Source organism: Anaerobium acetethylicum, assembly GCF_900096945.1.
In the GTDB taxonomy this organism is placed as follows: Bacteria; Bacillota; Clostridia; order Lachnospirales; family Lachnospiraceae; genus Anaerobium; species Anaerobium acetethylicum.
Map to the genome: position 1 here is coordinate 1 of NZ_FMKA01000027.1, position 48,398 is coordinate 48,398.

Below are 48,398 nucleotides of genomic sequence, written 5' to 3' on the forward strand. Positions count from 1 at the left end.
TCATTTTTCATTTGATGCCTCCTAGAATTATTCTTTTAGGGAGCATATCATGATCTGGAGTTCTTTGGAATGACGCTGTTTTTTGAATCACTTACTGATATAGTCAATCATCTTCCATACAAAATGAGACGGGTCATAATTGATTCCAAGGTTTTCACTTGAAAGGATTTTAAATATTTTTTTCCAGTTTGTGGGTGTTTCCATTAGGTTTTGTCCACCGGGCCACTGGTCAGCGCCAAAAAGCATTGGGCAGTTTTCAATCGCAACTTTCACTCCATTCGCTTCAGCAACCTTAATAATTGGAGGCCAGATTTCGCTTACAAGTTCTAAGTTTTCTTCTACTGTCTTACTCTGATCTCTTCCTATAAACGTAGTAACCATACCAATACCCAATTTTGCACTTGCTTTAATTAGGTTCTTTAAATGGTTTATTGCTGTCTCTCTCTTTTCTAAGTTAGCATCCATCGTATTTGGATAGTATGCAAGAGATGAAATCTGTACATTTTTCTCCTTGCTGTAACCTAAAATATGTTTTGCATAAGCTTCATCTTCTAAAACACGTTCTGCATCAATATGGCTTACACCTGCATATCTTTATTTTTGATTCAGCACGACCATTTAATACAGCATCTACATTTCTGTAAAAATCTATCCACGCACTCTCGATCTTTGGAAGATCTTCCGTTATAATGCCTCCTGGAGGTACGGGCGCAAACTGTCTGGTCGGCCCTGCCTCCGTCTCTGTAATCTTAGGTGGCAATTTTTCAAGCAGCTTTCCTGTTCTGTAGATACTTCCATCACATGCAAAGTTTTTTACTATCATGGTTCCTTTATCTCCAGCCACAAGCCATCTTGGCTGATATTCCAAAATATAAGTTGAAAGTTCCAAATGAACCGTTATTCCGCTCTCCATTTTCATGAGAATTTTAAAGTAATCATCGACTTCTTCGTGAAGTTTCTTTAGTTCAGCTCAAAGCTAAGCATTTCCATACTGCCGGTTCCATGGTATCTAAAGAATAATGGACATTTTTGGAGGTTTACATTCTTCTTGCCCTTAAAAATCATCACTGGATTAAATTCAATTACTGTTTTGGTCCAGTCTGCCCCTTCCTTTAATTTTTCCTCGGCAATCACTTTTCCATCTAACTGATCTAAAATCTGTATTTTCCCCTTTGCATTTCTGGTCTCTACAGATACACTTGTTGTATTAGTAAAATCAAAAAACTTATACCCAATTTGGCAACCCTTGGTTATATCTTTGATATAGGAAACGGGAGCATTACATTCTGTTTCACCTGTAATCTCGTTGTTGCCAGGCTCTTCAGGCACATAATCTTCCCCGTCCTGCGTCACCTTTGGACCACCAGTTGGGTTTCTCAATCCAAATACCTTCTTGCTAATCAAATTGCAGCAGATGTATGCCGGATAGCTTCCTTGTCCCTTCAGTGGTCCATTATTAAGACCGCAGCTGGTAGCCTCCACCATATCGATTGTCCCGTCCGCTTTAATCTGAATTGGCTCTGCAACACCCTGACGATTCCACTGAGAACCATTTGTCATTCTATGATCAAAAATGTACCACTGATTATTAACACATACTAAACCACCATGATTATTTCCAATAGGATAAGCGCAACCCATAAGTTTACGACCTTCAAAACCTATATCGCTTGTACAGTGAATTCTTCCCTTGTAAACAAATTCACGATCTGGATATTTACTCATAGAATAGTTTAATCCGGTCATATCTGTTGCAGGATATACAAGATAGTACCAGTCCCCAATGTGACGAATAGATGCACCTTCGAAGAAATTAGGTTCTTTTCTTGTCCAATTTGCAGGTAATAAGACTTTAGGCTCACTGATAACTGTAAGCATGTCCTGATCAAGTTCTAGTACAAAGCAGCCCTTTATCTTATGACCATACTGACCGTTCGAGTCCTGTCCACTTCCGGTATATAACCAAATCCTTTTATCATCGTCTACTAAAACGCCTGGATCAAATGTAAACCACTCATCAGGCTTCGAGCCATAAGTGTGTCCATCTTCCATATGAACATCTCCAAGATATTCATATTTTCCAGCAGGCGTATCGCAAACAGCCACTGAAATAATACTACTATTAGCAACAAAATAATAAAGATAATATCTTCCATCATTTCCTTGAACAACATCTGGAGCATAGTATGGTTCATTCTTGATGTTCCAAGGTGTCTGGTCTTTTCGTAAAATAACCCCTTCATATCTCCATGCAGAAAGATCATCTACAGGTGTAGACCAAGCCACATAATCGTTTTCGCAGTAGCCATCACCGTCAAATCTGTCATGACTTCCAAAAATGTATAGTCTGTCACCGAATACCTTAGGCTCACCATCTGGAATATACTCCCAAGATGGTAGATAAGGATTAAATACTTGTTTACTCATTGCAATGTTTTCCTCCAATCTATAGTTTTTCTGACATTCTAATAAATGAAATAGATTCCATGATCTGCTCTAAGACATTAGCCGCGCAAGCTCTAAGGTCATTTATATCAAGGAATTGTCCTCTGTCCTTACCAAAGTATGTTACTATCTTTGATCCGTCTTCCAATACATCTACCTTCGCTTCGCCAACTTGAACTTTCTCCATTATCTTTGAATTCAGTTCAGTTGCAGCTTCAACTTTTACAGATATCGAATTCTCTCCATCAGCATATGGTTGGAAAGAATTCCAATATTCTACAGTTTCTGTTATGAATCCACCGTATACAGAGAACTCCTTACTTGCAACATATCCATCCTCAGCAAATTCTGCTTTTTTTCCAGTGAGAGCTGCAATAAGTGCATCCGTTCTATAACCACCCATAACAAGGTCATTTCCTGCATGGTAGTCTTCCGTCTTCTCACTTTTAGTTCCCCAATCTGTCATAACTAAGCCCTTAAACCCCCACTCGCCACGAAGAATCTCTGTGAGCAATTCATAGTGTGATGAAGTGTGTATTCCATTTATCTTATTGTAGCTAGACATGATTGTATGTGGATCAGCTTCACGAACGCAGATTTCAAAACCCTTTAAATAGATTTCTCTTAAAGCTCGTTCCGACACTGTACTGTTGGTCATAAAGCGTTCTGCCTCCTGATTGTTGCAAGCAAAGTGCTTAATTGAAACAGAAGCGCCAGGGATAGACTGTACACCTTTTGTAATTGCAGCAGCCATTTTACCACTCACAATTGGATCCTCTGAAAAATACTCAAAGTTTCTTCCGCAAAGTGGGTCACGATGAATATTCATACCAGGCCCTAAAATAACTCCCTGGTTATAGTAATCCATCTCTCTACCAATTCCAGTTCCCATCAAAATTCCCATTTCAGGATTCCAAGTCTGTGCCATAACTATATCTGTTGGGAAGCATGTTGCACCCAGTGCTGAAAGATGTAGTCCTGCAGGACCATCTGTCATTTTCCAGTTTGGAATTGCAAGTGAAGATGCAAATAAATCTGTTGTTGATCCGGATGAAACTGGTCCATCTACAGGATTTATTTCTCTATCCAACCGACTTTTAGTTTCATAAGGAGTCTCATTTGCAGACCCTGTAACTAAACGTACTAAAACTTCTGGCTCCAATGATGCAACGAATTCATCAAGTAAAACCTTATTCGCTTTTACATCTAACAATGTTGCATTATTTGCCGGCACAACTTTTTCAAAACGCTTTTTGTTTATCTGAGCTGACTCTGTTGTCTTACAAGCTGCATCAATAGTTTTACACTCAGAAGCTTTCAGTATAATGTCTGCCTCTGATTTAGACTGACATTCATTAAGCAGAGCTATTAATGTAGATTCCTTAGACAACTTGTTTAACAGCTCTGCCCTTGATGGTGCCTTCATGAGCTTCATCTCATGATCTGCTACAACCTCATTTCTGACCTGTCTTAAAATTGCTTTACCTTCTACATGTAATACGTTTGAAATCTTGCTCTGGCGACTACTTGCTCCAATTCTGATATAATAATCGCCCTCTTCCATAACAAACGCTGCCATTTTCTCATCATATGAAGCTAATAATTCCGTTTCAAAACTTAATGTAAGTGTTTCTTTTTCTCCAGGTTCTAATAACTTTGTCTTTCCAAATGCTTTTAATTCCTGAAATGCTTTTGACAATTCACCTTCTGGCGAAGTTACATATAATTGAACAACTTCACGACCGGCAGTTTTTCCTGTGTTTGTAACCTCTACATTCACTGATATCCTATTCCAATCTGCGGCAAAAGACTTTGCATCCATATCGAAAGTAGTATAACTTAATCCATATCCAAACGGGAAAATTGGTTCTATTCCAAAGCTGTCAAAATATCTGTAACCAACATAGATATCTTCAACATAATCTTCCTGAAGAGAATTTCCATCATTTCTTCCAAATGTGGAGCTTGCAGGATTGTCCTCATAGTGCCATGCCCATGTGTCAGTCAGCTTTCCACAAGGATTACATTTCCCGGTAAGTATATCTGCCAAAGCATTTCCGCACTCATTTCCAGCAAGCCCCATTAATACTGCGCCTTTAATTCCCGGAATTTCATATAAAAAAGCTGCTTCGATAACACAGGTGTTTAATACTACTACAGTGTTCTTAAATCTCTGTGCTATCTTTCTAATATTGGTTTCTTCCGCATCAGATAAGTAATAATCTCCTTTTTCAGCCTTGCGATCATCATCCTCACCTGCATTTCTTCTAACAACATAGATAGCAGTATCGGCATCTTTAGCAGTCTTAATATCCTCATCTGTTACAGGAATATCATCTATTAAAATCTTTTTTCCGCTCCAAAACCTGTCAATAGGCGTAAGTGTTGTATCCTCATCGTTTGCTTTGATGCTGGCCTCTGTGAAACGGCCTATCCATTCCTCTGAGGTAATAGAAAACCCTGCATTTTTCAGCCCTTCCTCAACTGTTACTACATGAGGAGCGGATATGTAACCGCTTCCTGTTCCACAAGAAATAGTATCAATTGCCCCTGCACCAAACAATGCTATGCTATTGCTCTTCAGAGGTAACACATGATCCTCGTTTTTAAGAAGTACAATTCCTTCTGTTGCAATTTTTCTGGTTGTCTTCAAATGTTCTGGGTATGGCAAAACCAAAGGTTTATTCATCATTTCTTGCATTTGCTGCATCATATCCATAGTAAAATCTCCTCCTATAGTAAAAATAATATTCTATTCACTAATAAACTAAATTAATTTTCTGTGGCTCTCTTTTCTTTCAAAAGGGCGTCAAGTGGCTTATATGCAACTGCACATATTACTGATAAAGCCATTAATGCAGCTGGAATAAAACTGCTTAAAATTCTGATAACCATGACAGCGCTATCAGGCTGAACAGAAAGTGATCCGTCATAACCGCCTACGGTAAGTAAAATACCAAGAAGGAATGCACCTAAAGCCTGTCCAAGTTTTACTGTAAAGTTTGTTGCTGCGCTAAGAGTTGCCTCCATTCTTTGACTTCCCAACATCTCATTATAATCTGCAATATCCATTATGATTGGTGCTCTCATATATGAAACCGGAAGAGCGGCAAGTCCACTGAACAAAAATGCAATCGCAAGAAAAATCATGTTGCTTCCTGCAAAGAAAACGATAATATATCCAACAAAGCTTATCGCTGAGAAAATACCAATTAGCTCCATTGCAGAATGCTTTTTCATTAAAGTTGGAAATACGACTATAACAAGTGTCGTAACAACTCCAATTAACTGAAGAGATGAGAGTTTTGCAATATCACCAACTACAACATTGAAATAATATGTCGTTGCACCCATTCCCTGAATAGCCTGTGGAATCATTGAAACGATGGCTAAAAGCCAAATATATTTATTGTTCTTAAGTGCTACTAAAATGTCGTGTATTGTAACTTTAGCCTGTACATCATTCTTTTCTGGTGTGTAGATTTCAGGTACAAATAAGAAACGTAACAGACCAATTAATAAAAGAGGAATAGCATACATAGCAACAAGCTTCCTCCAGCCTTCAGCTGTTGCGCCCATGCTTCCAATTAGCATTGGTAATGTAATACCTACAACCATACAACCAAGAGTAATAAAAACTCCACCATATGCAGAAACCTTTGTTACAGCAATAGGACTTCCGAATGCTCTAATAATATATGGTGTTTCAGCGGCGTTCATCATTGTTCCAAAAATAGACCAGATTAAGGTATACATTATGAGCAACCAAATAGATTTTGCAACGATACTCCAGTTTGCGTTTGCAGCGAAAAGTGCATATGTACAAACCCAAGTTCCAATTAAACACAGCTCATATGGACGGCCTTTTCCAAGCTTTGTATGTGTATTATCAACAACCCAGCCTGCTAATAAATCTGTGATACCGTCAACAATCTTACTTGCCATTAAAAGTGTTCCAACCAATGCTGCAGGCATGTTAAGTTTGTCTGTACAGAACATTGAAAGGAATCCCATGATAATGGTAACTGTTCCAAACGATAGCGGTCTTGTGTTCCAAAGTAATACTTTTCCTGCTGATACTTTATCAGGATTATTATTTCTTTTTTCTTTCATTTTTCTTCACTCTCCTATTTTTATTTATTTGTTATTTCAATAGTTTTTTCTACGTTAGTATTTTCATTTTCGATGTGAATAACTAATTGACTACCATTTCCTACGCGAATTATTGCCTGCGATCTACCGTAATAGGTAGTAAATGCACCATCCAGGTAGTTTTCTTCCGTTCGAGGGTTTGCACTTCCATATGCAAGAAGCTCTCCCCCCTCAACAGAAACACACATTTTTCTATCCGCATTACACTCAACGATTCCGTTTTCACCACATATATCGATATTCACATACAATAGAGAACCAGCAATTGCTTCTGACTCAGGCAATATGCAGACATTTAATTCGCCCTTTGCAGACGAAAGTTTATTTCTAGATATTTCCACTCCGCTATCGTTGTAAACTACAGCCTCAATGTCTCCTGATTCATAAAGGGTTTCAAAACTCGCCTTCATAGATTCCAATGCTTTGCGTTCCTTAACAGAACCGTTGACAATCAGCTCTACTGTAGTTCCGTCTGCATATACTTCAACTAAAGCAGTCTTACCATCACAGCCTCTCCATGACCATGCTGGGAAAGCGTTAGTGCCTCTCCATATAGAACGCATAGTCTTTTCATCAGTTGTATTAACAGGTCTTACAGCAATCAGCGGCTTGTCTGATAATCCCCAAACAGTTTTGGCATAAAGAGCCTGTCCATCAGGATCTCCTAACAAATTTATAACTCCAGCACCTCCTAATAACCAAGGATACGGATTATTAAATCCCTTTGCATCTGGAGCATCGGACCATGCACCAATACCTGCTTCCCCCAGATAGTCCCAGGCAGTCCACATGAAGTCACCGACAATATATGGATATTTCTTTATCATTTCCCAATTCACGAATATATCTGATGGAAATGTTTCACTGCCAAATATAATTCGTTCTGGGTGTTTTTCTCCCTCTATAGGATAACGACCAGAAGCGTAATTGTAGCCGGCTATATCCAATAAATCTATGCCGGGAGTAATGACACTGTCTGCCTCATCACTGTCAGCCGCATGATTCATACCAATGCCAATCTGTTGTGCCATCTGATTAAACATGGCGCTGTCCATCTGAGGCATTTGATTTTCGTCAGCAGAAGGACTAGCATTCATCCCGCCATCTCCGTCATATAGCTGTTCGCCCTTTGCAGCATTTGCAATGATTGTCAAATTAAATCCTGCAGTGACTACTCGATATGGGTCTAATTCATGCAAGTATTCAACCATATCCTTTTCTAATTTAATACCTTCGTCGGAAGCAGGTTCACTTACCTCATTTCCAATAGAGTAGAAAATTACACATGGATGATTGAAATCCTTCTCCACCATTTCATGTAAATCCGTCTTATAGTTTTCCATGAAATAGCTCGCATAATCATATTTGCTTTTATGGCGATACCACATGTCCCATGTCTCATCGATTACATACATACCAATGGCATCACACGCCTCAAGAATTGCCTGCGAACATGGATTATGAGAATATCTAACAGCATTAAATCCCTGTTTTTTCATGATTCGTATTTTGCGCCATTCTGCGTCTTCATATCCGCAAGCACCAAGAAGACCATTATCATGGTGAATACAACCACCACGAAGTAATGTCTTAACTCCATTTACATAGAGACCCTGAGGCGACCACTCGAGCATTCGAATACCAAATACTTCATCTGCAAAATCTACCGTTCCATTTTTCTCTAATTTGACATGACATCTGTAAAGATTTGGAGAATCATCACTCCATAGTTTTGCGTTAGGAATGTCCAAAAGGACTTTTGTTCCTCTGGCCTTTGCCACTTCCTTTTCTCCATCATAAATTGTAATTTCAGGGCAACCCTGTTCTGTTGAAGTCATAACCTCAATCTGCGCCGGATTGTAGGAAACTGTTTTGATCTTCACCCCACGAAACTCCATTCCGACCTTTTCCATTACATTAAGCCATACTGGACGATAGATACCAGCTCCACTGTACCATCTGCTGTTTGGCTGATTGTTATTATCTACCTCGACACGGATTATATTTGACTTTCCATATCTTAAAAATGAATCTGCAACGATTTCTTTACACATATATCCGTTGTAAACTCGTCCTGCCTCTTGATCATTTAAATAGATAACCGCGGTCTGCAGTATTCCCTCAAATTGAAATACTATGTGTTTTCTCTCCCATTCAAGCGGCGCTTCAAACTCTTTTTCATAAATGTAAGAACCACCAGAAAAATATGCCCCAGCTGCACCACTTGGATTGTCCGGCACACGACTTTCTCTTAACATCGCGTCGTGTGGAAGTTGAACACCTAGTCTTTCATTGGAACCAACCTTATAGAAGATCCAATCCTTATTAAATTCTAACCTCAATTCATCTTCCTCCTTTTATATGATAATATCATCTTACTGTACCACTTTTGATATTCCAATGGCAAAAATAAGCAAAGTATGGTAAAATACTATCAAAAGTGGACCTGTTATTTTAGGAGGTTTATATGTCAATAGAAAAAAACGATTTAACCACTATCCAATTCAAAATAGATAAGCCAAATACTCGTATAATGAGCAGAAAAACTGACACTAAGGTAACCAGTACTCCTGATATTGTATTTGAAACAATTCACTCAGATGACAACGAAAACAATTTTGTCTTTACATTTATCAATGCAGATACTTTCATCACAACTACATATTCTGCAGATAGCGAGAATAGCCCCAAAAATTACCAGCAGCTTCACTATCACGATTTTTTTGAGTTAATATATATCATTTCAGGAAGTATGTATCAGCAGATTGAAACTGAACGTCATCTATATACTTCGGGAAGTCTATGTTTATTAAACTGTTTTATCAGTCACCAAGAAGAATATTCTACAGATTTTAGAGCTCTCTTTCTTCGGCTTCCAATATCTTTAATGAAATCACTGCTTGATGATATTAATACTCTTTTTTTTGACATGGAGCGTGCATACGGAAACCAATTATTTGAACAATTTTTTACAGATAGTTTTGGATACACTGAAACAACTTATGTCCTTCGCAAGGAGTATATAGATTTTATTCCTAATGAAAATGCTCCAGAAATCAAACAACATATGTATGGCTTTTTTGATTCTTTGACACTTCAACTGGCAAATCCAGTCATAGGCTCAACCTATATCATCAAAGGACTTATTATACAAATACTTTGTGAACTGTCTGATTCCTCAAAATATCAGATCATTCCACTAAATATTGGTACTGATTCAGAAATCGTCCTTTTTAATGCCATCCGCGAACAAATTCAAAAAAGCTGTGGACATATTTCCAGAAAAGAATTAGAGGATAATTTATCCTATAGTGGCTCATACTTAAATCGCATTATAAGAAAATACTCAGGATATAGTTTAAAGCAATTCGCTTTATCCGTATCTTTAAATAAGGCTGTTGATCTTCTTCAAAATACCAACATGTCTATAAATGAAATCTGTGATTATCTACAGTTTTCAAATCAGACATATTTCTATAGTTCTTTTCAAAAAAAATATGGCTTGACACCAAAAAAATACCGAGAGAATTATCGTAATTCCCTCGGTAAATCGTAGCAACCATTCGCCGCTATAATTGATTATTTTATATAAAAACGTAAACTGTCTGCCCACGTCATCCACATCAGGTAGATTCCTGTTACCTCAACAAACAAAAACAATCCCGAAAATCCTATATATCATGGACTTCGGGACTGCTATATTTTTCATTTTCAATTATTCTTCATTTCTAATCTTACGAAATATCTCGTACTGTCTTTTTGTTTTACTATCCACATCACATAGAATTCCTTTCGCCTCAAGAATACGTTCAATTGCCTGTGTCTGTAATTCGCATAGCAAAAGACCATCTTTATCCATTTCCATGGTGTCCTGTCAATACTCCTCAATCAATATTCAAATATTGTTTTACATATTCTTTATTTTGAGTGTAATCTATGTAGGTAACAAACCCCAGACAGAATATCAACAGTATTGAGTAGTCTTCCTGATTTTACAAGTCAAAAAATTCAAGACTGTAATTACATTAAGCGGCAGCCTGCTGAATATGCTCTATCTGGCTAAATTTTATTGCACGAGAGTATCAAAAAAACCAACAAAAAACGAAGACAACTCTTACTATGAATTGTCTTCGTTTTTGTTAGGCTCAAAATGTTTCTGATGTCAATTCCAGACCATTCACCACCTACTGATTACAGTTGCATACTCTATCGAATTTATCTCAGCGGCAGATGTTTCCTCTATCTTAAAATTTTATGCAATATTAAGATTAAGTGTATTAATTATGTCTTTTTTCTAACTCTGCTTTAATTTCCGGCATTTTATCTCCCACGTCATACCGGAAAGAAATCAATAAAGCAATCAATACAATCAGCATTGGAACAATGTTAAAAAGAACTTTGATTCCTGTTTCTGCTGAATCAGAAAGCACCTGTGCTGTTCCAACATAACCAGTTAATGTCATAAAAATACCCATACCTGATGAGGCAACAGCAGAAGCAACCTTTGCCATAAACGATGTAATGGATCCCATCATTCCTTCAATACGGACGCCCGTTTTCCACTCGCCATAATCCATACATTCAAACAAATAAATGTTTAACATAAATGCAATTGGCACAGAACCTGCGATAAACAGAATATATCCGACAATCAGCGTCGCAAGATTTGTTCCACCAATCATACGGATAGCTGGCCCAATCAGCATAAGAAACAGTCCAAGTCGAAGTGTTTTTCCGGTCCCCAGTTTACCCATAATCTTTGGTGTGAATAATAATAAAGGTAAAATGATCATCATTCCAGCATTAAGCCATGTTCCAACTCCTAAATCACCAATTATGTATTTTAAGTAATATGTCTGAGCACCACCAGAAATGCCATTTGAAAAATGATAACAGAAATACATAAGTGCAAACATTCCTAAATATTTATTGTCCATCAATCCACGAAGTGCTTTTTTTAGACTTAATTTTTCTTCTGCTATATGCTCTTCTTTCGTTCCATCCTCGTTCACTTCTGATGCATTCGCTTCTACATCTAACTCAGGAATGAAGAAAAATCTCAACATACCAATTGTTGCACATGGTATAGCAAGGCATAACGCTACCATTGCCCAACTTCTTCGATCTACCCCAACATTCTGCATCACCTGCGGAATAATCATTCCAACAATAATTCCAAACAACATATTGTACACACCTGTTGCTGCAGTAACTACAGTACGATTCTTTTCTGTACGAACCGATCTGATCAAATAAACACTATCTGTACCATATAGAATAGTGATAAATACTGCACTTTGTAATGTATATGTTACAAATACCCATGCATATATGGCTATATTTCCCATTTCCGGTGTCGCATACATTAAGAAAATGAACAGCCAAAGAAATACAATTGCAATTTCATATGGTCTTGCTTTTCCTAATTTGGTTTTAGTTCGATCTACGATATATCCAATAACAAGATCCGTAAATGCATCAAAAAATTTTGATACCATCAATAGAATACCGATTATTGCGGGATTCAACCCCAACACATCTGTAAAATATAATGATGAATAAGCCACCATCGCCATATTCAACGACAATGCAACGCTTCTTGATGACCAAGCAGCCGAGAACCATATAGGTAGTTTTTCCCGTGCTCCTGGAAGTGTTTTTGTGTCTTTCATTTGTTTAATCTCCTTTTCCATATCCCTTTTATTAATTCAATATAATTTTACGAAATAGTAGATGAAAGTTTTATCAAAATCCACCCTTTTGTATCAGATTTAACCACATTTGTTCTTTTATAATGCTTGAAATATTAGTTTTTTTTTATCCAATCCTTCTGCACTGATGCTCACTCGGATTTCACCCTGATTTCCATTGGAGCGGAGCACTGCAATTACCCTTCCATCAAATGTTTCACAATGCTTTTCCTGATAAGAATTCTCACTACTTGGATTAGCATTTCCCAGTCCTGCCAGATCTGCTGCACCTTCCACACTAATATGAATGTCATGTTTTTCCCACATGTTTGGAATTCCACTCTGATCTGTTAAATAAAGATCAAGAATGATTACATCCTGTCCATCTGCTTTCATTTCTTCAGAACTTGGAATTACTTCAATCTGTGACGCAGCATCTGCTGTTTGTAATGTAGTTCTTGCATTCTCAATTCCTCTATCATAGGATACTGCTGTTAATTCTCCCGATTCATAAGTTATTTCATATGTTGCCGTAAACTCATTTTCTTTTCCCGTTGGTTTTCTTCCAAGAGAAGTTCCATTTAAGAATAATTCCACTTCTTCTGATGGTGATAGAATCTTCAATTTGGCAGGTCTGCTTTCATATCCCGGATAAGTCCAGCTATCCAATGCATCATCATATTTCCAATGATTTCTGAGACAACCATATCCATGTCGATCAACTCGTTCTATCGCTATGTACGGCTCCTTCCGAAGACCGAAAACAATCTCTCTCAAATAACTAACTGGTCTGCGATATCCATTCAAATTGATATCACCACAATAAGCCAAACGATCTGGATACACTCCCTGTCCTTCCGGCATACAGTCGTAATGGTAAATACCGATTCCGGCCTCTCCAAGATAATCATATCCGGTCCAAGTAAAATCACCAATAACATGCGGATTTTTCTCTACTATTTCCCATAGTCTTGCAATTTCCGTTGGATAGCTTTCACTTCCAACAATTACATGATTTGGGTGAAGCGCATGCTCCAATTCATGACGAACTGGCATATAATTCAATCCTATGACGTCTAGTTCATCCCCTACCTCTTCAATTTGCTTAGTCATAAGCTGACTACCATGAAGCATATCTCTAATTTCATAGGGAATATCCCCCATCACATCATTCAATTTTTCACTTCCTTCAGAGGATACACCCTTTGTCTTTAAAGGAGTCAATTCTTCCTGAAGATTACCCATTTGGGGATCTATCTCTGTGCCCGGAGGCATAAACATTTGTTCCATCTCCCTGCTATCTTCTTTAGATGCTCCTGAAAGCGCAAGAAAACCGTTAAATCCACTTGTCACAAATCTTGTAGGGTCATTCTGACGTATGCAATTTGCAAGAGTACGGCACTGTATTCTTCCTCCTGCTCTCCCAATCTCTGGCATTTCATTCCCTACGCTGTAGAGAATAACACATGGATGATTATAGTCCTTTTCAATCATTCGTTTTACTTCATCCTGCCATATATCACGAAAAGCAAAAGCTGCATCGTTACAATTTTTTGGAACATTCCACATATCGATCAATTCATCCATGACCAATACACCAAGTCTGTCACAAACTCGAAGCATTGCCTTGCTCATTGGATGATGAGAACTTCTTATACTGTTAAAACCTGCTTCTTTCAATTTTAAAACCCGGTATTCCTCTGCCTTTTCCAGTGTACAGGCTCCAATCACTCCATTATCATGATGAATGCAGGCTCCACGGAGCTTCACACTTTCTCCGTTAATTCGCAATCCTTTTCTTGCATCCAATTTCAATTGTCTGATTCCAAAAGTCTCGATTGCCTCATCCTGGATATCCTCATTCTGTAATATCGATGCCCTGCAGGAATAGAGATTTGGATTTTCCACACTCCAGAGCATTGGTTCAGAAACTATGATTCTCATATGGCTTGTTGCAGTTTGACCACACGGAATTGTAATCTTATTACATTCTTGTGCCACAACATTTCCGGCCCGATCTAAGAGTTCCACCTGAAGCTTACCAGTAAAGCCTTTACTGTCGCTATTTTTCACATTTGTATCTACTGTCAAAACCGCATAATCTTCTTCTATATCCTGTGTTGTTATTCGCAATTGTTCCGGAACAATGGAAATCATTCCGCCTATGTAAAGATTAACATCACGGTATATTCCACTTCCGCTATACCATCTAGAACTTTTATCATTGTTAATCGAAATGACCTTTATTTCATTTTTTTCACCAAAGTTTAAATATGGTTTTATATCCACATAGAATTGGGAGTAACCATACGCATGCCGCTCCACATACTCTTCATTCACATAAACCATCGCTTTACTCATAACACCTTCGAATTCCACAAGAATCTGATTCTTCTCCCATTCTCCTGGCACGACGAATTTCTTCACATAGGTGTAGCTTTTAGCTGGGTAGTATCCAGACTGGTTTCCGTTGGCGCAATTCGCAGATCTTTTTTCCTGAATCATCGCATCATGGGGCAAGGTGACAGACTCCCGCTTCGCACCTGCCATCAGAGCCGCAAATGCATCACTTACCCCAGATTCCACTTCCCATAACTCATTAAATAATATTTTTTTCATATATATGAATTCCTCCACAAATTCCTGTTGCACATTCTGGTACTTTCTGTTCCAAGCCCATATAGGTTCGAATTGGATCTGGTATCTGAGACATTTCACGCTCAAGTGTTGTTGCTACTTCTATTCGAATCATATTCTCTCCATTTTGGGTCAGTTCTGACAGATTATAGATAAATGGGGCAACAATCTGAATTCCGGCACTTATATCATTTACAAACACTTCAACCGCTTCTCCCGCTTTTTCAATTTCCAGTAACACATGTTGCGTATTTTCTTTACGGACATATGATTTCTCATATCTTACAAATCCTGAAAATAGTGGTGCTTCTGTTTCCAATGTATCCGGAAGCGATACTATCTTTCCCTCTTTAAAGTCTGGATAATCGATTGCGTTACAGATACTTCTACTCCATCTATTACTAAAATCTATCCTTGTTCCGCTCACTTCGCTTCTCTTGCATATGTCTTCAGGTATTTCTTCGAAGCATACAACAAGGCTCTTTCCCGGATAAATTGAAACCTTTAATTTGGTGCCATCTGTATCTTCCTCTTTAAGTTGAACATAACATTGATTATCCCATGCGTCATACTCGTAGCACATTCCTTTCTCAGGTACATGGATTTCTCCAATGTAAGGTTCTTCCCCCTCATTGACGAATATGTATTTTGTAAAAACATCCTGATATCTGATATAACGTATTCGATTATTTTCTGGCTGAATGTTAACATCAAACAATTGATTTCCATTTACCCAGTTCATCAATTGATCTAATGGAACGATTTCCGCCTTTGGAATCTCTGCTATTTTTCCTGTTTCTCCATCACAGATACCCTCTGGGTATTGATTGATAAAGACAACTTTACCATCCGCTGCGTTCATTTCTTCTACAGCATCAGCCACTTCCTTCGTAATGAATTGTGATTGTACAATTATAAGAGCTCGATAGCTATTCTCATTGACTACAAGTTCATTCCCAACCTCTGTGCCATAATATGCTCGATCTGCAAATACATCTGCCGGAATAAAGTCATACTCAATCTGATGATCCGCCAAAATTTTCGCCACATCAGAAAGATTCATATAGTCTCCAGTCCACTCCGCCTCCGCATTATACAGGATTGCCACAGGAGCTACGTGTTTCCCCCCGCTGATCAGATCACACATACGGTTCGTGTATCTCATCAGTGCCCCAAAATGACGATATTGCGGATTGTGTCCGTGTGCATAGAAATGTGGCGGGCAATCCGGATCAGGAAATTCTTTGGGACTAAATGCATGCGGGACAAAATGGTTGATTCCGCGTACAAGGAAATGATCTACCAAGTATTTTTCCAGATGTACACCTTCCTCCCAACCATAATTGCCGAAAATTTCACACATACTTCTGCCTTGTTTGAGTGGATCAATTGCTGCCAGTGAAGAAGCCAATTTTCCAAGAACATAATGATAGAACTCACCATCTCTTTGTTCGCCCATAAGACCATATGGGCCGTTCCATTCTCCTCCAGGGAATACCTGTCCACCGATATCGTCAATACCAGCCATACTCTGTCCAGCCAATCCACGGAAATAATGTCCCAGACTGCTTCCGGTTCTCGTACTTTGATTATTATCTTCAATCATATGTCCAATGTATTCCACGCCATGGTTTCGGCACCATTCTCCAATCTGTATGGAGAAATTCTCTTGCACCAGGCTAGTTACCTCATCCATAAATTCATAACGTGCTTTCGCCGTAAACTCATTTGCAAACTCAGTATCCCAGATTAATGGAATCATTCTGGTAAAATCAGCTCCCCATTTATCCTGCAGACGCTCTTCTAGTTCTTTACTCCATGGCTGATCCTCTAATTCAAAGATTCGCTTTCCTGTTTCGTATAGATGTCCATTTCCAATTTCAGGTTCATCCGAAAAAAAACCAGCAATCGTTTGTCCGAACTCTGAGCCATAATGATTATAGTGTGGCTCATATACTGCTTCAATCAATTTATGGCATGATTCTTTACTCATCATATTAATGTAATTTCTATGTGGACCTCTGTTTCTGGTCAAATGGCAGATATAAAGCTTCCACTGTCCCTCCGGAAGAAGCACTTTACATTCCTTCTGACCGATATGCATTGATAAGTCGATAATATCCTGAAAGCAATCTCCATTTGTTTTTACAGCAGTAATACTGATTATTCTGTCATCGTCAAAGTGACGCATATTTTCTTCCTGAATCTGATAAGACTCAATCATATTTGGTATCCACGCTGATGCTTTTTCAAAATCAGTAAGCGTAATCACGGTTTCTTTCCCGCCCCCGATTGTCGCAGCCACTTGATACACAAGACTCTGTCTGCACATTTCATCCGGTTCATGTTCCAAAGCACCATTGGCATAGCCCGTTGGAAAATGACTATCATCCAGAATCCACACCTTCATATTAAGGCGCTTTGCCTCCTCTAAAATAATATCCATATCTTTCCACCAGCCATCACCCACAAAATCCGGATGAGGTCTGCTTTCCACGCACACCGCCTCTATATTTGAATCACGAATTACCTGCATATACTCTCGAAGCACTTGCTCCTCTTCTCCATGCATCCATAAAAATGGAAATATATAATTGGATTCTTTCATCTAATTTTCCCCTCCATAACATAGTCTCAATTTGGAAAACAGATCCTGTACTGTCAATCTGGAATCGATGCTGTCATATACACGTATCTTTCGATCTTCAATTTCTCCATCATAACTTAAATCATCTGTAATCTTTGGCGCATTCTGTTCATGATAATCCGTTCTAGAGGGGCATTCCAAAAGTACCGTTACTGTCGGATTGTCTCCCAGACACCAAACCTCTCCATGTGGCCAGTTCCCGGGATATGTATTTCCCCTTATTGTATTTTGTTCAATTAGCAGCTTCACTAAATAGGCTCCCAGCACACCGCAAGGCTTTACCTGATCCACTAGCTCTGGAATAGTAACTTCCACTGATGCATATACATTACACGGAATCTGCCACAACGGGATATTGCTTTCCATAACAATTCTTGCCGCAAGAAGATCCTGCCTTAAATTAAAATCTCCTCCATTTCCCTCAGGATAGGTTCCGCCGCCAATCCAGATTGCGGTCAGACTCTCAGCGATCTTAGGCTCTTTTTTATATGCAATCGCAAGATCTGTCAAGCATCCTTGAAGTACAATATACAGTGGTCTATCATCTTCCTTAAGGGCTTCTGCAACGATGAAGTCAGCTCCTTCACTTTCTGGCAGACATTTTAAATCTTCGATTTCATAAGCACTTCCATGAAATAAAGGAATGTCTGTAATATCTGCCAATTGCAAAAGTCGTTCTGCAGCTCTGTAATTTCGTTCCATACTTTTGCCTCTGGGGATTAAGATTGCTTCATCCCCAAAAGAATCCAGGTATGCGGAAAACGCGTCTGCTGTCATTTGATACTGTTTCGCAATTTCCGGGATAAAATGGGATCCATACTCATTATGTCCGGCTATGATTCCACAGATATCCTCGCTTGGAGTAAGAATATGATGTATGATTGCAAATGGATCATCTGCTTCATTTGCTACATCAGAATGAACAATAACCCTTTTCCGTCTCTTTGCAGGCACTTCAAATCCTAATTTCGATAATACTTCTTTTCGTCTCATCTCATCTTCCTTTTATATTATTAATTGTTGAGTGCATTAAGGATTTCATTCACTGCTTCATACGGAAATGACCCAGCAGTCATATCACACACCTTAATTAGTGGCATATCCTGTCCCATAGCAGCAAAATCCATTGGAACATCCTCAATATTGTCCTCATCATCCAGCATACGCTCTTTTTCTTCTTCGGATGGACCCTCAGGCATACCTGCCATCATCTGTCCCATAAAATTCTTTCCAACAGCAGTTTTACCAAGTTCATCCATTGTTACATATTCATCATATTTTTTTCGAACTGTTACTGTACTTTCCACATATATTGTTTCGCTAACTCGAATATCAATGGAAGAAGAACCAATTAAGAGTTCATATTCACCACTCTCAACATACCAATCTGATATCTGTGTATTGAAATATGCAAAGCTTCTCTTATCCAATACAAATTCAACTGTTTTTGTCTCCCCTGGAAGTAATGTAACCTTCTCAAATCCCTTCAGTTCCTTTACTGCCTTTGGAACGGAGCTTTCCTTATCAGCCACATAGAGCTGAACCGTTTCTTTTCCTTCAACATTTCCACTGTTGGTAATATCAACGGACACGTGCAATACCTCTGTATCTTTTAAATCTTTCTTATCAACCATCAGATTGCCATACTCGAAACTGGTATAGGACAATCCATATCCAAAAGGATATTTTACTGGAAGTGCTTTTTTCTCATAATAGCGGTATCCCACAAAGATTCCTTCCTTATATTCTGCTTGTTCCAATTCCGGATAGTTGAGACTGCAAGGTGTATGTTCAATTCTTAATGGATAAGTTTCAGACAATTTCCCGCTTGGAGAAACCTTACCAAACAATAATTTCAGAAGAGCAGATGGCATCGCCTGTCCTGCTGTATACATTGCATACACCGCATCTGCATTGTTATCCCAGTCCATAACTACCGGTGCTCCTGCAAACAAGTACACGATAATTGGTTTTCCAAGCTTCGATAATTTCTCCAGCAAATCAATCTGATTGTTTGGTATATTCAAATGTTTACGATCAAATCCTTCACTCTCCCATCCATTCGGAAGCCCAAGGAATAAAACTATCTTGTCAGCTGATTTTCCTGCATTCTCAGCATCTTTCACATATGCTTCATCAATCTCATCTTTTTTCAAACGATACCCTCTCGCATATTCGTAATGGACTTCCGGATAATTCTGATTCAATTCTTCTAAAATATAAGTATCTACAGTAGCATTAATATGACTACTTCCTCCACCCTGATATCTTACGAATTTGGCTAATGATCCTATAATAGCAATCTTATCTGTTTTGGCGATTGGCAGTACTTGATTCTCATTTTTCAAAAGAACAGCACTCTCTAAAGCAGCTTTTTCTGCAAGTGCATGATGCGCTTCTACATCATAGGTTGTACCCGGTCTTCTGTTCTCCGTCCCTTTTTTTACAAGCAGTAAAATTCGTCGAACTGTATCATCCAGTTTACTTTCTGGAAGGGTTCCATTTTCTACCGCTTCAATGATTTGTTTCGTTTTATGCTCTCCACAGTATGGCATACGAAGGTCAAAACCCATATTGATTCCTTTTACCTGATCATTGGTTGCTCCCCAATCAGATACCACAACTCCATCATATCCCCAGTCTTTTCGAAGAATATCCTGAATCAGATACTGATTCTCACAACAGAATTCTCCATTCACACGATTATATGCTGCCATAACAGTCCATGGTTTCGACTCTTTCACAACAGATTCAAAGCTTGCGAGGTAGATTTCTCTCAGTGTTCTCTCATCCACCAGAGCATTAACGCTCATCCGTCTGGTTTCCTGATTATTTACTGCAAAATGCTTCAAACTTGTTCCAACGCCTTTACTCTGGACACCCATTACATGGTTCTTTGCCATGCTCGATGAAAGATAAGGATCTTCCGAGAAATATTCGAAATTACGTCCACAAAGGGGGCTCCTTTTAATATTTGCTCCTGGTCCAAGAAGAACAGACACCTCCTCCTGCAGACACTCTTCTCCCAAAGCCTCTCCGATTTTATAGATCAGCTCTTTATTCCAACTGTTACCGATAGCAGCGGCAGATGGAAAACACGTTGCTGGAATACTATCATTCAGCCCAAAATTATCTTCCGCCCCTGTTTGTTTGCGCAAACCATGTGGTCCATCTGTCACCAGGATAGATGGTATTCCTTTCTCCGGAATCTCAACTGTATTCCAAAAAGTCGCTCCCTGGCAAAGACTTGCCTTCTCCTCAAGGGTTAATGTTTGCATGATTTCTTCAATATTTTTCATGATCTTAACAGTCCTTTCAAATTCTACTTTGTTTTCTGCAGTTTTAATAATGCTTTCATAAAATAGTACACATTTTCTCTTAAGCGATTCTCTTGTAATCTTCCATTTTCTACCGCTTCCACAATCGGTTTCGTAAAGGTATCATCCTCACTGCCTGGCGTAATCCATGTGTTTCCCGCAATCTGCATCTCTATAATATCTGCGGAAGAATAGCTCTCCCAATCAGTCATGACAAATCCTTCAAATTCACACTCTGCTCTAAGCAATCCTTGGATTAAATCCGCATCTTCCGATGTAAAAACTCCATTCACTGCATTATATGCGGTCATTACACTTACAGGCTGATGAATTTCTAAAGCATACTCGAAAGCTCTAAAATAGATTTCACGAATTGCTCGTTCCGAAATAATACTCTGATTACGTTTCCTTGAAGTCTCTGCATTGTTGGCTAAAAGGTGCTTATAACATCCTCCGATTCCGGTACCTTCCAACCCTCTGCAATAATAACCAGCCATAATTCCCGCAAGCAACGGATCCTCTGAAAAATACTCCGGTTGTCTCCCATTCAACGGGTTTCTATGAATATTCAACGCTGGTGCAAGGATCAAATCAATTCCAAGTTCCTTAGCCTCTTCACCAATCACTTGTCCAATCTTTTCTGATAACTCACGATTGAAAGATGCACAAATAGTTGCTCCGGAAGGCATACCGATATTTTTGATTCTAAGATTCACCCCACTATTGCCATCTGCCACCATGAACTGTGGAAGATTGTAAGCATCCGGTTGATACAATTTTCCTGCTTCACCAATGCCATCCATCCCCCAGCCATCTTTTGCACAAATTGCGATTCTGGCAAGAGTTTCCAAATTCATTTGCGTCACAAATGCTTCTAATAGACCATGATTATTTTTTAACTCTTCAAAGCTTATCGTATGATTCATTTGCTCCATGCCTTTTGAAAAATCCATACATGGATAGATTTCTTTTCGATGTTTCGTTCCAATTTGCTTTTCTACAATTCCAGAGTGTTCTCCTGACGGAAAACACATATTACCTACTCTCATCTGCTCAATATTAGAATCAGGAACCATTCTGTTTTTCACCTGTTTGATTACCTGATATTTTTCCTGAATATGAGTCATCGAGAATTTTAAATTCTTTATACAGTTCCCAACCCAGAGCACATACTTGCCTTCTTCAAGAACATATGCAGCAGATGTTTCATAATAGCTTGACAGATGAGACTTCGGAATCACAATGCTAACCACTTGATTTTCTTCTGGTTCCAGACACATTGTTTTTTCAAAAGCGACGAGTTCTAATCTCGCCTTCTCCAACTCCGTCTGCGGTTTAGAGACATACACTTGCACAGTTTCTTTTCCGGCACAGTTTCCAATATTTTCCACGTTTACTTCAATACTAATTTGGTTCTCCTCATATTTTATATTAGTAACCTCCAATTTGAACTCAGTATAACTTAGTCCATATCCAAATGGAAATCCAACAGGTTTTTCAAATGATTCAAAATAACGATATCCCACATAAATATCTTCTTCATATACTGTATTTACCCAGATGTCTCCATCGTTTGCTCCTATTCTTTGCTTTCCATCTACGCAATCATAGAAGTTCTTAGAAGCAGGAATATCTTCATATCGTAAACTCCATGTATCCGGCAGTTTGCCGGATGGGTTTACTTTTCCGCTTAAAACGTTCACGAGAGCTTGTCCCGCCAGCATCCCACCAAATCCATTATATACAACCGCATCCACATTATATTTTCCGATGAACTCTGTTTCAATCGGATATCCTACATTTAAAATCACAATAAGTGAATTGAAATTTTCTCTTAAGCACTTTAACAGATTTTCTTCATCCTCTGTCAGCGAAAACTCTCCCCTTTCTGAAGAATTATCGTAATTTTCACCGGACGCCCTGGATATGAGCATAAACGCCTTCTTCGATTTTTTCCTTGCTTTCTCCAATACTTCATCAGATGGCAATCTGTCTACACCATCTGAATAATATTGATCTACATCTTGATTCAAATTAAAATCATCACTTCTTTGAATTGCTTCCCTAAGACCACAGGTATATCTGGGATTAATTTTTCCAGCTCCCACTGCACACACTCTGAATTCAGACAAACCACGACCGAAGAAATTCAAAACTTCACCCTTTTTCAGTGGGAGTGTCTGTTCCTCATTTTTAAGTAGCACAATGCCTTCTTCTGCAGCCTGCAGAGCAATTTCTTCATGTTGAAAATACCTTTTGTTGGGCTCTTCCTGCTCCTCAGTCATAACAGTCAATGTCAACGGATCCATTTCATTTCCATCAATGTCTACAAACCCTGAAATCTCAAGCATTCCCTTTTTCCCATAATCTTTCATAACACCACACAAACGAATACCAAGCCATTGTGCATCCATACCTATAGCCATTGTCTTTAGTACAAAATCGACTTTTTTTCCATCCAATGTAACTTTTCCAGTTCCTGAACGTATATGTTTAGTAAAAGGAAAGGCAATGCAACCTCCCATATCGCGGTCAAGCATATAGTACTGGCCATCTATATCATTTATATCATAAATAACTGGCTCCGCCGGATTGCAAAACAATATTGGTTTATCTTCTTTCCCTAATTTTAATGTTGCTAATATATCTTCATATCCCATAGTAGTCCTCCCTGTCTAACAGTTATTAATTTACCTTGATTTTATTAAAATATAAGTTACAATATTATTAGAATCAACTTGTTCATATCAAAATAAACTTATTAATTTAAATCAACAGCAAGGACTTGTGACCCCTTGCAATACAAGGAGTTTTCATGAATATCAACTACTTAATACAGACAACTGCACAATCCCTGGAAACAATAATTCGTGAGTTTACACCTGACAAACGTTATTTGCCCCAAAAAAGTGTCAGTAATAAAGGAACCGTTCCAGCACCACTCCCAAAAGATGTCGTTAATTACCTATTCGGATCCATGGATATTTCCTGCCCTTTAATATCTTCAATTAATGGCGATATCGTTTATACAGCAATTTCCACAAACAATAATCTCTATTTGATAGGGCCTGTTCGTCTTGGTATAAAACTTGAAATCAAACACAATTTAATCATTGACTCAGACCATTCAACTTTTTCCGAATCTGCTAATATGTGTGATTTCAATCTTTTTCTCAAATCAATTCTTTGGTTTTACAATCTTTTGTCTGGCTCACCGATTACAGAAAATGATTTATTAGTCACAAATTGCATCAGTAAAAGTGAAAAAGAATCTATGATATATTATTCGCATCTTCTTTTTGAAAATCGCGAAAATGAAATACGTCATAATCCTTATGATCAAGAATTTCGAATGTTATCAAGTATTGAACACGGTGACCTTCGAATGCTAGAGCAAGTTCAAAGAGAAGCACCCACAGGTGAGTTTGGGAAATTATCTTCTGATGCAGATCGCAATTATAGAGATATCTCAATTTCCGCAGTCACACTTATAAGCAGAGCCGCAATCCGTGGAGGCCTTCATCCTGAAATTGCATTTTCTATGTGTGATTCTTATATCATGAAAATTGAGCAGTTGAAAAATCTTTTAGAACTTCAACCATTGGTTGAAGGAGCTAAAAGCACATTCGCTATCATGGTTAATGATTTAAAACAGCGTAACAAAAAAGACAAGGAGATGTCCAATACACATCCACTTGTCAAAGAAACCAAAGACTATATTTTCTTCCATCTACATGGAAAAATCACGTTGAACGAAGTTGCTAAGCAGCTTCATGTACGTTCCAACTATTTGTCGGACCTTTTTCGTAAATATGAAGGTATTTCCTTTACTGATTTCGTACTTCAGGAAAAACTGGTCCTCATAAAGAATTTATTGACATACTCAAAATATTCATACAATGATATTGCTTTCTATCTCGGTTTTTCATCACAAAGTCATCTTGGCAATTTCTTTAAAAACAGTACCGGAATGACCTTGAAACAGTATCGTAATAAATTTTCTTCGATAGATGAGTATTCCGTTTGAAAAGGTTCTTCCGCAATCATCCATCTGCACGGTCAAACTGAACCGCTAACGTGATGTTACTGGACCACCTTCATGGAAGGTGTCCATTGAACTATATTCTCTTTTATAATGATGGAAGCAGACCCTGGTGTGACTATCTTAGGATCTGCGCAAAAACAGATTGTGAAATAACAGCTTGACGCATAAATACGGAAGCGCCGGCACTATGTGAAATTTCACACGGTGCTGGCGCTTCCATTATTTTTTTTAGGTACGCTTAAAATATAGTATAAGCGTCACATGACCGAAACCTCCATCTTTAAATTCCATACGGTTTTTCATTGCAATCTATAACTTGTTTAAAACCCTGATTGTTTTTTCTTCTAACAACAATACTGATCAATACTTTGTATTAACACATCCGCACAGGGTCCATCAAAAGGAATACATGGATAAACTATGGTTTATAACCTTATTAAATAACATGTGAAAAACTTATACTTATAAATAACTGAGTAAACGGACTTCCATCAATATCTTGAAACTCTGACAAAATCCAAACAATTATATGCAACACGAAGTTAACCCTTAACTCCTCCAAGGGTTACCCCTTTGACAAAATGCTTCTGGGTGAATGGATAAATACAAAGAATCGGTAATGTACCTACAATCGTAACACAGTATTTCACAAGGTTTATTGTATAATCTGCCTTACTTAACGCATCAGAACCGCTCAAAATCTTTCCTGTATCATTCTGAACAAGAATCTCTCTCATGAATAACTGCAATGGCCATAAATCTCTTCTTCTTGTAAGATAGATAGAAGCTGGAAACCATGAATTCCATTGCTGAACTATAGTAAACATTACAATAATAGCTATTGTCGACTTTACTAACGGAACCAAGATCTTAACCAATATTGTCAGTGGTCCTGCTCCATCAATCTTTGCTGATTCCTCATAACTGGCAGGAAGTTGCTCAAAAGATGATTTCATCATGATGATATAGAAAGCATTAATAACGCCTGGAAGTATGACTGCTATGCTGTGATCGATCATTCCTAGTGATCTAATTAACATATAAGTTGGTATCAGACCCCCGCCAAAGATCATAGTAAAAAGTATCATGATCGTAATTGGTGTCTTCAACTTCATATTCTCACGGCTAATGGTAAAGCCAGCAATTATTGTAAGTACTGTTCCAATTATTGTGGTAGCCGCTACATAAAAAAGTGTATTGATATATCCCGTTAAAATATTATTGTTCTTGAATACAAGCTGATACCCCTTAAATGTAATTTCTCCAGCCGGTTTTAATAGTAAACCTGTTGATGACATGAGTTCCCTAGGGTTACTAACCGATGCCATCATTACATGCCACAGTGGTGCTACACATATTATGCAAATTAATAACATAAATCCATAGTTTAATATATTAAAAACTATTCTGCTAAACGATACTTTTTCTACCATTTATTATTCCTCCATTCCGCTTATTTCTGCGGTATTTAAAATTAAAGAACCGAATGATCTGCATATTTTCTACTTATTCCATTAGACACTAGAAGTAAGATAGTTCCTACAATAGAATTGAACATACCTACTGCAGCAGAATAACCGTACTGTGCTTTCACCAGACCCATACGCTGAACATTTGTTGCAATTACATCCGCAGTCTCATATATACTTGGATTATATAATAGTAAAATCTTATCAAAACCTACTGTCATAATCAAACCGCATCTCAAAATCAACATTGTAATAATAACCGGCATGATACCAGGAATAGTCACATACCACGCTCTTTTCATTCTTCCAGCTCCATCAATTGCAGCAGCTTCATACTGTTCTTGGCTAACACTAGAGATGGCTGCGATAAACATAATGGAACCATAGCCAAGTCCCTGCCATAGATCTGAAAGAAGGTTTAGTCCCCAGAAGTAATTCGGGTTCATCAATAAATTCTGACGTTCCATACCCAACTTAACCAGTAAATTAGTGATGATACCATTGGAAGCAACAAAATCTATAACAAGTCCACAGATAACAACCGTTGACACAAAATAGGGCATATAGCTAAGAAACTGTACAGATTTCTTAAAGAAAGTCCGTTGGATTTCATTAAGTAGCAATGCAAATACAATTGACATGGGAAATCCTATTAGAAGTCCTAGTAAACTTATAACAAATGTATTCCGAAGTACATATAAAAAATCTGGAGCAGTAAAGAACTGAATAAAATTATCCATTCCAACCCATTCACTACCAAAGAATCCTTTAACCGGGCTAAATTTCTGAAACGCCATAATCAACCCACCCATAGGCAGATAATTAAATATTATAAAATAGATTACAATTGGTGAAGCTAATAGATATATTCTCCAATTCATCTTAAAATCACGCCTCCAGGATGACTTTCCCCCCTTGGAAGCTTTATTCAATTCTTTGTTTGCGCTCATGCTTTCCTCCATAACTGTAAGGTGAGGTATAGGTATCATTCACCTATACCTCACCTTCAAACTATTCAACTATATTACTAAAATTTTTTAATCATTATTATCTTACCAAGTAACGATCATATGCTGCCTGTTGAATTGCAAGATTATCTCCAAGACCATAGGAATCTAACTGATCTTTAAATGCAGCCCAAGTAGTATCGTTTAACTCTTCTGTTCCAAGAATGTATTTTACTACCATTTCACCTACATAACTATCGATGTTGGATTGGTTGCTCGTATAAGTAGCATCCTCATCCGTCGTTCTACAAAGAGAACCTGGCAGTAAGGTTGTTGAATCTTTATCATATGCATACCAAATTGCACTAGCTTCCTTATTCACATCTGAATTATTCTCTACTTCATAAACATTGTACCCTATACCTGGTAATCTATTTCCGCCAAAAGCACCTCCATCTGCTATAGCTCCACCGCCAAATGACAATAGTGCATTATATGAAAATGTCCCATCTGCTGCTATAGAGTATGTTCCATCTGTTAAACCATACTTTACATAGAGCTCATCTTCAGCGGAACCATGTTCCTTATCAAGTCCATAAGTTCTTAACATACCGCCTTCATCTGAATACAGGGTATCAATGGTTGCTAAAAGTCTTTCAACATTCTTGCAAGATTTACTGATTACCAATTTGGTTGGTGACTCATAGAACTTATTATGCATACTATTGGCAGCAGTTGTAATGCCGCTTGCCGTATCCAATGGATTTTTAAGTGCACGTACATCCACATTTAGGCCATAGTTTGGCATGGATAACGCTGTACCCAATTGACTGTTTAATCCGAACCAAACACCTGCTGCCCCGCCATAGGTGAGCGCTGTATTAGGAAGGTAAAATGGATCGGTAGTTCTTGTTGCAAAATCTTTATAGATATAACCGGCTTGATACCACTCATTCATCTTCTTTAAGTAGCTATAAAAGGCATCATCAGTTGGTCCATATTTTACTGTTCCGTTTGCATTATAATAGCTAATTGATGTTCCAAAGGAGCTAATTAAATCATTAGTAGCGAAAAACCCTGAAGAAGGTAAGATAAGCACTGCGGAATCCGCCATTTTAGCCGCATCAAAATACTGCTTCATCAATGGCAACATATAATCCCAATCTTCGATTGTAGTAGGTTCAGCATTACCACTTGGGAATACTACATTTCCTCCTGTCATGGTATCCAAAATGTCACGACGGTATACTATTCCACCCCACATCAATCCATCCACTTTATTTAAAGCACCAAGAGTCAGAATCTTACCATCATCGCTATAAGCACTCTTCCTGTAGTTTTCATCCTCAAGAAGCTTTGAGAAGTTTGGCATATAATCAAGATAATCAGCAATATTTACAATAATACCATCATCATAAAGTTGGCTGATAGACCCTGTATATTGAGTAACATCCAACATATCTGTAAGCTCGCCTGTTCCGAACATCAAACTCAAGGAATCTGCTTCTGTTCCTACAGCGGGCTGTTGGCAGTCCAATGTCATATTGAACTTCTTTTCAAGGTACTTTACAACAGGATTGTCATTATAACTAGAATAATAATCATTCGGGCTTGAGTAAAGCCAATAGGAAAAATTAACTGGCTCTGAATAATCAATTTCCTTTACTTCCGTTGTTGTAATATCTGTGCTGTCATCAGTATTGTCTTTAGCATCATCTGACTTTTTGCAAGCACTTAATGAACCAATAATCAGTACCATACATAATAACATTGTTAAAAATTTTTTCATAACTTTCATATCCTCCTGAATATTATTTAATTTTGGAATCTAAAGTCTATTCTTCTAGCTTTAAATTCTTTATATAAAATCGCTGTCTTGTCCAAGTGTTTAGCGCTCCCGAAGATTTCATATGGATTGGGAAAATATTATTGGATTCGTAGGCAATCTTATTTCTTTATAACTTTAAATCCGAGATACTTTTTTAAACCGAAGTCTTCAGTTTTTGACTTTAAGTTATCACCTCGAGCCAGTTAAATTATTTTAGCAGTGAAGAATACTCTATACCTGTTAGGCTAAGTATTAATTGCAGCATTTATTATTACAACCTTTCATGAACGTATTTTAGCTTATTTTTTATTACTTGTTTTTATTACTTGTTTTTATCTTGTATCTAACAAATCCACCTTCTTTCAAAATTAAATCTAATAAATATTCACTTGTCTTTATATACATATTAAACATATTACATGATTATATATATTAATTTTCTGTCATTTTTTATAGATTTTTACTACGATTTAAAATTCAACAAAAAAACCGCGAAAACAAATAGTTTTCTGCGGTTTTTTGCTAAAAATAAACCTATTTATGTACTATGAATTTGTTGTCTATACCTCAATAATTATGCTAAACAATTATACTACTATAGGTCGCATTCACTCATACCTAAATGCCAACATTTCCACTGTTTATTCCAAGCTTTGAATGTTCGGTAGGAAGCCATTCAATTGCTTTTTTAATGTATGTATCCCAAAAGTCCCATTCATGATTTCCTGGTTCAATTCTAAAGGAATGGTCCACTCCATTCTTAGACAGGAAATTAGAAAAATCACGATTAGCATTCAATAGTGAATCCTGATCTCCAACGGCCATATAGATTTTCGGAAGATTTTTTCCCTGTGTTTTTAATTGCTCCACAAGATATTTAGGATTCATGTCGCTCACAAGCAAATGATCCAAATCTCCAAAACAGCTTTCTATATAGTCTCTTCTCTCAATAAAAAACATAGAATCATTAGTACGGGTCTGCACATTATCAAGTATTAATGCAGAAGAAAGTGCTACAATACATCCGAAGGTCTCATGATATTTTAGACCATTGCGAATGGCACCATAACCTCCCATGGAGAGCCCTCCAATAAAGGTATCCTCTCTATTATGTGAAAGATGAAACATTTTTCTTGTTATCTCCACCAATTCTTTTCCAATGAATTCTCCATAATAATTATTACTCTTTGGCTGATCCACATAAAATGCATTATCACCGGATGGCATCACAATCACTAAATCATTTTCTTCAGCATACCGCTGGATTCTTGTTCCATTCACCCAGTCCGTATAATTTCCAAATATACCATGTAATAAATAAAGAGTCTTATAGGGTTTTTCTTCTCTTACTGGCATTCCAGGAAAAGTTAACTTATCTGCAGGAAAAATTACATTAACAGGTACCGTACGCATTAGAAACTTTGATAAAATATTCATCTGTATAAATGCCATTAATAAAAACCTCCAACCATTCTAGTTATTTCACTCAGGATTTCTACCAAGTTTAAACATATTTACTAATTTCGAATTATCTTAACTTTATCTCTGTATTGTTTAGGAGTAACACTCATCGCTTCTTTAAAGACAGTACTAAAATGACTTTGCGAACTATATGATAATTTTTGGCTAATCTCCACAAGTGAAAAATCAGTATATTTTAATAGAAACTTTGCTTCCTTTACCTTCACCTTCTTTATATAATCAACAACAGCTATACCGGTCTCCTGCTTAAAGATTCGAGATAAATAAGTATGACTGATTCTCAAGTAATCAGCAATTTGAGCAACATTGATATTTTCATTGGCATGAGTTTTTATATACTCACAGCATTGATTTACATTCGGAGAATAACTTCGAATCTTCGATAGCTCTTTTACCCTTCTTGCAAACTCATAAAATGCATTTGATATTATCTCCTCTGCCGGAATACTATTCGAACTTTCTACTTGCCGGATGAATAAATCACACAGCGAATAAGCAATTTCAGGGTTGAGACCGCCTTCCATTGCTGCTCTAGAAGCTAATGCAATCCCAACTATATACAAATTTTTCATATTTCTAATTTCGCTTACCAAACTCAAAGTTCCCATTCTAAAATGGATATTGCTCTGCGATAACTCATGGATTTTATCAACCTCACCCATTCGAATACATTCCCATAAGTATTTCTCATATTGATAACTACCGTGTTCTTCTAATTCAGGAATGCCGATATCTGACTCCTCGTCATTCATTGAAGGGTTGTCAAGAACTGTTTTTTCAATAAATTGAATAGATTTCTCATCAACATTTTTATCATTCAAATAATAATATACAAGACTAATTATTCTAAAATAATCTTCATATGAATAGCATGGAAAGTTATTCCGATATCTCATGTGTAATAATTTTCCAGCCTCATCCATTTCCATCTTCTCAAGTTCTTCCAATAATGTCTTATCGGACATCCTGTTACAATAGAATGGTCCTATCATAAGACTTCCCTTAATTAGTTCTTCACATATCACTGGGATACCTATCCAAGTAATAGCTATCTCATTTATACTAATCTGAATTTCCTTTTTATTCAGACATTGTCGAACTATATGTTTCGATTCTTTTAAATAGTGATTTATATAGTCATCATTCAGGATATCCGGCTTATACACAATAGTTCCATCAGTATCAAAAAACGTTACAAATACTTGATAACTGCTTTGAATCATATTACACAACTTTGTTACAAAATACAGATTCATAGTTAATCTCCTTATAAAAAGAATGAAGTTTTCTGTCTTTAACTAATTTGATCAATACTTTTTTTATTATACTATATTTCGAAGTAACTTTATAGATTTTTACAAAAGGATATTAATGATTATTTTATTATCAACAATATAAATCTATACTGTCTATACAATCGTCAATTGCATTGGGCATCAATGTACTCTGGGCGGGTGTTGCTAATCCATTGAAAAAACCATCAATTAAAATAATAATTATATAAATATAAACCCCGTATTTTTGAGCTGGAATAAAAAATATTGACACGGAAGTACCAATTGTAATTATGGAGGAAATCACCAAGTTGTTTCGTATCCCTATTGTTTTAGTTAGAATAGGACTTAATGATGCCCCAACTAAAAGTCCTATCATCGTTATAAGTCCTACTTGTACTAAGACGTGTCAACAGTAAACGTCTCTACTTTCTCTGTGATACCTTCCGATACATAGTCATGAATTACTATCGATACTCCATGTTGACGATAAACTCCTGTTAATTCTTTTGCTTGCGATATATAATCTCTTTTTCATCTAATAAGAACGTACACTTCTTATTAACTGTTTGAAGAGCTTTGCTAATCTTGCAACTATTGCTAATAGACTCCGTTGGTATTTCATTGTCAACTAAACCACTTACATCACTTAAACGCATCTAGCTGTAGCGATCTTCGATGTAACTATTCATACTTTCCAAATGGTTATGATTCCAATCGTATTATCTTGCCTTCTGTGATACCTGCTTCATTAAAGGCATCTACTCTCACATAATATTCATGTCCTTTTACCAGAGCTCCAACACGCTTTTCGGTATCAAATATCATATAATTATGATATAGCTTCTCAGGGTTATGACCCCATAAAATGTTATATCCATCTGCTCCATTATCTTTAATGGTCACATCCATATCAATATCGCTTACTCTTACTGCGGTAAACTCAGGTATTGCTGGTTTATCACCATCATCAATACCAAATACCCGAAGTCCTGAAATACAAGGTTTCTGATCGTAAGGAATTTCTAGGACGGTAAGTTTTAGAAAGCGTATTTTCATTCCCTCTTCTTTTACTGCTAGGTCATGGGGCAAATTCGTCCGTACTTGGGATTTATCCTCTACAACAAAATACTCCTTACCATTAACTGAACCTTCTAACCTCCAACGGGTCACATGATTTGCCTCGTCAATATATCTTGCCTGGGATGTTCCACGGATTTCTCCCGGAACTGGAATATCCATCTTATCATCTGCAAAATTAATTTGCATTGCTCGAACATCATACACCTTGCCCAAATCCATCTGCAACCATTCTCCTGGTTTCTCAGAAGCTGCTCTCCACCAGGTTTGTACATTTTCATCTGCCGCTTTCTCCGGTTCTTTTCCCTCTTCATGAGAAGATGCTGTCATTGCTTTTTGGTAACTTAACAGATACCATTCCGGATCTTTCCATGGGTCCATTTTTCCCTGTTCTATACTTAAAGGCCAATCTCCATATCTCTGATTACAGAATAGTTCTCCCTCTGAATCAAATCCTGCAGGCCAGATACCTACCCGACGCTCAAATTGATGGTTCATACTAATGCGCATCGTAGCGGAGTGCCATAGATTTCCATATCGATCCTCTGTTGTAGAGCCATGTCCTGCTCCCGGTAAAAAACCTCCTGGTTTATAGGAATATGGATTATTTTTCGCTAAAGTATATGGCCCCAATGGGCTGTCAGACACATATACGCCATCCGTATAGACATTGTACTCTGTACCATTGGCTGCGTATTGTAAGTAATATCTTCCTTGGTATTTATTCATCCATGCACCTTCGATGTATGGAGCATTTCTTAAAAATCCTTTTATCATATACACCATTTCGGATGCAAGATCGCTTTCCTTCGTACCACTTTTCTCTAAAAAGTCATGAAAACGAACTTCTAATTCTTCATCTGCTATTGGGTAAATAGTATTATCTTCCCCAACCCGTTCAAATCCTTTTGTATAACAATCTCCAAAGATCAGTTCTTTCTTTTCACCAATCGGTTTTAAGCTCACTGGATCCACCTCTACCCCCCAGACCGGAGTCATACTGGAACAACCCCAATAGAAGTATACCTTACCATCGTCATCCATAAACAAATGTGGGTCCCAGAAATCAAAGGTACCGGGAATTTCCTCGTAAGGTCCATTTAGAACATCCTTTGTACGATAATAATTACAAATTTCACCTTGTTTAGATGCACAGAAATACACGTATTCTCCAATTACCCGCACATCCGGTGCATAGTCATAAAGCGGAAGATTTTCTGGCAACCTATGATTTTCCCAGTTTACTATATCCTCCGACACCCATACTCCCAAAGTCATTGATGCAAAGATATAATACTTATCCTGAAATAAGATCATGGATGGGTCAGCAGCCTCTCTGGCTACCTCCAACATTCCGCCTTTGTGTATGTTTTTATGGAACTGATAGCGGTAATTAATATTAACGGGATTACAAAAATATTGTTTCATTGTTTAACTCCTCCTTGCTTAGTATATAAATAGGCGTTTGCGAAACGCAACAACTCGTGTAATTACGGGATTTTTTTGATGTTAAACAAGTATAACTCATCACCAATTTATGGTAAAATTGAATTGTCGAAAAGCAAATCCACCATACCAATAATAATATCCATTTTCATAATAAATTCCTGCACCATGTGCTTGAATACGTGCCCCTTTTGTGTCTAACCAAATCTGGCCCGGTTTAATATGCGTCTGCATACACTTTCCTCCTATTTCATCACCATTCCCTAATTGTTGCGTGGAGTTTGCGAGTCTTACTTCCCTGTCACTTCGACAATCTCATACTTGTCCGCAGAGAGGTCGGAGGTCTGATAGGTAAAGGTGGATTTTCCGAATACGACCGTATTGTAGGCGTACTTCGGCTTTTCTACCTCTGCCTGGTTTCCTTTGACGTTTGTGTGGAGGCTGTAAAGGGGGAACGCCGAGGATGTTACATCTATGCGAAGCTGGTCGCCCGGCTTAATGTCCCAGACGATGGGGCTGAACTCGAAATAGAGCTTTACTTCTTCGCCGGGAGTATAATCACCCAGTTGATAGCAAAGGGATGTAATGTCGTCCCTGATGCCATAGGTCACGCCGTCTTTTACAAGATGCACCCGAACATAGAAGCAGGTGTCTTCACAGTCGGATTTTACATGAATATCCGCAGTCATCTTGCCCTTTAAGAAGGTTTCTTTTTCAAAGGGCTCCGCTTCAAAGCTTATAACATCATATCTCCAATTGGGAGGATCCTGGGGAACAAGCGCAATGCCGCCTTTATCCTCAGCGCCCGGGCGTACAAAGCCGATATTATGGTCGGCGCCTTCATAATAGACCGCGGGATTATATGGGTTGTACAAATAAGTGACTTCAGAAACGCTTCCCTGAGACGCTTCAAGCTTTCTATTCTCATTGAGATAGAGGGTTTGCTGCTTCTCACCGTTTGTGAATTCCTTCTCATAGTACCATTTTTTCTGCCCGCACTCCGGAAAGAAGGTGATTTCACCCTCTTTAACATGCCTCAGGGGTTCGCCTGTACGAATGTGATTGAACCAATTCAGCACATGACGAGGATAGGCCTCCGTAGCTAATGCTCCTTCCATCTTGAACGGCCAGAACGCCACTTCGCTCACCTCTGGAACATCCCCATCGGCACCATGACCATATGGATTAATCAGCATAGCAGACTTTTTGCGTGTTTCCTCAGGAATAATCCCATTCCATATTTTGCTAAGAGGATTGACAAAATAATCAAACCAACTCGTTGTGAAAAGAGTGGGGACATCAAGCTCCTCAAAGGCAGTGTACATTGTATGACCGGGCCCTTCTTCAGAGCGCCAGTAAGGGTCGTTTTCGTTGGGATGCTTTTGATAGCTTTCGTACATTGGGTTATCAAAATCGTATATCAGCTTTCCCCAGTCTTTTTGAGGGAAGGTTCTAAATACATCCGGGGTATAGTTGAAGGTTTTTGTTCCGGCTATTGTAGCGGTCAACCTCGTCTTGTGCTCCCACATGCCCAATAAGCCCGTCTTGAAAAAGCCGTTTCTTGCCCCTGCTTCATAGGGCCATGTGTTAGGCACGTTCGCCACAATAGCCTTAATGTCCTTGTAATGCATACCGGCATCCACTAGTGAGGTCATACCAAAATAGCTGCCTCCAAAGCGATAAATCTCTTCGTTGTAAAAATCCTGAGTTCTCAGCCAATCCAGGGTATCACAGCCATCTTCAAACTCATATAAGACGTATTGGAAAGGTCCTCCGCTGTTTCCCGTGCCTCTGCAGTGTTGGAACACGACGCAATATCCGTCGAGAACAAATGCTTCCACATTATATACATAATGGAGTATCACGTTGAGGGCGGTATAGTTTTCAAGTGTAATCTGCTCGTCGAAACGCTGATTGTACGGACAGCGACAAAGGGCTATTGGGAATTTGCCCTCCTTTTTCGGTTTTATAACACACGTATAAAGCTTGACACCGTCTCTCATTTCTACCATATGGGATTCAATACACTCTTCCGGATGATTTTCCAAGTTGGATAAATTCATAATTATTACTCCTTTTCTGTTAGTCTTTCTCATTTCTCATTAATAACCGGCGGGCGCAGTGCACTGCGCCCGCTAATTCCACTAAATCCCCATTCTCCACGTAGAACTTCTGTCAAAAGCTCATAGTGAGAAGAAGTATGAATTCCATTTATTTTATTGTAACTTGTCATTACAGTATGCGGTTTTGCCTCACGTACGCAAATCTCAAAGCCTTTCAAATAAATTTCCCTTAGCGCTCTTTCTGACACAGTACTGTTGGAAGCAAAACGTTCTGCTTCCTGATTATTACATGCAAAGTGTTTAATAGAAACAGACGCTCCTGGTATTGCCTGCACCCCCTGTGTAATAGCAGCTGCCATTTTTCCACTCAATACAGGATCTCCGAAAAATATTCAAAGTTTCTTCCACCTAATGGATCACGATGAATATTCATCCCAGGCTCCAAAATCACTCCCTGATTATAAAATTCCATTTCTATACCAATTCCTCTGCCCATTAAAATCCCCAGTTGCGGATCCCATGTCTGTGCCATAACAATATCTGTTGGATAGCAAGCTGCTCCTAACGTTGAAAGGTGAAGCCCCGCCGGTCCATCAGTCATTTTCCAATTTGGTATTCCCAATGTAGATACAAAGAGAGCGGTGGTCTCACCAGAAGCTGTTGGTCCTTCTATTGGATTTATGTCTTTATGAAGCCGATCTACTGTTTCATAAGGAGTCTCATTTGCTACACCTGTAATCAAACGCAGTAAAACTTCTGGCTCCAATGATGCCACAAATTCATCCAATTAAACTTTTCCACTTTTTACGTCAAATAGTGACGCATCATTGGCTGGCACTATCTGTAAAAAACGCTTTTTATTTACCTGATCCTCTTCTCTTGTTTTGTCGCGTGGGGTCGGACCCGAAGCACAATATTTTAGTTCAATGTAAAACTCAGCATTTCCATACTTCCTGCTCCCTGATATCTGAGAAACAGAGGACATTTTTTAATGCTGCCATTTTTGTGCGATGCAATAATCTTGTTAGGATCCAAATCCAATACCGATGTTGTCCAGTCACTACCTTCTGTTAGCTTAGCTTCTGCAATCACATTTCCATCCAACTGGTCAAGAACATGTATTTTTCCTTTTGCATTTCTGACCTGAAGTATCAAATGTGTCGTATTCGTCATATCGAAGTATTTATACCCTATTTGGCATCCTTTTTTTATATCCTTGATATACGAAACAGGCGCATTGCACTCCGTATCAGCTGTTACTTCATGTTCTATCGGCTCCTGTGGCACATAATCTTCTCCTGTCTGTGTTACCTTAGGTCCTCCCATCGGATTTCGGAATCCAAGCATTTTTCTTCCCATGAGATTGCAGCATATATATGCAGGATATGTACCTTTTCCCTGAAGTGGTCCATGATTCAATCCGCAGCTGGTAGCTTCTACCATTTCAATCGTTCCATCCTCTTTGATCCACACCGGCTCGGCAACTCCCTGCCGATTCCATAGGGAACCATTCGTCATTCGATGGTCAAAAACATACCACTGGCCTTCAACACACACCAGACCACCATGATTATTGCCTATAGGATAGGCACTCTGTGTTATTTTCCGTCCCCCAAAGCCAATATCACTGGTACAATGAATTCTTCCTTTATGAACAAAATCACGATCCGGATATTTACTCATAGAATAATTCAATCCACTCATATCTGTCGCCGGATATACCAAGTAATACCACTCTCCAATATGACGAATGGACGCTCCTTCAAAGAAATTTGGTTCTTTTCTCGTCCAGTTAGCAGGAAGCAACACCTTAGGTTCACTGATGACAGTAAGCATATCCTGATCTAATTCTAATACAAAACAACCCTTGATTTTATGACCAAATTTTCCATTAGAGTCCTGTCCACTTCCCGTGTACAACCAGATTCGTTTATCCTCATCCACCAATACCCCCGGATCAAAGGTGAACCACTCTTCTGGTTTGGATCCATAAGTATGTCCATCCGGCATGTGAACATCTCCAAGATATTCATATTTTCCAGCTGGGGTATCACAGACTGCTACAGAAATAATACTGCTGTTAGCCACAAAATAATAAAGATAGTATTTTCCATCATTTCCCTGTACTACATCGGGAGCCCAATAGGGCTCTTTTTTTGTGTTCCACGGTGTCTGATCCTTTCGTAAAATAACGCCTTCATATCTCCAATCAGAGAGATCCTCCACTGGTGCAGACCATGACACATAATCATTTTCACAATATTCCTTGCCGCCAAACCTGTCATGACTTCCAAAAATATATAATCGATTACCAAAAACCCTTGGTTCTCCATCAGGAATATACTCCCATGCCGGAAGATATGGGTTATATACTTGTTTTTTCATTCAATTCCTCCCAAATTTTTTTCATTTTTTAATAGTGCTCAGTGAAATTCTGGGTTCTATTACTCTTTTATAACAGGACTACACTAAAATCACCTTAAATATAGTGACACTTTCTTTCTCTGCTGTAAATGTAAGCTTTACATTTTCTCCAGAAAGTTCCATGTCTTCATATTCCAGAATTGAAGCTTCTTCAATTGCTGCGAGTTGTTTCTTAGTCGGATATACCGGTTTTCCCATTTCTTCCCAGACCACAAATGGAGCTGTTGTATGGCTATCAATAACAGCTTTCTGGATAGACTTTACATTTCCGTTTAATGTTATAACCATATCCTCTGACTTGATTTCACGCTCTTCAATATCATGATTATAAGCAAAGATCATAACCTTTCTACCATCGGAAAGTCCAAGGATCTCTGCTGTTCGGCTTGCACCTTCTCCCCCAATGGTTAGTCTCTTGGTTCCAGCTTCGTGAAGAGCTTCAAACAAACGATATACCGGCTTCGGTGTTCCATACACATTTACCAGACCAAATTCATTATTAAATGGAAGTCCATGGAGGCCCATCTCTTCAAAGATATCCGAAACACACCAGTAGGAATATCCTTCCACAAGACCTTCGTTGTAGGATAACGTTGCTACAACACCTGCAGCAGCATAATTTACATCATAGTATCCTATCATCTAATTACTCAGATAATTTAAATAGTTATTGTTGAAGTTAACTTGCCATCTGTGACAGAAACGGTACACCCATTAGAAGCCTTATCATCCGTTTTCACGACTGCTAAAGAACGGCCATAGTAGCTAGTGAAACTGCCAGTATGATAACTTTCTTCATGGCAAGGGTTACCTGAACCAAAGCCAAGAAGAGTTCCTCCTGAAACAGATACATTTAAGAGTCGATCTGCATTGGATTCAACGATGCCATTTTCTCCAACGATTTCAATTGGAATATAGTGGATATTGCTTTGACTATTTTCTGGAATCATACGAAGGCGAAGCGCTCCTGTGGCAGGTTCAAGACTTCGACGTCCCAGTTCATTTCCGTTCTGTGAATATGCAATGGCTGTGAGAGTTTCAGGCACATATTTGATTTTATAGATGGCCTTGCATTCTTTCACTTTCTTTTTACCCAGACTTTTCTCGCCAAGTAATAGTTCAACATATGCACTGTCTGAATAGACTTCAATTTCGGCTTTGTTGCCGACACAGTTATTCCATGCCCAGCTTTCAATCGCATTGGTGCCACGCCAGACAGATTTACTTACGCGTACTCCAGGATGATTCACTGGCTTCACTGCAATACGTGGGGCAGTTTCAAGCCCCCATACGGTAGAGGTGTAACGGCAGGAACCATCTGGCTTTCCGGTGATGTCAATGACGCCAGAGCCAGAAAGAATCCATGGATATGGACGGTTGAAAGGCATACCTCCAGCATAACTCCAGCAACCAAGACCTGCTTCTCCTAAGTAATCCCAGCTTGTCCACATGAAGTCGCCAAATAAATATGGGTATTTTTTTACTTGTTCCCAGTTTTTATAGATGTCCTGTGGAAACGTCTCTGATCCAATTAACATTCGTTTTGGATGCAATTTACCTTCCAAAGGGTAACGCCCAGAACCATAGTTGTAGCCCGCAATGTCTAAGGCATCAATCATTGGGCTTGCTAAGGCATCAACCTTTGGAGAATTTCCAGCTTTATTCATGCTGGAACCTACGATAGACGCCATAATATTGAAGGCCAAACTGCCATTGGTAGCTTTGTCTTCGGCTTTGTCTTCGGCTTTATTTTCTTTTTTGCTATTTTTTTGAGTTCCATCCTGGTAGATACCTTGACCTTTTGCGGCCCTGCTTATAATCATGAGATTCAAACCGCAAGTTACAGGTCGTGTGGAATCGATGTAATGGATGAAGTTAACTTGCTGTTTACCATAGTCAAGACCTTTGGCTTCCGCAGGTTCAGCAACTTCATTTCCAATGGAATAGAAAATGACGGAAGGATGGTTATAATCTTTTCGTACCATTTCTGCAGTATCCTTTTTCCATTGACTTTCAAAGTCTAAGCCATAATCATAGGTGGTTTTGCGGTTGTACCACATATCAAAGGACTCGTCCATTACATACATGCCGTAGTAGTCGCAGGCTTCAAGCATAGCGCGGCTACAAGGATTATGGGAGGAGCGAATCGCATTGAAACCAGCCTCTTTTAAGATTCGAACTCTACGCCACTCGCTTTCATCATAGCAAGCTGCGCCAAGGATTCCGTGGTCATGATGGACACAACCGCCACGAAGTAAGACCTCTTGACTATTTATAAGGAGTCCCTGGGGACTCCATTTGATTTCACGGATACCAAAAGTTTCTTCCACTACATCATCACCAATACTAACTCGACAGGTATACAAATTAGGTTCGTCAGCACTCCAAAGTTTGGCATCTGGGAGTTCAATCACACCTGGAAGAGCACTGGCAAGAAGGGTATTTCCTTCATAAATCTCTACCTTTGCATTTTCTGCGTTAACGGTTACCTGAATGGTTGCTGGTGAAAGGGATAAGGTTGTAATCTTAATTCCGTCATAAGGAATGCCATCCTTTCTTCCAATATAGAGCCATACGGGTCTGTAGATACCGGAACCTGTATACCATCTGGAGTTTGGAGTTTTGGAATTATCGGCGACAACCGTGAGCAAGTTTTCTTCTCCAAGGATTAAGTCGGTTAGGGGAAGGGCAAAACCTGTATAGCCGTATGCATGCTTTCCAATTTCCTTCCCATTTAAATGGACAGTAGCATTACGGTAAACACCTTCAAATTCAATAAGAATTTCCTTATCTTCCCATTCTAGGGGAGCCATGAAGGACTTGGAATAAGTGTAGATGCCTCCGGGAAAGTAGCCATGTCCTCCATCTGATGTAGCTTTACTGCGTTTTTCTTTTATCATTGCATCGTGGGGAAGATTAATAACTTCCCCATTCAACATCCAATTATCGTTAAATGATAGCTTTTGCATAGTTCATCTTCCTTCTCATTTTAATTAAGGGCATCCATAAGCTTTACTTTTTCTGATGGAAAACGACTAAGGATAAGACTCTATTCGCACAGGTCTGAAGGTCAACAAAAGTTAATTCCTTTCCAATGGCATTGATTATGGTATCCACATCATTTTGTGATCCAGGCATAATTAGGTCGTTTCCGGCCTTGATACAAAGGGAAGGGCTTGAAGAACCGTACTTAAATGAAGCATCAGGCTGATCTGTGGTTCCCCAGTCGGTCATTACGAGCCCCTGGAAATTCCATTCCTGGCGGAGTATATCGGTAAGTAACTCTTTATTGTTGGCAGCATGAATGCCATTTACTAAGTTATAACTTGTCATAAGAGATTTTGGATTTGCTATTTTTATAGCAATTTCAAAGCCCTTCAAATAAATCTCACGAAGTGCACGCTCTGAGCAGTGAGAATTAGAATGGGTACGATTATCTTCCTGGTTATTTAAAGCAAAATGCTTAATTGTGGTACTGCAGCCTTTATGAGCTTGTACGCCAAGGGTATCAGCAGCAGCACATAAGCCGGAAATAAGTGGGTCTTCGGAATAGTATTCAAAGTTACGGCCACAAAGAGGATTTCGATGAATATTCATTCCAGGAGCAAGCCAAAGGGTTATACCAAATTCTTCCATTTCTTCGCCAACGATATCTCCTGCTTCCTCGAGAAGAGACATATCCCATGTCTGTGCCAGTAAGGTAGCAATTGGAATTGCAGTACAGTACTGGTAATAATCCATAGCATCTTCAGGACGTTCTGGAATAGGCATGCCAAGTAATTGCGGAAGATTTCCCATGGATGACTCACCAAGACCAGGAATGATATTGTGATCTTTGTCAGCAACGAAACTCTTGGATAATCGTAAACCAGCAGGTCCATCTGCTAAGGAAAGATTTATAATACCGCGGCTTTCGATAAGGTTTGAGGTAGTGTCACCTGCTGCGCCAGGGCAAGCAGAAGATGCTGCGCCAATAATTGAATTTTCAGCAAAACCACCTCGGGCAGAACCAACCACCAAACTAGCTAATTCTTCTACGGTAAGCTGAGCAGTTAATTCCTCTACACTAGCATTATAATTTAAAACATCCTCAAGCGTAATGAAAGTTTCTTTGTCAGTGGTAAACAAGGTTGCTTCTGATTCGTAGCTGACAGTTTCTGTAGGGATGAGCTGTGAAGAAACTTCAATAATTGGCACCGATTTCTTTTCTGCTTCTTCATCCGAATAAGTGAAGAAAAGGCTTTCGTTGGCCTTTAATGTTGAGAAATCACTGTCCTTGCACACTTTGTTTGCAACCTGTTTGGTAATGATTGTTTCAGCAACATGAATTGCTGCAACAATATGGGTATTTCTTGAATAATTTCCAAGACGAACATAATAGTTACCAGCTTCTAAAAGGTAATGAGCATTTGCTTCATCATAGGAGGCAAGGGAGCGGAGAGAGAAGATAATTTCAAGGGTCGCCTCCTGACCAGGTGCTAAGGACTTGGTTTTGGCAAAGCCGGCAAGTACCTGATAAGCTTTATCAAGATTTCCCTGTGGCTGTGTAACATACACTTGTACGGTTTCACGGCCAGAATACTGGTTACCAATATTTTTAACAGTGACTGTTAGAATTACATTTTCTCCCTGAAGGGAGCACCCTTTACTTACGATAGAAAAATCGGTGTAAGAAAGGCCAAACCCAAAAGGATAGGCAGGCGTTTTGCCAAAACTGTCAAAGTAACGGTAACCAACAAAGATTCCTTCCGAATAATATTCATCATTGACATCGCCATTTTGATAACTGAAGGTATCAAACGAAGGATAATCCTCGTAATTATTGGCCCAGGTGGTAGTTAAGTGACCGCTTGGAGTTACTTTTCCGGTCAGCACATCAGCTAAAGCTAGGCCACCGACGCAACCAGGCTGGCTCATGAGAAGAATTGCACTGATTCCTTTTTGTGCTCTGAGAAACTTGGTGTCAATGACACCGCCAGCATTGATTACTACGATAGTATGTTCAAAGTGCTCAGTAAGGAAAAGGAGATTTGAAATTTCCTTTTCAGATAGTTGGTAATCTCCACCTGACAATTTACGATCAGAGCCTTCGCCGGAAGTACGACCAATTACATAAATAGCACAGTAGGAATCGGTTCCTTCCAAATCTTTTTTTGAAATATCAGGCACTACAGGGTCACGATAAGGATTGATTAAAGCTTCATTTACTCCAGCCCAGCCCTTTTCCTGAACGGTTTCTTGAAAATGTTTGCCAAAGGCATTTAATGCGTCGTTACAATCTGAATCGAACTGATTTAACCAGGCTTTGGTACCGATGGTAAAGCCTGCGTCTTCAAGTCCTTGCTCTACATTATATACAGTTCTGGAATTGACATCTCCAGATCCGGTTCCACCTTTCACTGTACGGCGAGCACCACTTCCAAAGAGCGCTAGCGGCTTGGAGAGGGGGCTTAAAGGTAGTATTCCGTCATTAGCAAGAAGAACCATTCCATCAGAGGCAATCTTTCTTGAACGATTCATATTTCTTCTTTCTCGATCATTTATTTCATTTGAATTACTTGCATATAAAATTGACATGTATTTTTACTCCTATCTATTCAATGATGTTTTATTAGAAAACTTTTTCTTATCTGCTACAAAAACTCTTCTCTATATGAATAAAGAGGAGCTTTTGTTATGAAAAGAAAAAAGGTTATTTATTGTCTGAAGATTTCATCTTATTTCGAATTTCATCTGTAACTGGGTATTTTCCGAGAATAAAGAAGGAAATAATACCAAAAATTCCAGGGATAAGTCCCATTATAACGATAAACCATTTGAGCATTCCAGGAATGGCTGATAAGTCGCCAAGGTAGGTATCGGTAACGGAATCTACTTCGTATCCAATTGCAATGAGAATAACACCAATCAAACCCGTTGAAACTGATGATTGTGCTTTACTAAGGAACTTATTGCACGCATTACATAAAGCAGAACGGTCTTTTCCCGCACGATAGATCTCATAGTCCATTACTTCAATGTTTAAGGTCTCACCAGGAATATAGTCGGCACCAATTGCAGTAGCTACTACTACAGCACAAAGGAAGAACGGAATAGGACTTAACCGAAGTAAGCCAACCATTTCAAGGACGAACAATGCTAAGCAACCCAGCGCCTGTATTAAAATCAAAATTTTGTGGAATTTCAATGGTGAACCTACTTTTTTCATGATGGGGCTAGCAACAAGAGTACCGATAATTAATGGAAACATCATCAACATAGATGAAATCATGGTGAGAAGTCCAAATCTTGAGGTATCTACTGCGCCTGTAGTAAGATCTGCACAGTAAGCCCATTTGGTGTAGTAAGCCATTGTTGCAAATAAGAAGGTCCAGATGAAACCAGAGAATAAAGCATCCAATAATTTAATGCGTAAGGCTTTATTTTCTTTAATAAGACCGAAAATATCGGTTATTTTAACGTTGTCTTCTTCATCGCGTTCTGCGTGATGTTTCTCACGAATAATCAATAAGCCGATTGCAGAAATGACACCACTGACAACCATGAATGTACCGATTACAAGTGCAAAGGATTTATGCATGTTACCAATGTTAACATTTATAGTGTTGATAATGCTGATAAATGCAGCACTTAATACACCGATAATCATACCGAAGATACGTGGTCCAACAAGGAGCTTTCCACGTTCATTTGGATCCAAGGTCATGGTACGATACATAAGATTTGGTGCAAAAAAAGATGCGCCGATATCATATAAGAGGTAGAAGAAAATTACCCATACGCAGATGAAAACTGGACTTTTCATAATTCCAGATGGCAAGGCGAACAAACCAATGATACCTGACATAGAGAAAAGAACACTTAACAATAGGAATGGACGATATTTTCCGTACTTACCAACCTTTGCTCGATCCATAATCCAACCTTCAATAGGATCGTTTACTGCATCAAAGATTCTTGCGAACATGAGTAGTGCGGTACCTAAGATGGCACCCCATTTACCGATTCCGGCATAGTCTGTTAGGTAGAGCATGAACAAACCAGTAATGACACCACTGGAGAGCGCATCCGTTGAGCCCATAAGAGTTGTTCCAAAGTAGTCTTTGAAACGAAGTTTGTTTGGGTCTTTTACTTTTTTTGACATTTCGTTATCTCCCTTGTTATTTAAGAATTGTGATTTTTCTTGATTCTAGCATGAGAGAAACGAAAATATATAATATAAAATAGCCTAAAATATCAAAAATTAGCTACAAAAAATTATCGAGCTAATTTTTAATATTTTAGGCTAATAATTACCATTTTCATATCTGCAAAAGTCGCAAACAAATAAAATTTTTCATAATTTGTTCCTTTCTATTTGAGATAAATTCTGGTATTCAGATGGAAGCATGCCGGTATATTGCTTAAAAATAGAGCAAAAATAACTTGGAGAAGAAAAGGCCAGGCGTTCGCTTACTTCGTTAACCGCGATATCTGTGCGAGTAAGCAGAAGCTTTGCCCTTTTCATTTTTTCTTCCTTGATATAATCCTTTATAGAAGTACCGGTTTCTTCTTTAAAACGCTTACTAAGATAATAGGATGCATAGCCAAGTTCTTTTGCCATATGATCCAGGTTGATTTTTTCAAATAAATTGGTTTCAATATATTCCATGCAACCATTCACGATAGCAGGATGATGACTTCGCTTTTTACACATACGCACGCGTTGCATAACAGTTTGAAGAATCTCATAAGCACAGTTTTGAACCGTACCAACCGTGTCACACGCTTCTACTCTTTGAAAATAATAATCAGCGATGGAATACCCCCCTTCTGGAGAGACTCCGCCAAGAATTGCAGCTCTGGTTGCAATGATAATCAGTACAATTACCTCATCTTTGACCTGTCGCAATGGATTGCCAGGACATAAGGCACCTATGGTACCACTTGAAAAGGTACTGGTTAAAGACATTCCTTCCAAATCAAGTGTTCCATTTTTAATTCCTTCGAACAGATTTAGTTCTGCCTCCCAGGAATTGTGTTGCACGTTGGTTACCCATTGGTCTTCTTTATTGGTAGCGATGGCTGTATTAACATAGGTGATTTCACCCGTATTAATAGAACCCCCAACTGCATAATACTGAAGCATTACTGCATAGGTCAGTGAGACGGTAATTGGAATGGATGGAATCTTCTTAAGCTGGCCTTGCATTTGCTGAACAAGCTCAGAGGAAACATGGATCTTACTACATAGACGCATCATATAACGCTCAGAAGCTTCTACTGTAAAAAATGGACCAAGCAGATGATATTCTGAAATGGTGTCATCTTCTTTTTTACCAGCAACAATCCAAGTAAAACCAAGTGTATCTGCAATGATAATTGGAGTGTCTAATGTTGAAAAGTGAGTCTGGATGTGATCACTGCAACTGCTAATCTTAAATAAGTCATAAAAGAATTGTCCGTCTGGATGGTTGGTATTTTGCAGATTGAACCTGCCATCTAATTGCCAACTGTATAACTTGGTAGCAACAAGAAGCATCTCTTGGGCTTCTTGTAGAAAAAGCATAGTGTTATAATCACGCATCTAAATACTCCTTTAGCAGTTTGTAATCAGAGTCACTAAATAGGATTTCTCCTTCGCCTAAGCTCGCAGAACTTGGTGCATTGACGGCAACTAGAAAGAGATATTTTGAAAGTTGACTTTTTAGGTTCAACTGGTCACCTTCATCAGTCTTATAAAAAATGTTTCCTTCACATTGATCTACGCGATTTAAAAAATCGGCAGAAGACACTTCTTTTTTTAGCTTCATTTTTGTTTTTCTCCTTATATTTCCAGCCTGCTACAAGGGTTAATGATATTCAGGCTGGTAGCCTCTTGTTATTTGTATTTAGTGTATCACTTTTACATACATGCGCCTACTAGCTCTTAATTAATTTGCTTTGACCAGCTCTTCAGCCATAACGAGAAGTCTGCAGTAATCCAATCTGTCATCACGATTCCCTGAAAACCGAATTCACTACGAAGGATATCTCCAATAAGGTCTGTTCTCTCATTAGTATGTTGCCCATTTACTCAATTGTTGGAGGTCATTACGGATTTAGGCTGCGCCATTTTGTTACTACTAGGTTTCCGCAAACTTGCGATTTTAAATACCTCAATTGCTTAAAAATTTACATCATTTTGCGATAAGTTATGATAGTTTTCACTTTTCACCAAAATCACTGAATTGCTTGCAGAATCAAGAATCTTCGTCATTTTTACGTTTCTTACTTCTCATCCACGACTTGAAAAATATAGACTTTCAGATACCGCGTCTCTTTGCTGTGCTACTTTCATATTACTTCTGGCAATTGACTCGATGTATATTATATTATTAACTCAAACTTCGCACATAGATTTTGACTATGCACCTTGAAAATTCAATACCTGGCAGTTATTCAGTTATCAAAGCTCAGAGTTTATGCTGCTA

Annotated in this window: 29 protein-coding genes and 2 pseudogenes; 2 read left to right on the forward strand and 29 right to left on the reverse strand. The window is 38.5% G+C overall.

Annotation, left to right across the window (positions count from 1 at the left end; genetic code table 11):
- Nucleotides 1-96: 96 nt before the first annotated feature.
- The 6 genes and pseudogenes from BJR36_RS15380 to BJR36_RS15400 form a co-directional block, all read right to left on the reverse strand.
- Nucleotides 97-594: pseudogene (locus BJR36_RS15380) on the reverse strand (sugar phosphate isomerase/epimerase family protein); the annotation flags it as partial.
- A pseudogene (locus BJR36_RS21180) lies at nt 569-940 on the reverse strand (Gfo/Idh/MocA family protein); the annotation flags it as partial. The pseudogenes BJR36_RS21180 and BJR36_RS15380, both read right to left, overlap by 26 nt.
- A gap of 20 nt (nt 941-960) precedes the next feature.
- Entirely contained in the window at nt 961-2,427 is a 1,467-nt protein-coding gene (locus tag BJR36_RS15385) for a family 43 glycosylhydrolase (protein WP_091236004.1), read from the reverse strand.
- 19 nt (nt 2,428-2,446) lie between these two features.
- Entirely contained in the window at nt 2,447-5,164 is a 2,718-nt protein-coding gene (locus BJR36_RS15390; RefSeq protein WP_091236006.1) for a glycoside hydrolase family 3 protein, read from the reverse strand.
- Nucleotides 5,165-5,217: 53 nt separating this feature from the next.
- Complete coding sequence (locus tag BJR36_RS15395) at nt 5,218-6,558, reverse strand: MFS transporter (RefSeq protein ID WP_091236008.1); 1,341 nt, start codon at nt 6,556-6,558, stop codon at nt 5,218-5,220.
- 20 nt (nt 6,559-6,578) lie between these two features.
- Entirely contained in the window at nt 6,579-8,939 is a 2,361-nt protein-coding gene (locus BJR36_RS15400) for a glycoside hydrolase family 2 TIM barrel-domain containing protein (protein ID WP_091236010.1), read from the reverse strand.
- Between the two features lie 125 nt (nt 8,940-9,064).
- Between BJR36_RS15400 and BJR36_RS15405 the strand changes: the two genes are divergently transcribed.
- Nucleotides 9,065-10,153, forward strand: coding sequence for an AraC family transcriptional regulator (locus BJR36_RS15405; RefSeq protein ID WP_091236012.1), 1,089 nt, complete (start codon nt 9,065-9,067; stop codon nt 10,151-10,153).
- A 721-nt stretch (nt 10,154-10,874) separates the two neighbouring features.
- Here BJR36_RS15405 and BJR36_RS15410 read toward each other — a convergent pair.
- The 6 genes from BJR36_RS15410 to BJR36_RS15435 all read right to left on the reverse strand — a co-directional run bounded on the left by BJR36_RS15410 (nt 10,875) and on the right by BJR36_RS15435 (nt 23,548).
- Nucleotides 10,875-12,269, reverse strand: coding sequence for an MFS transporter (locus tag BJR36_RS15410; protein WP_169823732.1), 1,395 nt, complete (start codon nt 12,267-12,269; stop codon nt 10,875-10,877).
- Between the two features lie 117 nt (nt 12,270-12,386).
- Nucleotides 12,387-14,906 (reverse strand): glycoside hydrolase family 2 TIM barrel-domain containing protein, encoded by a 2,520-nt coding sequence (locus BJR36_RS15415; RefSeq protein ID WP_091236016.1) that lies wholly within the window; start codon nt 14,904-14,906, stop codon nt 12,387-12,389.
- Nucleotides 14,887-17,532 carry a glycosyl hydrolase gene (locus BJR36_RS15420; RefSeq protein ID WP_091236018.1) on the reverse strand — a complete coding sequence of 882 codons (2,646 nt, stop codon included), beginning with the start codon at nt 17,530-17,532 and terminating at the stop codon, nt 14,887-14,889. The genes BJR36_RS15415 and BJR36_RS15420 overlap by 20 nt, the downstream gene beginning before the upstream one ends.
- Nucleotides 17,533-18,564, reverse strand: coding sequence for a nucleoside hydrolase (locus tag BJR36_RS15425; RefSeq protein ID WP_091236020.1), 1,032 nt, complete (start codon nt 18,562-18,564; stop codon nt 17,533-17,535). It abuts the gene before it with no gap.
- 20 nt (nt 18,565-18,584) lie between these two features.
- Entirely contained in the window at nt 18,585-20,870 is a 2,286-nt protein-coding gene (locus tag BJR36_RS15430; protein WP_207648888.1) for a glycoside hydrolase family 3 C-terminal domain-containing protein, read from the reverse strand.
- Nucleotides 20,871-20,893: 23 nt separating this feature from the next.
- Nucleotides 20,894-23,548 carry a glycoside hydrolase family 3 protein gene (locus BJR36_RS15435; RefSeq protein WP_091236023.1) on the reverse strand — a complete coding sequence of 885 codons (2,655 nt, stop codon included), beginning with the start codon at nt 23,546-23,548 and terminating at the stop codon, nt 20,894-20,896.
- 155 nt (nt 23,549-23,703) lie between these two features.
- On the opposite strand from BJR36_RS15435, the gene BJR36_RS15440 reads away from it, so the two are divergent.
- Nucleotides 23,704-24,915 (forward strand): helix-turn-helix domain-containing protein, encoded by a 1,212-nt coding sequence (locus BJR36_RS15440; protein WP_091236024.1) that lies wholly within the window; start codon nt 23,704-23,706, stop codon nt 24,913-24,915.
- A gap of 560 nt (nt 24,916-25,475) precedes the next feature.
- Here the strand turns inward: BJR36_RS15440 and BJR36_RS15445 are convergent.
- From BJR36_RS15445 to BJR36_RS15515, 17 genes are all read right to left on the reverse strand, one after another.
- Nucleotides 25,476-26,366 carry a carbohydrate ABC transporter permease gene (locus BJR36_RS15445; protein ID WP_091236026.1) on the reverse strand — a complete coding sequence of 297 codons (891 nt, stop codon included), beginning with the start codon at nt 26,364-26,366 and terminating at the stop codon, nt 25,476-25,478.
- A gap of 41 nt (nt 26,367-26,407) precedes the next feature.
- Nucleotides 26,408-27,352, reverse strand: a complete 945-nt coding sequence (locus tag BJR36_RS15450; RefSeq protein ID WP_091236027.1) for an ABC transporter permease — start codon at nt 27,350-27,352, stop codon at nt 26,408-26,410.
- 97 nt (nt 27,353-27,449) lie between these two features.
- Nucleotides 27,450-29,138, reverse strand: a complete 1,689-nt coding sequence (locus BJR36_RS15455) for a type 2 periplasmic-binding domain-containing protein (RefSeq protein ID WP_169823733.1) — start codon at nt 29,136-29,138, stop codon at nt 27,450-27,452.
- A gap of 657 nt (nt 29,139-29,795) precedes the next feature.
- Nucleotides 29,796-30,629 carry an alpha/beta hydrolase gene (locus BJR36_RS15460; protein ID WP_091236030.1) on the reverse strand — a complete coding sequence of 278 codons (834 nt, stop codon included), beginning with the start codon at nt 30,627-30,629 and terminating at the stop codon, nt 29,796-29,798.
- Between the two features lie 65 nt (nt 30,630-30,694).
- Nucleotides 30,695-31,915 (reverse strand): helix-turn-helix domain-containing protein, encoded by a 1,221-nt coding sequence (locus tag BJR36_RS15465; RefSeq protein ID WP_091236032.1) that lies wholly within the window; start codon nt 31,913-31,915, stop codon nt 30,695-30,697.
- Between the two features lie 723 nt (nt 31,916-32,638).
- Nucleotides 32,639-34,441 carry a family 43 glycosylhydrolase gene (locus BJR36_RS15470; RefSeq protein WP_091236034.1) on the reverse strand — a complete coding sequence of 601 codons (1,803 nt, stop codon included), beginning with the start codon at nt 34,439-34,441 and terminating at the stop codon, nt 32,639-32,641.
- A gap of 99 nt (nt 34,442-34,540) precedes the next feature.
- Complete coding sequence (locus tag BJR36_RS20380) at nt 34,541-34,693, reverse strand: hypothetical protein (RefSeq protein ID WP_169823734.1); 153 nt, start codon at nt 34,691-34,693, stop codon at nt 34,541-34,543.
- Between the two features lie 56 nt (nt 34,694-34,749).
- A complete protein-coding gene (locus BJR36_RS15475; protein ID WP_169823735.1) occupies nt 34,750-36,522 on the reverse strand; it encodes a CocE/NonD family hydrolase in 1,773 nt (590 codons plus the stop codon).
- 29 nt (nt 36,523-36,551) lie between these two features.
- On the reverse strand, nt 36,552-36,893 hold the full coding sequence (locus BJR36_RS20780; protein WP_242875609.1) for a glycoside hydrolase family 3 N-terminal domain-containing protein: 342 nt from the start codon (nt 36,891-36,893) through the stop codon (nt 36,552-36,554).
- Entirely contained in the window at nt 36,890-37,309 is a 420-nt protein-coding gene (locus tag BJR36_RS20785) for a hypothetical protein (protein ID WP_242875611.1), read from the reverse strand. Before BJR36_RS20785 ends, BJR36_RS20780 begins: the two co-directional genes overlap by 4 nt.
- Before the next feature lie 131 nt (nt 37,310-37,440).
- On the reverse strand, nt 37,441-38,907 hold the full coding sequence (locus tag BJR36_RS15485) for a family 43 glycosylhydrolase (RefSeq protein WP_091236037.1): 1,467 nt from the start codon (nt 38,905-38,907) through the stop codon (nt 37,441-37,443).
- 78 nt (nt 38,908-38,985) lie between these two features.
- Entirely contained in the window at nt 38,986-39,588 is a 603-nt protein-coding gene (locus BJR36_RS15490) for a GH39 family glycosyl hydrolase (RefSeq protein WP_091236039.1), read from the reverse strand.
- 17 nt (nt 39,589-39,605) lie between these two features.
- Nucleotides 39,606-41,915 carry a glycoside hydrolase family 2 TIM barrel-domain containing protein gene (locus BJR36_RS15495; protein WP_091236040.1) on the reverse strand — a complete coding sequence of 770 codons (2,310 nt, stop codon included), beginning with the start codon at nt 41,913-41,915 and terminating at the stop codon, nt 39,606-39,608.
- Between the two features lie 43 nt (nt 41,916-41,958).
- Nucleotides 41,959-44,523, reverse strand: coding sequence for a glycoside hydrolase family 3 C-terminal domain-containing protein (locus tag BJR36_RS15500; RefSeq protein WP_242875613.1), 2,565 nt, complete (start codon nt 44,521-44,523; stop codon nt 41,959-41,961).
- Between the two features lie 115 nt (nt 44,524-44,638).
- Nucleotides 44,639-46,090: an MFS transporter gene (locus BJR36_RS15505; protein WP_091236041.1), complete on the reverse strand. Its 1,452-nt coding sequence runs from the start codon at nt 46,088-46,090 to the stop codon at nt 44,639-44,641.
- A 192-nt stretch (nt 46,091-46,282) separates the two neighbouring features.
- Nucleotides 46,283-47,512, reverse strand: coding sequence for a helix-turn-helix transcriptional regulator (locus BJR36_RS15510; protein ID WP_091236043.1), 1,230 nt, complete (start codon nt 47,510-47,512; stop codon nt 46,283-46,285).
- Nucleotides 47,505-47,738, reverse strand: coding sequence for a hypothetical protein (locus tag BJR36_RS15515; RefSeq protein WP_091236044.1), 234 nt, complete (start codon nt 47,736-47,738; stop codon nt 47,505-47,507). Before BJR36_RS15515 ends, BJR36_RS15510 begins: the two co-directional genes overlap by 8 nt.
- Nucleotides 47,739-48,398 lie beyond the last annotated feature (660 nt).

Coding starts and splice junctions, on each gene's coding strand:
- BJR36_RS15515 (WP_091236044.1), bottom strand. CDS start 47,738: ATGAAGCTAAAAAAAGAAGTGTCTTCTGCCGATTTTTTAAATCGCGTA.
- BJR36_RS15485 (WP_091236037.1), bottom strand. CDS start 38,907: ATGAAAAAACAAGTATATAACCCATATCTTCCGGCATGGGAGTATATT.
- BJR36_RS15390 (WP_091236006.1), bottom strand. CDS start 5,164: ATGGATATGATGCAGCAAATGCAAGAAATGATGAATAAACCTTTGGTT.
- BJR36_RS15465 (WP_091236032.1), bottom strand. CDS start 31,915: ATGAATCTGTATTTTGTAACAAAGTTGTGTAATATGATTCAAAGCAGT.
- BJR36_RS15490 (WP_091236039.1), bottom strand. CDS start 39,588: ATGATAGGATACTATGATGTAAATTATGCTGCTGCAGGTGTTGTAGCA.
- BJR36_RS15430 (WP_207648888.1), bottom strand. CDS start 20,870: ATGAAAAATATTGAAGAAATCATGCAAACATTAACCCTTGAGGAGAAG.
- BJR36_RS15415 (WP_091236016.1), bottom strand. CDS start 14,906: ATGAAAAAAATATTATTTAATGAGTTATGGGAAGTGGAATCTGGGGTA.
- BJR36_RS15475 (WP_169823735.1), bottom strand. CDS start 36,522: ATGAATTTATCCAACTTGGAAAATCATCCGGAAGAGTGTATTGAATCC.
- BJR36_RS15445 (WP_091236026.1), bottom strand. CDS start 26,366: ATGGTAGAAAAAGTATCGTTTAGCAGAATAGTTTTTAATATATTAAAC.
- BJR36_RS15385 (WP_091236004.1), bottom strand. CDS start 2,427: ATGAGTAAACAAGTATTTAATCCTTATCTACCATCTTGGGAGTATATT.
- BJR36_RS15500 (WP_242875613.1), bottom strand. CDS start 44,523: ATGTCAATTTTATATGCAAGTAATTCAAATGAAATAAATGATCGAGAA.
- BJR36_RS15450 (WP_091236027.1), bottom strand. CDS start 27,352: ATGAGCGCAAACAAAGAATTGAATAAAGCTTCCAAGGGGGGAAAGTCA.
- BJR36_RS15435 (WP_091236023.1), bottom strand. CDS start 23,548: ATGGGATATGAAGATATATTAGCAACATTAAAATTAGGGAAAGAAGAT.
- BJR36_RS15440 (WP_091236024.1), top strand. CDS start 23,704: ATGAATATCAACTACTTAATACAGACAACTGCACAATCCCTGGAAACA.
- BJR36_RS15420 (WP_091236018.1), bottom strand. CDS start 17,532: ATGAAAGAATCCAATTATATATTTCCATTTTTATGGATGCATGGAGAA.
- BJR36_RS15510 (WP_091236043.1), bottom strand. CDS start 47,512: ATGCGTGATTATAACACTATGCTTTTTCTACAAGAAGCCCAAGAGATG.
- BJR36_RS15470 (WP_091236034.1), bottom strand. CDS start 34,441: ATGAAACAATATTTTTGTAATCCCGTTAATATTAATTACCGCTATCAG.
- BJR36_RS15495 (WP_091236040.1), bottom strand. CDS start 41,915: ATGCAAAAGCTATCATTTAACGATAATTGGATGTTGAATGGGGAAGTT.
- BJR36_RS15395 (WP_091236008.1), bottom strand. CDS start 6,558: ATGAAAGAAAAAAGAAATAATAATCCTGATAAAGTATCAGCAGGAAAA.
- BJR36_RS15460 (WP_091236030.1), bottom strand. CDS start 30,629: ATGGCATTTATACAGATGAATATTTTATCAAAGTTTCTAATGCGTACG.
- BJR36_RS15455 (WP_169823733.1), bottom strand. CDS start 29,138: ATGAAAAAATTTTTAACAATGTTATTATGTATGGTACTGATTATTGGT.
- BJR36_RS15405 (WP_091236012.1), top strand. CDS start 9,065: ATGTCAATAGAAAAAAACGATTTAACCACTATCCAATTCAAAATAGAT.
- BJR36_RS20380 (WP_169823734.1), bottom strand. CDS start 34,693: ATGCAGACGCATATTAAACCGGGCCAGATTTGGTTAGACACAAAAGGG.
- BJR36_RS15410 (WP_169823732.1), bottom strand. CDS start 12,269: ATGAAAGACACAAAAACACTTCCAGGAGCACGGGAAAAACTACCTATA.
- BJR36_RS15425 (WP_091236020.1), bottom strand. CDS start 18,564: ATGAGACGAAAAGAAGTATTATCGAAATTAGGATTTGAAGTGCCTGCA.
- BJR36_RS15505 (WP_091236041.1), bottom strand. CDS start 46,090: ATGTCAAAAAAAGTAAAAGACCCAAACAAACTTCGTTTCAAAGACTAC.